Source organism: Mesorhizobium sp. 01N446 (assembly GCF_056399285.1).
In genome coordinates this window covers 1-57,039 of the sequence record NZ_JBFTRA010000016.1, presented here as the reverse complement: position 1 = coordinate 57,039, position 57,039 = coordinate 1, and the positions used below count along the sequence as shown (strand labels likewise).

The following is a 57,039-nucleotide window of genomic DNA, read 5'->3' as shown; positions in this document are numbered from 1 at the left end:
GCCCTCGGTCTGGCCGGGACGGTGTTGCAGCAGGTCCTGCGCAACCCGCTCGCTTCGCCCGAAACCGTCGGCGTCTCGGCCGGCGCCTATCTGGCGCTGGCGCTGGCGACGCTGCTTGCGCCGTCGCTGCTTGCCTTCGGCCGCGAATGGGTGGCGCTTGCCGGCGCTTTCACCGCCCTCGCCGCGGTCTTCGCGCTGTCCTGGCACAAGGGCCTGTCGCCGCTTTCGGTGGTGCTCGCCGGGCTTGTCGTCAGCCTCTATGCCGGCGCCATTGGCGCCGCCCTGGTGGTGCTGCGGCATGAATGGCTGGCCAGCCTGTTCATCTGGGGCGCCGGTTCGCTCGGCCAGCAGGACTGGTCGACGACACTGTGGCTCCTGCCGCGCCTGGGCGCCGCCGCGCTGCTGATCGGCCTGATGGTGCGGCCGCTGACCTTGCTCGGCCTCGACGATGAAGGCGCGCGCAGCCTCGGCGTCCCGCTCGGCGCCTATCGCTTCGCCGGACTGGCGGCAGCGGTCGCGCTGATTGCCTTTGTCGTCGCCGCCGTCGGCGTCATCGGTTTCGTCGGCCTTGCCGCCGCGACACTCGCGCGCATCGGCGGCGCCCGCCGGCTTGGCCAGCAACTGGTGATGGCGCCGCTCATCGGCGGCGCCTTGCTGTGGGCCGCCGACCAGGGCGTGCAGATTGCGACCGGGCCGCAAGGCGACCTGCTGCCGACCGGCGCGATGACAGCGCTTCTCGGCGTGCCGCTGCTGCTGTGGCTGCTGCCGCGTCTTTCGCTCGGCCTGGAAACGCCGGCATTCGGGTCGCATCACCTGCCGCGCACCCGCCACTCCGCCCTCGTGCTGGCGGTGATCGGCGGCCTCCTGCTTCTGCTCGTCGGGCTTGCCCTGCTCTATGCACCGGGGCCGCATGGCTGGACGTTCGCATCCGGCGACCAGCTGCAGCCCCTGTTGTCCTGGCGGCTGCCTCGCGTATGTGCCGCACTTGCCGCAGGCGCCATGCTGGCGCTGGCCGGCTTGATGATGCAGCGACTGACCGGCAATCCGATGGCCAGCCCCGAAGTGCTCGGCATCAGCGCCGGTGCCGCGCTCGGCATGATGGTGGCGCTGTTTTCGCTGTCCGATGCCAGCCGTCCCGCGCAGACTGCAGCCGCCACCATCGGCGCTTTCGCCGCTTTGCTGGTGACGCTGGCCATCGGCAGGCGCGCCGCCTATGCGCCGGAACGGCTGCTGCTTGCCGGCGTCGCCCTGACCGCCCTGTTCGACGCGCTGATCCTGGTGCTCACCGCCACGGGCGACCCGCGCGCCATGCTTCTGCTCAACTGGCTCACCGGCTCGACCTATGGCGTTGACGCGGGCTCGGCGTTTTTCACCTCCTCGATCGCCTTTTGCCTGTTCCTGATCGCCCCGCTCTTCATCCGCTGGCTGGACATGCTGCCGCTCGGATCCGCCGCGGTGCAAAGCCTCGGCCTCAACCTCAGGTTAACGCGGCTCCTTGTGCTTTTGATGGTTGCAGCGCTCACCGCGGCCTCGACGCTCGTGGTCGGGCCGCTGACCTTCATCGGCCTGATGGCGCCGCACCTTGCGCGCCGCCTCGGCCTGTCGCGCGCGCTGCCGCAAGCCATCGGCGCGGTGCTTGCCGGCGCACTGATCATGGTCTGCGCCGACTGGATCGGCCGTACCGCCATCTTCCCGCGCCAGATCGCGGCCGGCATCGTCGCCACGCTGATCGGCGGCCCGGTGCTGATGTGGCTGTTGAGCCGCCGCTGATTTTGACCCGGAGATCGTCATGACCGATGCAACGAAGGCGTCTCCCGCCTTGATCGCGGACACCACCGTCCACGATCTTCTGCCCCGCGCGGGCAGAGACCCCTGGCGGGTCTTCATCCACGTGCCGTCCGGACCGGCGCCCGAGGCCGGCTGGCCGGTGCTCTACATGACCGATGGCAACGCCATCATCGGCACAGCGGTCGACGCCATGCGCGCGCAGGCCTTCTATCCCTCGGGCACCAATGTCGGCTGGGGCGTCATCGTCGCCATCGGCTATCCCGTCGAGGGCGCCTATGACCCGCTGCGGCGCTCCTGGGACCTTGGCCCGCCGCCCGGCAAGACCTATCCGCCCTTTTATGAGGGCACTCCGGAAGTCGGGACCGGCGGGGCAGGGCAGTTCCTGGCCTTCATCGAGGATGAGCTGAAGCCCTGGGTCGCCAGCCGGACCAGGATCGATCCAAGCCGCCAGGCGCTCTGCGGCCATTCCTTCGGCGGCTTGTTCGCACTCTACGCTTTGTTCACACGCCCGCTTTCGTTCCGAACCTTCATCGCGGCCAGCCCCGCGATCTATTGGGAGGACCGTGCCATCGACCGCTTTCTCGAGGCTTTAGAGGCGGCCGTCCCCCATGGCCTGACCGCGGATGTGATCCTGTCGGCCGGCGAGTACGAGACCGAGAAGCTGGCGCCGTTTCAGGTAGGCGCGGAGGACGAGGAGAAACGCCTGCAGCAGAAGAAGCTGACACGCACTGACGAATTCGCGCGGGCGATGGCCGAGCGCCTCGATGCGCTGCCTGGGCTGCGCGCCAGCTTCGAGTTGCATGCCGGCGAAAACCACATGTCGATCCTGCCGGTGACGGTCAACCGTGCGGTGCAGGCGGCGTTCGCGGTGAAGGAAAGGAATACCGCCCTTGCTGAACGCCTGCCTCGGTAAGATGGTAGACACCGCGCGCCGTCATTCCTGTGAAGGGGGGGCGCTCAATCGACGATAGGGGACGCCATCGAAGCTTGCCGTCACAAAATCCGTGACGGACATCTTGCGCTTGCGCCCGTCGCTGCAGGCGTAAACCGGCCAACCGGCGTCGCTGCATTCGCTGGCAGCGCAGATACGCGCCAGGCAGTTACCGATGGTCAATCGGAAGCCGCCCTTGCCGGCGAAGCCTTGCAACAAGCTGCCGTCCGCAGAGCGCCATGTCCGCGCACGGAACTCCGCCCGCAAAAGCGATGGTTCGAGAGAGACCGCAAGATTGGTTTCGCCGGGACGCCCTGTGAACTGCAGACGGAAGCGCGCCATTGCAGTCGTGTATGCAGTCACAACATCCGATTCGCGAAAATAGGCGATCGGCAGGCTGGAGCGGTCAAGCAGATGAGACATGCGCTCGCTTGCCTCAACCGGCGTTGGCAAGACGACTAAGGCAAGAAAGGCAAAGCAAGCTCGCGACATTTTCCAGCAGCCATATCGGTCTCGGCCTGCCGGTTTGGTCCCGGTTGCCCGTCCCGTAACATTCCGCCAATCGTTGCCCTGCGCAAGCCGCTTGCTGGGGCAGTCGAAAGGGCGGCTCTGGATGTCAGTTGGTACCCGTCAAAGTCGGTAGACTTCTCCGAGTTCGCCAGCTAGCTAATCGATATCGAAAGGGCCGGCTCAAGGATCGTCGAAAGTGAAAATCAGATACGTCGCCGGCATAAGCTGGCCACGCAGCGGCCATCACCTGATGCATCGGCTCGCCCTGAGCTATTTCGGCAACGATTTCAATTATTGCCTGTTCTACCGCACCGACAATCCCGATTGTTGCCGCACCTTCCCGTGCATCCGGCCGGGGGTCCACTTCTCGAAGAACCACGATTTCGATCTATCGGGTCGGATCCTGCCGGACGTTCCTTATCTGGTCCAGCATCGGTCGTTCATGCCGGGAACGGTCTCGGACTTTGAACTGTATCTCCTCGACGGCGGCGCCGACACCAAGGAAAGCTTCAAGGAATTCGTGCTTATCCGAACCGATGGATGGGCTGCCTTCATGGCAAAATGGGTGGACAGCCGGGTTAAATTCGAGCGTCTGCTGGTGGGATACGAGGATTTTGTGTCCGACCCGCAAGGGACCATGAAGAGGGTCATCCCGTTCTTTGCGCCGGGAGAGAAACCGGATGAAGAGCGTGTGGCGCGCATCGTGAAGAACGAAACGCACGTCGTCGTCACGAAACAAGGCGGCGAGGAGTGGATATCGAATGCCGGCGTCAAGGCGTTCCGAAAGGTCGAGGCCTTTCGGTTCTATGACGCTGGATTGTTCCGGGACCTGGAGTCCATCGCGCAAGAGAAGCGCCGCGGGATTGCGAAAGAGGTCGCCCGAAGTCCTTCGGGTGGCCGCTTCAGGCTGCCGCTGATGAATGCCATATTCGGGCGCTAGAACGTTTCACCGTGTCATGGAAACGGCGAAGAGCTCCAACTCTCTGCGCAGGTCAGCAAGCTATCCATCGTTCTATGCGGCACGAGCCGGCGGCAGTTCGAACAGGTTGGCGCCATTCTCCCGGCCGTGCTCGACATAGCCGATAATGCCGAACCATCGGGCGACGTCGGGCCCCTGCAGCCAGCTGCGCGAGTGGATGGGAAGATTGCCCGCAAGCGCCTGGATATGTCTGATATGCCGCTTGCAGAAGCGCACGGTCGAGGCGCGGAAGAAGTCCTCCTGGGCAGCGAACAGCGTATCGGCGGCGTCGCTGTTCTCATGCCAGGCGATGATCGCCACGGCCTTCTCGCCCTCGACCAGCGCGTGCGCCCGGCCTTCCTTCAGGTTCATCATCAGATTGTCGTAGGCGATCTTGCTGTCCTTGCCGGCCGCCGCGTACTCCTCCGACATCCGCTTGGACAGGCCATGAAAGACGTCCTCGAGATCCCCGAGCGTTGCTGCGCGTGCTCTCATTTCACCTCCTGCAGCCCCGGCAGGGAGTTTGCCCTAAGGGTGGGGGATCACCAAGCAAATCGAATCCGCTGAATGGCCAATGAGAGCAAAGCTGTTTCGCTGTGCGCTAGGCGAGGGTTGCTTCAATCGTCTGCATCAGGCAGTCGCCAGCCTGTGTGCCGATGATGCCCAGATCCCGCAAGCTGTTCATGTGGTTCCGGTCATTCAGGCGGAGATCGCGCACACTGTGCCCCCGGGCGCGCAGGAGCGCTCCGAAGTCGGCCGCTTGCTGGTGGAAGGGCGGCGTTTCCTGGTCCCCGACGAGAATGGTCACTGCCGTCTTGGGGTCGTGCAAGCGGGTCATTGGCGTGAAGGCGGCAGTCTCCTCGTCGGTGATGCCGATCAGCGGCTCAAGGAAGGATTTCTGCAGGGGCTTCAGGTCGTAGAGGCCGCCCAGCAGCAGCGCCGCTCGGACGCATGATGGCATTGGCGCCTTTTCGAAGAGGAATGTGGTCAGGTGCGCACCGGCCGAATGGCCGCTGACGCTTATCCGGCCGGGATCGCCGCCATGGTCGACGACGTTGTCCAGCACCCATTGTTTGGCGCGCCGGACCTGTTCCACGATCGCCGCCATCCTGACCTCGGGCATCAGCGCATAATCGACGATGACCGCGATCGCACCGGCTTTGGTGACTGTCTCCGCCACATAGGAATGGTCGCTCCTTGAAAACATGCGCCAGTAGCCGCCGTGTATGAAAATATGAACCGGCAGATCCTTGCGCCCGCCCGGCGGAAAGAACAGGTCGAGCCTCTCGGCCGCGCTGTTGCCATAGGCGACATCAGCCACCATGGGCAGCGTCGCCCGGGTGGCAGCGCTGCGCGCCACGATATCGGCCACGATGTCGTCGAAGTCGGCGACGTGGTCGCGGGTGCGGAAGGGATCTTTCTGCATGATCAGAAGGTCACGGCGATATACTTCGCCTCCATGAACTCGGCGATGCCGTGATGCTGGCCGCCCTCTCGACCCAGGCCGCTCTGCTTGACGCCGCCGAAGGGTGCCGCGGGGTCCGACATCAGCCCCCGGTTGAGGCCGATCATGCCGGCCTCGATCCTCGATGCCACACGCAATCCCCGGCCTACATCGCGCGTATAGATGTAGGCGGCAAGGCCGTATTCCGTGTTGTTGGCGTGCATGATGGCTTCGGCCTCGGTCTCGAATCGCGTGATGGGCGCTACCGGCCCGAAAATCTCCTCATGCGCCATGTCGGCGTCGGGCGAAACCTGCGACAGGACCGTCGGCGGGTAAAAGAAGCCTTCCTCCTCCGGGATCGAGCCGCCGCAAAGCACCTTGGCTCCCCGGCCCACGGCGTCCTTGACCAGGCGGTCGATCTTGTCGACCGCCTTTCTGGTGATCATCGGTCCGCACTCGGTATCCGCGCTCATGCCTGGTCCGACCTTGAGAGCTGCCATGCGCTTGCGAAGGCCGTCGGCGAATGCGTCATGGATGCCCGACTGAACATAGATGCGATTGGCGGCCGTACAGGCCTCGCCGGCATTGCGCATCTTTGCGATCATGGCGCCGTCGAGCGCGGCATCGAGGTCGGCATCATCGAAAACGACGAAGGGTGCATTGCCGCCGAGCTCCATCGAGCAGGAGACCACATGCTTGGCGGCTTCGCCAAGCAGGCTTCGTCCGACGCCTGTCGAACCGGTGAAGGAAAGCTTCCTGACGCGCGGATCGGCCAGCATGGCCGATGTCAGCGGACCGGGACTGGTCGTGGTGAGCACGTTGACGACGCCCGCCGGGACGCCGGCCTCGTTGTAGAGCGCGGCCAGCGCATAGGCCGTCAGCGGTGTTTCGCTGGCCGGCTTCAGGATCACCGTGCAACCGGCGGCCAATGCCGGCGCGATCTTTCGTGTCGCCATCGCGGCAGGAAAATTCCAGGGCGTGATCAGCACGCAGATGCCGATCGGCTCATAGTCGACCACGATGCGGTTGGCGCCGGACGGCGCGGTGCCGAACTCGCCGGTGATGCGAACCGCTTCTTCCGCGTTCCAGCGGAAGAACTCGGCGGCGTACGCAACCTCGCCGCGCGCGTCGCGCAGAGCCTTGCCGTTCTCCAGCGAGATCAGCATGGCAAGCGTTTCCGATCGTTCGACCATGAGTTCGAAACAGCGCCTGAGGATTTCCGAGCGCTTGCGTGGCGCCGTCTCCCGCCATGCCGTCGCCGCCTTGCCAGCCGCATCGACGGCGGCCAAGGCATCCTCGAGCGTCGCGTCCGGGACCGCTGCAATCACAGACCCCGACGAGGGATCGACGACGTCAATGACCCGGCCATCGGAAGATGGTCGCCATCTGCCGTCGATGTAAAGTCCGTGCGAGAAGCCGCGAACGTCATAGCCGTCCTGGTCGATCCGCAGCGCATTGGGAGGAAGGTTCATTGTCTTGTTCCGTGGATCACATGGCGCAGGCTTCGAGGTCGCCGTCATGGGCTGCCTGAACCAGGCGTCGCATGGCGACGAGATCGAAGGAGCGGGGGTTGTTCTTGATCAGGCGGTCGATGCCGAGCGCCTGATCGGCGGTCCAGTCGAGCTTCTCGGCGGGAAGGCCGAGATCGGCCAGCGTCGGCGTGATGCCGATCGCCGTGAATAACCGCCGGATTTCCTTGATGGTGGCGTCCGCCATCTCCTCGACGCTCCGTCCCTTGGCCTCGAGGCCAAGCGCCCCGCCGATCTCGGCCATTTCGGCGGCGACCACGCGGGTGTTATAGGTCATGACGTAAGGCATCATCGTCGCCACGCCCAATCCGTGCGCGGTGTGGGTGAGGGCGCCGGCCGGGTATTGCACGGCATGCGCCGCCGCCGTTCCGGCGGTACCGAACGCGCAGCCCGCCGCCAGCGCGCCCATCATCACATCGGCGCGCGCATCGGCATCGGTGCCGTCGGCGCAGGCTTTCTCCAGGCTGCGGCCCAGCAGTTTCATGGCCAGCAGGGCGAAATGGTCTGTCAGCGCCGTCTTGCCGATGAAGACATGCTGTTGCGGCAGGCTTGGATCTTCACCGCGCTGTTTCGCGGTGAAGGCCTCGATCGCATGGGTCAAGGCATCGGCGCCGGCTATCGCGGTCAGGGCAGGGGGGCAGGTCATCGTCAGTTCCGGGTCGCACAAAGCAACCGCCGCGATCAGATAGGGGCTCGATATGCCGACCTTGAGCGTCCGGTCGGGATCGGAGATCACCGCGACGGGCGTCACCTCGGAGCCTGTACCCGCCGTGGTGGGCACCGCGATCAGCGGCAACGTCGGGCCGGGCACCTTGAACTCCCCATAATAGTCCTGGAGTTTGCCGCCATGGCTGAGCAGCAAGCCGGCACATTTGGCGAAGTCGAGGCAACTGCCGCCGCCGATGCCGATCACCATCTCGGGCCGGAATTTCCTGGCCTCGTCGACGCAAATGCCGACACTGTCGCGCGGCACGTCGGGAAGCACGCGGTCATGCACCAGCACCTCGATCGAGGCGTCCTCGAGCGATTTGACGATTTCCGCGAACACGGCCGTGCCGGCGAAACGCTCGTCGGTACAGACCAGGGCGCGCCGGCCGAACCTGCCGGCGACTGTCGGCAGCGCATGGCGCTGGCCTTTCCCGAAAAGGATTTCACGCGGAAGCCGGAGGGCGGCGAAGAGGCTCATGATGATCTTTTGTCCTTTGACGGCGGCTAAACTGGAAGGGTTGTGGCGACGGATCCGCCATCTGTCCGCAACGGCGTCTGGACGCCCTGCGGCACCCATGTAACGGGCCGGAAAACATATCCGCTTTAAAATCGTATAGGATATAGGATTGCATCCGCTGGAGCATCATGTTAGCAGTCCACACTGTCAAGAGGTAAAAAGATGCAGATCGCGAACCCGACCGACACGACCGAAACCACCGCCCTCGGCGGTCGCATCCAGCGCTCCAACAGCCTGGTCGAGGATGTCTACGAAGCGATCTTCGCACAGTTGATGGCGCTGAAGATCGCGCCGGGTTCGCGCATCACCGTCGACAGCCTGGTCAAGGAATTCAACGTCTCGCACACCCCGATCCGCGAGGCGCTCGGCCGCCTCAAAGGCGAAGGCCTTGTGCTCAAGACGCACCTGATCGGCTATCGCGCGGCACCGCAAATCACGCGGCGCCGCTTCGACGAATTGTACGAGATGCGCCTTCTGCTTGAGCCGCATGCCGCGGCGAAAGCCGCCGCTGCCATGGACGAAGCCAAGCTCAACATCTTGCTGGAAGCGGCCGGCGTGATGTCACGGCGCGAAGGCAAGGACGAGCGCCTGCGTTATTCGAATTTCGCCCGGCAGGACGCGATCTTCCACGACAAGATCATGGAGTTTTCCGAAAACGAACTCATCCGGCAGACGTTGAGCCACCAGCACACCCACTTCCATATCTTTCGCTTGATGTATCATGCCCGCGTGACCGAGGAGGCGCTCGACGAACACGAGGCGATCCTCGCCGCGTTCGGCGCCGCCGATCCCGATGCCGCCCAAAAGGCGATGCGCATCCATATCGAGCATTCGCGCGATCGCTTGCTTCCGGCCTTCGATTGAGATCGGAACTGATGTCCATTGCCGCCAACATCGCCGGAGAGGGAGGAGGCACGTTGCCTTTTGGTGGCGTGCCGGGCGCCGTCGAACCGGTGCTGCGGGCCGAGCGCCTGTCGAAACAATACGGCCCGGTGACGGTGCTGTCGGATGTCGTGCTCGACGTCTTGCCCGGCGAGATCCACGCCATCATCGGCGAGAACGGCGCCGGCAAGTCGACATTGATGCGGCTGCTGTCCGGCTATATCGAGCCTACGGCCGGCACCTTGTCGATGAATGGCCAGCCGGTGAGGTTCACCAAGCCCAGCCAGGCACAGGATGCCGGCATCGCGCTGGTGCATCAGGAAATCCTGCTCGCCGAGGCGCTGACGGTGGCGGACAATCTGTTTCTCGGGCGCGAGCTTTCGCGCGGCCCCTTCGTGGATGACCGGACGATGCGGCGTCAGGCGGCCGAGAAGCTGGCGGGGATCGGCTGCTTCGTATCGCCGACGGCACTGGTGCGCGACATCTCGCTGGCCGACCGGCAGATGGTGCAGATCGCCCGCGCGTTGCTCGACGACTTCAAGCTGGTGATCTTCGACGAACCGACCGCCGTGCTGACCGGCGGCGAAGTCGAGCGGCTGCTGGAAATTGTCCTGCAGCTGAAGGCTCACGGCACCGCCGTGCTCTATATCAGCCACAGGCTGGACGAGGTGCAGCGTGTTGCCGACAAGGTGACCGTGCTGCGCGACGGCAAGATGGTCGGCACCTATCCAGGCAAGACCCTCAATCAGATGGACATGGCGCGCCTGATGGTCGGCCGCGAACTGGCCGCGCTCTATCCTGAAAGGCGGGTGGCGCCGTCGGATGTGCCGATGCTGAGCGTCAGGAACGCCACCGTTGCCGGCTATGCCCAGAACGTATCGTTCACGGTTCACAAGGGCGAGATCCTCGGCTTTGCCGGCATGGTTGGCGCCGGCCGGACCGAACTGTTCGAGGGCATCACCGGACTGCGTCCGGCAACCGCGACGGTCGAGCTCGAGGGCAAGCCGGTCCACTTCCATTCGCAGCGCGCCGCGATCGACGCCGGCGTCGGCTACCTGACCGAGGACCGCAAGGGCAAGGGACTGCTGCTGCAGGAGCGCCTGGCGCCCAATCTGACGCTGTCCGCACTGGATGTGTTCCATCCCGGCCTTTGGATGGGCCGCCACCGCGAAACGGAGGCCTTGGAAAAGGCCGTCGAGACCTACGACATCAGGGTGAAGAGCCCGGGCGCCAAGGCGGTCCAGCTCTCGGGCGGCAACCAGCAGAAACTGCTGCTGGCCAAGGTTCTTTTGACCAACCCGTCGGTGGTTATCATCGACGAGCCGACGCGCGGCATCGACATCGCCAACAAGGCGCAGATCTACGCCTTCATCCATGGCCTGGTCGCCAAGGGCAAGGCCTGCATCGTCATCTCATCGGAGATGCAGGAGCTGATCGGCATCTGCGATCGCATCCTGGTGATGCGTGAGGGCCACGTCACCGGTGAGGTCAGTGGCGCCGAAATGACTGAAAGCAATGTGGCGCTGCTGGCGACCAGTGGCCCCAAGCCGAGGCGAGAAGCCGAGGGAGGAACAGAATGGCTGTCATGACCGGATCCCCATCCGCACGCCGGATCAGCGATCTGAACCTCACCTGGACCGATGTCGGGCCCTTCCTGGCATTGGCTGCCCTGCTCGTGGCGGGCTTCCTTGTCAATCCGGACTTTCTCTCGGCCACCAACCTTGCCAATGTGATCACCCGCAGCGCCTTCATCGCGATCATCGCGGTCGGTGCGACATTCGTGATCTCATCGGGAGGGCTCGACCTTTCCGTCGGCTCGATGGCCGCTTTCGTCACCGGCATCACCATCATGTTCATGAACGCGGTGGCGCCGCATGCCGGCCTCTGGGCGATTCCCGCCGGGATGGTCGTGGCCATCCTGGTCGGCCTGCTGTGCGGGCTGGCCAACGGGCTGATCGTGACAGTGGGGCGGATAGAACCGTTCATCGCGACGCTCGGCACGATGGGGATTTTCCGGGCGCTGATCACCTATCTGACCGACGGCGGCACGATACCGATCGACCGGTCGCTGCGCGAAGCCTACCGGCCTGTCTATTTCGGCACGGTCGCCGGCATTCCGATCCCGATCCTGATTTCCGTCGCGGTTGCCGCCGTCGCATCCTTCATCCTCTACAAGATGAAGTACGGGCGCAAATGCGCGGCGGTGGGCGCCAATGAGGATGTCGCGCGCTATTCCGGCATCTCGGTCATCAAGACCCGCACCATTGCCTATATCGTCCAGGGCGCCTGCGTGGCGATCGCCGCGATCTGCTACGTACCGCGCCTGGGCGCCGCCACGCCGACAACCGGACAGCTCTGGGAATTGCAGGTGATCACCGCCGTGGTGATCGGCGGCACCGCATTGCGGGGCGGCAAGGGTCATGTGTGGGGAACGGTCGCCGGCGCGGTCATCCTGGAGCTGATCGCCAACCTCATGGTGCTGTCGGACTTCGTTTCCGAATACCTCGTTGCCGCCGTTCAGGGCGTCATCATCATCATCGCCATGCTCATCCAGCGGTTTTCCAATTCGAAATAGCCCCGTGTCCGGACCACACGGGAGCCGGTTTTTGCAGGTCCAATGGGAGAAGAGAATGTTGAGTAGAAAATGGATCGCGGCTGCCGCCCTTGGCTCGCTGCTCCTGGCCGGACAGGCCATGGCGCAAGACAAGAAGGTCGTCGCGGTGTCGATACCGGCGGCGGACCATGGCTGGACCGCGGGCGTCGTATACCACGCCCAGCAGGCCGCCAAGGAAATCAATGCGGCTTTCCCGGACGTGGAAGTGGTCGTCAAGACGTCGCCGTCGGCAGCCGAACAGGTGAGCGCACTCGAGGATCTGTCCGCCAGCCGCAAGCTGGATGCCCTGGTCATTCTGCCCTACAGCTCGGAGGAACTCACCCAGCCGGTCAAGGCCATCAAGGGTGCGGGGACCTTCATCACCGTCGTTGACCGGGGCCTGACGGACTCCTCGATCCAGGACCTCTATCTCGCCGGCGACAACATCGCGGTGGGCGCCAATACCGCCAAGTTCATGATCGACAAGCTGGGCGGCAAGGGCGACCTCGTCGTGCTGCGCGGCATTCCGACCGTCATCGATGACGAGCGCATCAAAGGCTTCCAGGACACGATCAAGGGCACCGGACTGAAGGTGCTGGACATTCAGTATGCCCACTGGAACAGCGACGAGGCCTTCAAGCTGATGCAGGACTATTTGGCCAAATATCCGCATATCGATGCGGTGTGGGCCAATGACGACGACATGCTGCTTGGCGTGCTGGAGGCCGTGAAGCAGTCGGGCCGGACCGACATCAAACTGGCGCTTGGCGGCAACGGCATGAAGGACATCGTGAAGAAGGTGATCGACGGCGACGCGATGACACCGGTCGAGACGCCGTACCCGCCGTCGATGATCAAGACGGCGATCTACATGACCGTCGCCAACCTGATCGGCCAGGCACCCGTCCGCGGCACTGTCAAGCTCGACGCGCCGCTGATCACCCAGGCCAATGCCAAGGAATACTATTTCCCGGACTCGCCGTTCTGACCCTGTCCCATTTCACGCAACCGCAAGGCGCGAACCGCGCCTTGCCCAGCCCAAAACATTGAGGAGGAAGAGCCATGCCAGGCAAGAAAATACTGATGCTGACCGGTGAGTTCACCGAGGAATACGAGATCTTCGTCTACCAGCAGGCGATGGAGGCCGTGGGCCACACGGTTCACGTCGTGTGCCCGGACAAGAACGCCGGAGACCTGATCAAGACCTCGCTGCACGATTTCGAGGGCGACCAGACCTACACTGAAAAGCTCGGCCACTACGCGCTGATCAACAAGACGTTCTCGGAAGCCGAAAGACAGCTCGACCAGTATCATGCCGTCTACTGCGCGGGCGGCCGCGGGCCGGAATACATTCGGACCGACAAGCGCGTGCAGGCGATCGTGCGCCATTTCCACGAAACCAAGAAGCCGATCTTCACGATCTGCCACGGCGTCCAGATTCTGATCGCGGTCGACGGTGTCGTCCGTGGCAAGAAGGTTGGTGCTCTCGCGGCTTGCGAACCGGAGGTGACGCTTGCCGGCGGCACTTACATCGACCTGTCTCCCACCGATGCCTATGTGGACGGGACGATGGTGTCCGCCAAGGGCTGGACAGCACTTGCCGCGTTCATCCGCGAATGCCTGAAGGTGCTGGGAACCGAGATCCGCCACGCGTGACGCCAAAATGGCTGGCGCGCACCAGCGCGCCAGCCATTGGCAAGAGAAAGAGCATAGCGCATTCCCTCGGGAACTGCGTCAAAACAAAGAGTTGGGGCAGGTTTCCGTGAAACGGTGAACGGCTCCAGGTCGGTAACGGCCGCACGGGGCGTGACCCTTGGTCTGGCAAGTGCGCCTCTCAGCGCCAAAGTCGGATCCGCGGCGGCTCGTGCGGTCGCGACCGCATAGCGAAAGACGCAGCCGATCGTCGAGCGCGGTCGTCTCGCCGATTCAGATCGGCCGCGCGCGCCCCTTCTACAGCTCGTCACACCAATCGAATGTACGCGCATAGCGATCGTGAGGTCGCAAACGCCGCTGTGGAGGAGCCCAGTCTGGGCATTGTCGCTGCCGCAGTGGATGCTGTGAGAAGTATGGGAAAGGAATGGTGCCCAGAGGCGGCTTAGTGGATCAAAATCGAACCGCAAGCGAAAGCCTGATTTCTCTCTGATTTACAGGCACTTAGCCCGAACCGACGTTGCGACCAAATTCCGCTGTTGTGGACCTCTTGCGGTGCCAATGTGTACCGCAAGCAACAAAATACCCTACGAAGGCTTAGTAAGCAATGATGCAGAGAACTCAAATCTCGCTGGGGACGACGGAAGCCTTTTAGGCAACCATCGCCGTCACAAAATTCTTCACGTCGATGAGCGATTGGTGGTCGCTGTCGAAAACGCCCTCGCTGAATGCGTGCCCGACGCCCCGTGTTTCCGTATCGACACAGGCCAGATAGATGAACGCCTGTCGCTTGTACTTACGGTCGAACGGGCCATAGTCAGCGTCCATCCCATCGAAGTAGGCGACCACGCGCTGTGCCTTATCCGTAGCTTCCACGGTGCTTAGACACACTAATTCAAGATCACCTTGCACCAGAGCGTTCGGTAGAAGGAATACACCGACAGTAAGAGGTCCTACCGCCTGGAAAGCACCGTGCCCTGGGCTAGGAAACCCGATGGACTGCAACGCGGCGTGGATGCTGTTTATTTTTGCGGCAGGATCGGCATCAGCGTCTTGGACAATCCCGATCTTTGTTATCCGTCCTTCAATAAATGGTCTAGACTTTGCGAGCAAAGCAAGCTCCCTTTCAAGACCTCCGGTGCCGCCCGTGTAAATAATGCCAATTTGGCTTGGGTCGGCCGCCGCATCAGTCAGAAGCTTGTCGAAGAAATGCGCGTCATCTTGGCCCTCGACAACCAACAGTTTTGGACGGTCGTTTCTCCCTTTTGGGCCATCGAAATAAATCGGCACTACCTCACCTCCCAGTCGGAAGCGAGGGCGTCTGTGAGTTCGGCGTGAAGGTATGTCGTTGCCGTCATAACACCCGACACTCGATCAAGCCTCATATATTGCAAATCTTTAGTCGACCCGTTGTCCACCAAAGCAAGGGCCATCGCTTCGATTGCTTCCTTCGAGTGGGTCGCAGCAAATATCTGACAATTCATTTCTTTGGCCAGCTTGAAAAGCTCCTTCCAAATGAGGCGCAGTTTGGTGAAGTGGATGGCTGCGTCCAGCTCATCAATCATCAATGCGCCGTTCTCACACTCCATGATCGCCAAGCCCGTATTGACGATGGCGGTTGCCCCGTCTCCAAGGAACGACAACGGAAGGAGGAGCTCATTCGGAGCGACCTCTGCAAAGAGAGTAGAGGTTTCACCCGTTTTAAGCAGTGACAGGTCGGTGACGTTCGGCGCAATCACGTGGGCTAGAGCCAGTAGTCGCTTCTTACGGTGCTTTGATACCGCTTGCGTAAATCGATCGGCCATGTCGTTTGGAAGATCTAGCGTGCGCCGTGAAAATAGCACAGCTCTCGGGAACTCTACTATCGCCCTCCCTGGATTGTCGGCCCTTACCATAGCCTCATTGGCTGACGTACCAGTCACATGTAACGTGATAGCCGGATTGCCATCTATAGAAGTTACTACAGTCAAGCCCATGTTGGTCGACGTACTTGGGCCACTTGGACCCATGGGTACTGTTGAGGGAGGGACGGGCTGCGGCTCGTATGTTATTTCGAGCTGGACAGAACCTTTTCGAGTGTCAGATTTTATTGTTATTGGCTTCGATAAATCTGCGCCCGAAAACATGATGTTCGCTTGTTGAGAAGTGGACATCGTCAACTGCCGCCACATAAATGGCCGAAAGGTAACCATTGGGTTGTTACCGTCAATGAGAGCAAATAAGCTCTCCAGAAGCGTTGTTTTGCCGGAGCCGTTTAGCCCGCCAATTATATTTATGTAGCGAAATTTTTTTACCTTCAGCCCATCAAGGCCGCGAAATCGATCAATGCTAATATTATTGAAGAGTGGGGTCATTTTCTGGGCCGATCTAACGCAGGAAATAGGAATTTCTTCGCACATTCGGAGGTTAAGAACAACTGGCCCGCTGCTGTGTCATCTCCGTCTTTCACAAAGCCCGCGATTGGCGGCCCGCAGGAAAGTCTGAAGGATACCTTTGAGCCTGCGCTTCAGTTTGCCCTCAAGAAGGCAGCAACAGAGCGCCTAAAAATTTCGCAAAAATCCGAGGGGTCGAACTCGACAGTTGATGAAACGCGGTCCCCCCCCGGCGGGGTCGCGCCGCAGGCCGTGCTATCAGCCCACGCTCGCCCACCAATAGGCCGCCGTTCGTGCACCGGTTGCGGCTGGAGTAGCTTCGGCGTGTCGGCTGGTGTTGCACACCGGGCGGGCTAAACGCCTCTCCAGCCACTCACCCACGCAAGCCCCAGAAGTCCTATTTGTCAGGCACAACGAACCTTTCCGTTTGACAACCGCCGTCTCTTGGCCTTGCCAACGGTCGCTTCAAACAAGGCGAGTGCCAAGGTGGACGGAAAGCTAGGATCGGCTCAACAGCCATGCTCTGTGGTAAGCACAAGAGGCTTCGGCGGTGCCCTCTTTGACCTGAAGTTGGGCGGTCTCCGCAGCAAACTCCGATGCCATTGAGCGCACCTTTTGAAGGGTGACTTTCAGTCGTTTGGCGGCCAGATCGAGCGCCGCTCGGCGGACAATGTCGGTCTGTGACCTCTCGTGTGGGGATAGTGTGCAAGAGGCCAATTTAACACTCATGTCCACTGCGATTGTGAACGGTTTTTCGTTCATTGCTCGCCGGAGCAAATCCATTTCGGTTGCTGCCGCCGAAACCGTTACGAAGCCAAAGCATAAAGGGATTAAAGTCCCCAACAAAACTCTAACCATTGTTTCCTTTCTCTCGCGGAATATGCCTTTGCGCCACGCCTATTAATGCGCTGGTGCCGTGGCAAACCTAGCCAACATACTGGACAACAAAATGTGTTTTAGGAGGTAATCCATAACGGCCGCATTCTGGCCCTTCTCGCCTACGTTTTGTGTCAGCCAGGAAAGCAAGCAAATTTGCCACGAATGCGGGCGCTATAGAATTTTCCAAGTGACGTGGCTTTTAGGAGACCTTCCAGCGTTGGTTGGTCGACATTGCAGTACTGATACCATTTCAACTTCAGCTGAAGCAGCAGGATCTGGGTCGAGAAGCGAGTGTCTTGGAAGCAAAGCCGCTTGATCAAACTGCTTTCATCGGAAGTAGGAAGGCAGGTAAAATTTGAGAGGTCGACAGCCCCGACGTGCGTGACCTCGACAACTTCTTTGGAGGTGGCGTTGCGCTCGATATGCGAGCTATCTACCAGCAGCGGATCTTCCCCTATCGTAACTACGGCAAGGACCGACCCCTTTCCGTCGGTGAACAGAAACTTACACTGCCCAAGTCCTGTGCCCGCACAGTCGTCCGTTTCCGGGTAAGTCGCACATACGTCCGGGCGGCCTATGCATTGCCCCTTCGGGACGCTGGCGAGCTTCCATCCCCGGCTTAGCAGCGTTTGCCGGGCTTCTGGGTAAGTCATCCCGTTCACCAGATTTCCGTCTAAGTCGCTAGCGACGGCTGACCCTCCCGCAGCACAGCTTGCAAGCGCGAGAACGATAAGGGCGCAGATTATCTTCAATTTCATGGCCTTCTGAATTGCGTCTGATGAGGGTGCTATCCGAAAGCCCGCCCTTATATCGAGCTAGGGGGAGCGACAAGTGGGGACGTGGCCTTTCTTAGCTCGCTGATCTCGCCCCGCTGCTGGTGTGGACGTTCATGCCGCTACATGGACTACAGAGATCCAGCTACTTGACGCCAATCACCGCAGCATTGATGTATTTTTCGACGGGTACGGGGCAAAAAATGTTCAACGGGCTTTTAGCAATTCTGATGTTCTTGGCAGCAGTTTCCGCTGCGCATGCAGAGGACGAGGCATCTTTCGGGTCGGGAGTGATGGCATCGAAGTGCTCCCGCCTTGTCGGAGGGATGGATGATAATGTGTCCGTGGGACACCATCCGCTTGCTTTCGCAATGTTGAGTTGGGCCGAAGGCTATATCACCGCGACCAACATCGAGTTGATTGGGAAGGGCGAGCAGGGCTTCGACCTTAATAGCCTTACGGAAACCGAGCTTTGGGCATCGCTGTACGGGTTCTGCAAGAGAAATCCGGATGAACGTGGCGTCGCGGCGGTCATCGATACCATGGGAAAGCTCAAGAGAAGCCCTTGATGCGGAAAGCGTATCCGGCGAGGGGTCGAACCGAACAGTTGAAGTGGTGCGACACCCCCGTGGAGGTATTGAGCCTACTGTCCTTGGAGATGGATTTGGAAAAGCGAAGTGCTCAAGCGTTGCTGGCCCACCTTAAGCTTACGGCCCCCGTACTTCAGGGTTTGGGTGCTGTGGTTGCCATTAGCGCGACATTGGAGTTTTGGGCAGAGCGGGCAGTCTGGACCCTTCACAGTCTCTCACCTGCGGGTACCCGACCGAGCACCGACGCGAAGGACATTAGTACGGTAATCTCGATGGTCCGAGCGGGTGCACCAAATTCTGGAGAGCAGCTGTCTCATCTCATTGAACTGTGGTGCGCGGTGGCGCAAACGGCAATAAAATGCCGAAACAGTTTGGTGCACGGGCTTCCACATATCCCGTATGAGGGTGGCGTTGTCTTTGGTGCCAACCTGCTGTGGGACGATGTGGAGCGTAAGCGGCCCTACTCACATTTCCACGCCGATGAACGCACATTGAAGATGCTGGCGGATGCGCTAACGGTTCTGGTGCATGTAGCTGCTTATGTTGCCGAGCGACCGCCCGCTAAGAACCCGGATTTCGTGGTTAAAGAAATGAGCAGATCGCTGACATCGATGAGGTCGGTAGTTGATGAATTGGTGGACCTGACGGCGGCCGCGAACCACGAGAAGTACTAGGTTGCCGCTTGTGACGCAACGAGCGGGTCGATGTGTGTCCATTAGGGTATAGCCCAGCGTACAGCTATCGCGTTGTCCGAAAGAGTGTCCGTTAGGGTTGACGCGGTCCAACGGACAAGTTAGTCAGCGTACATCACGCTAACGGACACCAAGGAAGCGCCATGTCCAAGACCATTCTCTATGCCCGCGTCTCCACCGTTGACCAGACGCTCGACCACCAACGGACCCATGCGGAGGCCGCCGGGTTCACCATTGACGATGTAGTGGCCGACCACGGGGTCTCCGGAGTGAGCACCACGCTTGCCGAGCGCCCCGAGGGTCGCAGGCTTCGGGACATGCTGCGCCGGGGGGATACGCTTGTGGTGCGTTGGGTGGACCGGCTGGGCCGCAACTATCAGGACGTTTGCGACACCATTCGGGAGCTGATGCGGAAGGGCGTGGTGGTCCGGACCGTCATCAACAACATGACCTTCGACGGGGCAACGAAAGACCCGATGCAGCAAGCCGTGAGGGACGCGCTCATAGCCTTCATGGCGGCAACCGCACAAGCGCAGGCCGAGGCCACGAAAGAGGCCCAGCGGGCAGGAATAGAGGCGGCTCGGGCGCAGGAGGATCGCTATCGGGGCCGCAAGCCCAGCTATGACGGGGCCGCGCTGCGGGCCGTCACTGACATGCTTGCGCAGGGGCAAGGGACGTCCGCCGTTGCTAAGGCGTCAGGGCTCACGCGCCAGACAGTGCTGCGGATAAAGGAAGACCCTGGGGCGGCCGAGAAGGCACTTGCTGCTTGGGGCATGTAGGGGGAGCGCAGAGATGGCCTACACGTTGGCAATGACCTTCATCGCCCTTTACGGCATGTGCGGGGCAGTGGCGGTCATCAGGAAGATCACCGGACGCTAAGAGGTCTTCACACCAGACTGTTACCGTCCGCTCAACGCGAGATGGCGTGGAGACGCACTTCGCACGCCCCGGCGGGCCGCTACGCCCGCCTCTTGGACAGAGCGATGATCCGCAGGGCCTCTTGAACATCCTCCGGGTTTGCGACCTGAAAACGCGTGTAGCCGGGCCGGTCAATCTTCAGTTCGAGTTTGGAAGGGCCGAAGCGTTCGGGCAGCCCCCTTACAGTAATCGAGAGACCCTGGACGCGGGGCTGCACAATCACATACCAGAAATTGTCCGGCACGTTGCTGAAGTTCAACCTCTTCCCCCTCTTCAGATCACCAGAGGAGACTGCCCGCACGCCACGCAACACCAGCTCGGCGGTCTTCATAGGATCGCCGGTGAGGACTGTCTTGGCCACCCGGAGGAATTCGTTATCTCCCGGGCCAAAGGAGATGCTCTCCTGTGAACCGGCACCGGTACCTCCCGTCGAGTTTTGCGCGACGATCAGCAGGCGATCAGATGTGCCCAAGTTCAGCACGGTCGTCCTAGCCGCGTCAAAGCGGACGCTTTTGGCGCTGCCATCGAACACGGGCTCTTCGACGCCCAGAATGCTTATCGTCCCCTTTGACGCTTTTGGCTCGCCAAGCATCTGTAGCGTGTGAGGGGGAGTGCTCGCGGACCAAATGCCGTCAGCAAGCGGTTTGGCGTTCTCTATCAGCATGAAAATCGACACAGCCGTCTCCTTTAAGATGCGCTGGCTAGCGCAAAACCAGATCAACATGAGAGCATATAGGCCCGGCGCCTCCTTCTGCCAAGGGGCAAAGGGCGGCCGTCAGCAACTTTTTTCGGGCACACTTCGGGCACAAGAGCCCGCCAACGCCTTGTGCTGCAAGGCTCCGCACCAGATTAGGGTTCTGATGTTACCTATCTTCTTGAAATAACTGCGTTATTGTCGTTGACGCCGTGTCCGAAGTGCACCATATTGGGTCCACGCATACCCGAGTGGTGGGCTAGACCCGACCACTGAACCCCGAAGTCCAACCCGCTCAAGCGGCCCCCGGCCCAAGAGCCCCAATCCAAACCAGTTTGGCTGTACTGCGAACAGCCCGGTCGATTGCAGCCATGCCTGACGTGCCCTCACGGGCCGACAGCGGGACCGTAACGGGGCAAGACGATGATCCCCGGCCGAACCCATAGTCATGGAAGCGGGCTACGCATTCGGGACCGGCACCCTGCCGGACATGTGAGCACCGCATTTGCCGCCAATCCGGATTAGCCTCCGGAGCGGGAGCGGAACCAAGAGGGGAACACCCTCAAGGTGGAACCGTGAACCGGGCAGGTCAGGACGACACCCGGCGGCGACCGGACACCATCAAATCATGGTCGGGGAAACTCGGCCTTTTTCAAATCATCCGTCCCTCTGTGCTTAGGGGCGGATACAAATATTAGGAGAAATGAATGCGAACATGCCGCGCTGCAAATTGCGGCGCACCTACATCCTCCCGCTTCAGCCCGCACTGTCGGCGCCACAAGAGCCGACTACGGCGCCAGGGCGATGTCGAGCAGACTGCCATCAGGCGGAGCGAGCTTGCGCCCTACGTTGCCCGCGTCCGAGAGCGTATCGCCAAGAACGACCACAGTCCCCTTTGGGGCCACTTGGATGCCCGCTGGGCCGCCATGGCAACTTCGGCAAAGGACACGGCCAGCAACCGGGTTCAAAGCCGATACCAGCGCCAAGCGGCGCACGAGGTGGTGAACCTCGATGCCGAATGCTCCGCAAGGGACATAGCCATCACTGCATTGGCGATGTTCATGTTCTGGAGCGAGAGGCCGGAGCGTTTTCTGTCCGATGCCGCCTTTCGCCTTCAGCTTGTCAAGCGGGTGCGGGCTCTCTCCAGCAGGCAGTCGGGCCTTCGCTACGACCACCGAACGGGCAAACAGGAGCGCGTCTACCGGGAGCTTAGCCCCAAGGCAGGAATGATTGTCGCGCGTGACCTGACAGCCGCCTTTGGCGGTGCCGGATTACAACTCGCCGAACTCGAAAAACGTGACCAAGAAAGGAAACAAGCAATGACAGACGAAATCAACCAAGCCCTTCGGGAGTTGGTGTGACGACTAGTCCTGAAGCTCCACGAGACCACATGTTCCGCTTTGAGCTGGGCACTCAAGGCCCCCTTCAGGAACTTGCGGATGATGTTATGGCGCTGGTTTTAGCCCATGAAAAACGCAGCGGCTCTCGCAAGCGACAGAGAAGGCCGGCAGACGCGAAGGCGTTTGGTACTGCTGTGGAGACAATCGTCGCCAATCTAGCTCACTACGCGCTGTTCCAGCCCGAGCAGGGCCGCATTACGCTGCCGCTGGGCCACCGAAAGCGGGCCACGGTGGGTAGGACGATTGACGGCTTCGGCAAGCCTCTAGCAGCCCTTCTGGGGGCGCTGGAGGCCGTTGGGGTGGCGACAGTGACAAAGCCGCAGGAGGCCGGGTACGCCACTACAATCGCTCCTACGGCGGCGTTTGCAGGAGAGGTGGGATCAAGGGGCATCAGCAGCCCGGACTTCGAGAGAAGGACGGACCTGCCGGCGGTGGTCTTAACGCGGAAGGACCCATGGGGCCGACGAGAGCACGTCCCCATCCCACAAACCGACGACGCTGCATCGAAGGCGGCACAGGTACGGAGGTTCAACGAGCGGCTTGCGGCTGCCGAGGTGGCGTACGTGGGGAACCAACCGACCGACACTAACGACCGAACCTTGGTGAGGCGGTTCACGCTGCCTCCAAATGCAAGATCGCCAAGGCTTGCATACAGCGGCCGTCTCTTCGGAGGCTTCTGGCAGCAGATGAGGAGGACTGAACGGAGGCACATTCGGGTTGAAGGTCAGCGGATTGGGGAACTTGATTACGGGCAGATGTTTCCTCGGCTCGCCTATGCCAAGGTCGAAGCCGCTCCGCCCGAGGGCAGCCCTTACGACTTGCCTGGAACAGAGGAGTTCACCGACGAGCAAAGGCGTGCTGTGAAGAGTGGCTTCAACGCTTTCCTCTTCAAGGCCACGACAATGCGCAAGTGGCACCCGGACATCGAGCAAAGGTTGCCCCAAGGGTGGACGGTGGGACGCTTCAAACAAGCGATACTGAAGAAGCATCCTCGACTGGCACCGGTTCTCAACTGCGGGATCGGCTATGAGTTGATGTATACGGAGAGCGAAATCCTTTGCCGGGTGTTGGAGAGGACTTTGCTGGAGGACTGGGCCGTCCTTCCCATCCACGATGCTGTCTTGTCCCCAGCCACCAGGACATCGGCAATTGCGGAGATCATGGCGGAGGAGGCGGAACGTGTAGCTGGAACTCGGATCAGGGTGGCCCTAAAAGCCTAGCCATTAGGTGGTGTATGTTGGGGGGAGAGAGGAAGGAGCTGACGCCCTCTCACCTCAACAACCCCTTCCACTCCCCCCATCTATCTTCCATTGTGGGACCGATAAGACGCCGCAGCTCGTGGTCGGCTTTTTCCTTTGGCCGGATGGGTTCATTCCGGTTGGATTGAACTGGTTCCACGCGGCGCGAAAAAACAAGTCCACCGCATCCTGTATCTGCCAACACGAAACGTCGGGTAGAGCGTTTCGCAGATATGATACTGATCGTCTGGGGCGGCTTGGACACGATCCCTCGGAATAAACCACTCCCCAGTTGGTGGATCGTTGCGGGAATACGGCTGCGGTTGTTTGACGTAGTAGCCTTCTATGCTCGATCTGACATCGCTGGGGTCGACTGGGTGGCAATCTCGATCGCCGCAACATCTCCAATGAAGAACGGGGTCAGTCTTGCCCGTGTACCAACCGTGGGCGTTGGCATCGCCGACCAAGGTAACGGCAATCAAGGCTAGATGCAGTCGCAACTGCTCCATCTGTTTGAGCCCCTCATCGCCGTTCACTATATCATATTAGCGAAATCTAATCTACTGAACGCGGTCGCAAAAATCAGATGCAAAAGTCCGTCCGGCATCTCTTTAGCGAGAGCTAACGGAACGCTTACGGCTGTGCGATATTGAATAAAATTCGAGTGTCGCGTGGGGTTCATATGCGTAGGCCTACCGGCCGCATCCGGACGAACGAACATAGGTCGAGGAGGTTGCGGGACCACAGAGGGCTGGCTACAGCGCCCTCCCGCTCGGCAACTTCCTCCCGTTCTCGGCGATCTTCGCTCACATGATCGAGGACTTGCCGGAGCGGGCGTCCGGGCATTAGCAGCAAGAGGCCCCGGTCAAGTCGGCTGGGCCTCTACTGGCTCTTCTTTTGATCAGCACTTTCGACGGCCGGAGCAGGGTCCGGAGCGAACTGCTTTGCCGCCTTCTCGATGAAATCGACGTTTGGCCCCCCAAGATCGTCCGGGAAGGCGTCGTCGTTTCGATAGAGTGAGATGGTTTTAGGCAAAAAGGTCAAACCTTGGCGGACCGCCGTCAGGCGGAGGGGCAACCGGGCGCTATCGTCTAGGGTAAGCTCGAATTGCGCCAAGGGTGTCTTCTTGGTGTCTATGTAGTCGTAGACGACGGCATCAATCGTGCCGCCTACTAGGCGTTTGTGTCCCTCGATCATGACGCGGCTGCTGACGTAGTTTTTCTCAAGCCCACCAGAGTATAGCTCGCCGGCGACTGCTCCGTGATAGACCCGCAGGCGCAATACTACCGGCGAACCATCCATCACGGAGGCGTTTCGCTCGTCGTCCGTTGCGTCTACTACCCCCTCCAAGTCGCTTGTCCACACACCAGACCACTGCTGATCTGGCATCACCAGTTCGCTGACGTTCTTGTATGCGGCGGGTGCTTCGTTGAAGAACGAGTTGACTTTGGCGGGAAGTTCTAACAGGCCCAAGAGTACCGCGACTACCCACCCCGAGGCCGCAACAAGGGCGGCCCGCTTGGCGTTCCAAGGGGGCGGCGGAACCTCCGGCGCTTTGCGCTTTGTCGTCGCAGGAATGTTCCGCTTCGCCACGCCGCCCCTCCGCTACCCTCTAGTCCTTTGCCGAGATCGCTTGCCGGCACCCAATGCCGCCCTAAGCCCCCGTTCGGCCACCTCCAGCCGAGCGTCTGGCCCGCCATACCGCTCGCTCATCCCGCCGCTTGAATGGCCCAATATGAGGTTTCGGTCAAACTCGCTCACGCCGGCAAGCGTCAGGCGGTCCTCCATGCGGTGGCGGAGAGAGTGTACAACGATCTTCGGGTCATCGGTGATCGCCCGGACGTGCTTCATGAGAGAAGCCGACGCGGTATCAGCACCGCGCAGCCTCCCGTAGCTGGAGAACAGCGCGGGACCCTTTCCGGCCGCCTTGACGGCCTCTCGCGCGGCCTTGAGCGCGTCACCGATCAGAGGGACCCTCCTCACAGAGCCCGCCGTCTTGAGACGCCTGTGGGGGTGGGGGACGAGGTTGATGTAGGGAATGGTGGCATCGAGCATCACGTCAGAGAGGAGAAGCCCTGCCACCTCGCCGAGACGGCATCCGGTCCCCTCGACCATCCGCCATATGCGCCACAGGTCTTCCCCTGCATGGGCCTCTATGCGTTGCCGGAGGGGGGCCATCATCGTCTCCGGGATCGGCTTCCGCTCGTCGCTGGCCGCTGTGGTCGATGCTTCCGCCCCTCTGATAGGAAGGTTCTGGAAAGGGTTCGCCATCGTGTCCCGAAGGCCGAACTCCGTCATGCCGAGATTGATCACAGCGCGGATATCATTCATGTAGCGCCGCACGGTCGCGGCCTTCATACCAAGATCGCGCACAAGGTAGTCCCGGACGTTTCGGGCATCCTCTCTGGCGAGGCTGGTCAATGCCCTGTCCTTGCCGACGCCCGCCGCAGATAGGTGCTCCATGTTGCGGTTTACCCGCGCCGTCTTCGCAGTTTCGTTGATGTCGCCGTCTACGCGCTCTTTCAGGTATAGCTTTCGGGCGTCCTCGACCGTGGGGACAGGACGGGACAGCTTCCCGCCGCTGGACAGGATGGCCACGGCGCGGCCCTCGACCTCATCTCCTGCCGCATCGCTCTGCCTGGACAGGTAGCTCTCCCGGATCACGTCAGCGGCCTCCGGGTCGCTACCGGGAAGCGTACGGCCTCCGATGTGGACCGTCATGGCCGCCAGCTCTTGCGCCCGCAGCTCTGCCATTCGGTGCAACTCCAATGGCGTTTCGGCAGGCAGGCCCGCGCCGTTGCGTCTGCGAGCCTCGGCGACCAGACGTTCAAATTCACCGTTCACCTTCGGGTAGCTGCGCAGAGCCTCCCGCTCCGTAGAGCCGAGAAGGCGCTTGAACTCATTCTTCCCCACGAGCGCAGTGACGTCTCGGGGGAGCTTTCTGCGGTAATGCCAAGTGCCGGCGTTCGTCTGTTGTACGTGCTTCAATACAAGCCCCATTGTGGACCTCCGGTGTACCGGAATGTGGACCGCTAGGAAAGGCTAAGCCTTGAAATCGTTGAGGAATAGGAGCTTCCGGGGGAGTAGTGGTGCCCAGAGGCGGATTCGAACCACCGACACGCGGATTTTCAATCCGCTGCTCTACCAACTGAGCTATCTGGGCCTGTTCCGGCAAACGAAAACGCGTCAACCGGGTTTCATGAAGGCGCCGTGGGGCACCCTTTGAAAGCGCGTGGGTTATAGCACGGGAATTTTGCCTGTCCAGCGCCTAGGTGGCGATTTCCGGCAGGAAAAGCGAGCCTGTGGAAAGGCCGGCCCCATCAGGCGCTTTCATCACCACAATGGCGCGTGATTGGCCTCTTTCGGCACTTTGGCCCCGTCCCGGCGCCGCCATGGCGCACTGTGACCGCCGGGGGCCGTCCTTAGCCGACAATCGGGAGGCCAATGTGTTCCGATCATCTGCAAGCGGCGAGGGGCTGTTGCTTCTACCTGGCGCCGGCCACGCCCTTGCGGAAGTCGGAGGGGGTCATGCCGGCCAGCTTGCGGAAGGATTTGTTGAAGGCGCTGAGCGAGCCGAAGCCGGAGTCCATGGCGACGCGCAGCACATTGGTGTCCTGATGCATCAACAGCGCCTGCGCATAGCTCAGCCGCAACAGGTTGACATATTCGTTGAGCGTCATGCCGGTCGATTTCTTGAACAGGCTCATGGCGTATTTGGGATGGATATCGGCCGCCGCCGCTATGTTCATGCAATCGATGTCGTAGAGGAAATTCTCGGCGATGAAGTCACACATGCGCCCGACATTGCGCGAGGATTGCTGGTCGAAGGCACTGCCGGCTTCCTGTCCGGCCGCGGTTTCGGGAACCAGCCGGTAGGGTTCGAACCGCACCCGCTCCAGCCGCAGCAAAAGCTCGTTGACGGCATGCTCGGCCTTGGCCGGATCGCCCGAGCGGGCATAGCTGTTCCAGCGGGCGAAATTGTCGTTGTCGGATTGGTCGGTGGCGCCGGTCACCAGCGTCGCACCGGTCATCAGCCGGTGGCGCACGTCGGCCGGCACATGCAGCCGGAAGAAATGCACCAACGGCAGATGCGCGCCGGCATAGATGGCGTCGTCGCTGAGGTCGTCCATCTGGTGCGGCAGGCCGCCCCAGAAGAAGCACATCTCGCCGGCCGAAAGCGAGATTTCGTGCTCATTCATGCGGTAGTGCACACTGCCGCGGACGATGAAATTCACCTCGACCTGAGCATGCCAGTGCGGCTTCAGCATCATCAGCGGAGCGGTGTGAAACATCTGCAGGAGCAGCGGCAGGCCTTCCACGCTGCTGGCGCCTGGCTGGTAAAACGGCCGTTCCGGCATCTTACTTTCCGCCAATTCCGTATTCCCTTTGTCGGCGACAAGCCTTCCGCGCCGAATAGTGTAGCCACGCTCGCAGAGAGAGCAAATGAAATGGGAGGATTTCAATGCGCATCACACTGACCTGCGCCGCGCTCGCGCTTGCCCTGGGCTCAGCCCCGGCCTTTGCGCAATCCGGCGAAATCACCATCTGGAGCTGGGATGTCGCCGCTTCGTCGCTGAAGGCGACGGTCGCCGGCTTCAACAAGCTGCATCCCGACATCAAGGTCACGGTTCAGGATCTCGGCAATCAGCCGACCTATGACAAGTCGATCGCCGGCTGTGCGGCCGGCGGCGTCGGCCTGCCCGACATCGTCACCATCGAGAACGGCGAGGCCGAGAATTACTGGAGCCAGTTCCCCGACTGCTTCGTCGACCTGCACACGCTGGGCTACAGCGCGGAAGACCAGAAGAAATTCCCCGATTTCAAGCGCACCGAACTCGAGGTCGGCGACAAGGCCTATGCGATGCCGTGGGATTCCGGCCCGGTCGCCGCCTTCTATCGCCGCGACTTCTACGAAAAGGCCGGCGTCGATCCGGCATCGATCAAGACCTGGGACGATTTCATCGCCGCCGGCAAGAAGATCCAGGCCGCCAATCCGGGCGTCTCGATGACCAACGCCGATTTCAACGGCGACACCGAATTCTTCCGCATGATCTCCAACGAGCAGGGCTGCGCCTATTTCGCCGAGGACGGCCAGTCGATCACGGTCAGCGAACCCAAATGCGTCGACGCCATGACCAAGGTCAAGGAGATGAAGGACGCCGGCATCGTCTCGTCCGCCGACTGGGGCACCAAGATCACCAACAACACGGCGGGCACCGTCGCCACCCAGGTCTATGGCGGCTGGTATGAAGGCACCATCCGCACCGAATCGGCAGGCGAAAACGGCAAATGGGGCGTCTACCTGATGCCGAGCCTGACATCAGACGGCCCGCGCGCCGCCAATCTCGGCGGTTCGTCCCTGGCCATCACCTCAGCCTCGAAGAACAAGGAAGCGGCTTACGAGTACCTGAAATACACGCTCGGAACCAATGAAGGCCAGATCACCATGCTGAAGGAGTTTGGCCTCGTCCCCTCGCTGGTCTCGGCGCTGAACGATCCATACGTCTCGCAAGGCCTGCCCTATTGGGGCGGCCAGGCGGTGTGGAAGGACATTCTGGGCACCTTGCCCAAGGTCGTTCCCAGCCGCGGCACGCAATTCCAGAGCGATGCCGAAATCATCGTTCGCGCGGTGCAGACCAAATATCTGGGCGGCGGCTATCCCGACGCCAAGGCAGCGCTCGACGACGCCGCAAAACAGATCGCCGCGGCGACCGGATTGCCGGTCAAGTAAACCGCCAACTCCCCTTCTCCCCGTCTCTATACGGGGAGAAGGTGCCGGCAGGCGGATGAGGGGCGGCGCCGAGATCTGAAGTTGCTGCCGACAACAATCGCAGGGTCGCGTCTGCTGGGCATCAGCACGGCGCTCTCGACAGACACAAGCCAATAAGCGCAAGAAGCAGAAGGAGGAGCAGGATGCGCAACCGCAACGCCACGGCCTACCGTTTCCTCGCGCCCTATCTGCTGATTTTCTCCGTCTTCTGGGTGTGGCCGATCATCTCTTCGTTCATGATCTCCTTCCAGGCGACGCGCACCGTGCCCTGGCGCTTCGCGCCGGGCTTCAACTGGGGCCGGCTGATCGGCGATCCGGCGTTTTTTAACGCGCTGAAGAATACGCTGCTCATCCTCGTCATCCAGGTGCCGGTGATGATCGCGCTGGCCATGGTTATGGCCGTGCTTTTGAATTCGCCGCTTCTGAAGGCGAGGGGGCTCTACCGCTTCGCCTTCTTTGCTCCCGTCGTCGTCGGCGAGGTCGCCTATTCGGCGGTGTTCAGGCTGATGTTCAGCCTCGATTTCGGCATCGTCAACAAGCTCCTGAACAGCGTCGGCCTGCCCAAGATCGACTGGTTCTCCAATGTTACGCCGGCCATGGCGCTGATCATGATCGCGGTGACCTGGCGCTGGGCCGGCTACAACGCCATCATCCTGCTGGCCGGCATGCAATCCATCCCCGAGGATGTCTACGAGGCGGCGACGCTGGACCGGGTCAGCAAGCTCAAGCAGTTCTTCCACATCACCTTGCCGCTCTTGAAGCCGGTCATCGTCTTCTGCCTGGTGCTGTCGATCATCGGCACCATGCAATTGTTCACCGAGCCCTTCCTGATCACCGAGCGCGGCGGGCCGGGTGGCGGCACCGAGACGCTCGGCCTGCTACTTTATCGCCAGGGGTTCCGGTCGCTCAATTTCGGCTATGCCTCGGCCGTCGCCTACACCATGGCGGCGCTGGCGATCGCGATCACGCTGGTGCAACTGTGGCTGACGAGGGAAAAGCAATGAGCTCGCTCTCTTCCGCCCGCCTGAGGCGCAGCATTGCGCTGCATCTTTTCCTCACCCCGCTGGCGCTGATCTGGCTGTTCCCGCTGTGGATGATGGTGGTGTTCTCGACCATGCCCGACAACGGCATCTTCAGCCCCGGCATCGAGCTTTTGCCGCACGGCAATTTCGTCGACAATTTCAACAATCTGCAGCGCGACACCAATTTCGTCGGCGCCATCGGCATCTCCGTCTCGGTGGCGGTGACCTACACCATCCTGTCGGTGCTGTTGACGTCGATGGCCGGCTGGGCGCTGGCCCGCTACCAGTTCTTCGGCAAGGGGGTGGTCGTCGGCATCATCTTCGGCACCATCACGCTGCCCTATGCGGTGGTGCTGATCCCGCAATTCATCATGGTGGCGCGCGACTTCCAGCTCGCCAACACCTGGGTGGCGCTGATCGTGCCGCCGTTGTTCAATTCGCTTGGCGTGCTGTTCATGCGGCAGAGTTTTTCGATGATGCCGGACGATCTGTTCGACGCCGCCCGTGTCGAAGGCGTGAAAGAGTGGCGCATCTTCCTCTTCGTCGCGCTGCCGCTGGCGCGGCCGATGCTGGCCGCACTCGCCATCATCCTGTTCCTCGCCTCCTGGAACAACTACCTCTGGCCGCTTTTGATCAACAGCCAACCCGGTTCGATGACGGCGCCGGTGGCGCTCGGCACGCTGATCGGCCTCACCAAAGTGTCGTGGGGCGGTATCATGGCGGGGGCCGTGATGCTGACCGTGCCGATGCTCATCGTCTTCGTCCTCCTGCAGCGCCATTTCATCGCCGGCATCGCCGCCGGCGCAGTCAAATAAGAGGCAGCATGGCAACCGTTACGCTGAGCAATGTGGTCAAGCGCTTCGGCGCCTTCGAGGTCGTCCATGGCGCCAACATCGACATCAAGGACGGCGAGTTCGTCGTCTTCGTCGGTCCGTCCGGCTGCGGCAAGTCGACCCTGCTCAGGATGATCGCCGGGCTTGAGGACATCAGCGGCGGCCAGATTGCCATCGGCGGCAAGCTGGTCAACGATGTCGAGCCCGCCGACCGCGGCATCGCCATGGTCTTCCAGTCCTATGCGCTCTATCCGCATATGAGCGTGGAGCAGAATCTGTCTTTCGGCCTGCGCATGACCGGCAACCCCAAGGCCGACACCGACCGGCGGGTGAAGCGTGCGGCCGAGATCCTGCGCATCAGCGAATTGATGGACCGGCGCCCGAAGAAACTCTCCGGCGGCCAGCGCCAGCGCGTCGCCATCGGCCGCGCCATCGTGCGCGAGCCGCAAGTGTTCCTGTTCGACGAGCCGCTCTCCAATCTCGATGCCGAACTGCGCGTCCAGATGCGGGTCGAGATCTCGCGCCTGCACAAGGAACTCGGCGCGACCATGATCTACGTCACGCACGACCAGACCGAGGCGATGACGCTCGCCGACCGCATCGTCGTGCTGCGCGCCGGCCATATCGAACAGATCGGCCGGCCGCTCGATCTCTATGACGATCCCGACAATCTGTTCGTGGCCGGCTTTGTCGGCTCGCCGAAGATGAACTTCATCAAGGCACATGTTGTCGGGCACGATGCGCGTGGGGTCGTGGTCGAGCTGGCGGGCGAGGAGAAGACCCGTATCACCCAGCCTTTGACAGGCGCCGCGCCCGATGCGGGCAGCAAGGTCATCGTCGGCGTGCGGCCCGAGCATTTCGGCGGCGCCGGGGAGGGTGACACCGACCTTGTCGTTGCCATCGACGTGGTCGAGCACCTGGGCGGCACGAGCTTTCTCTACGCCCGAACGGCCCATGGCGAAGACGTGGTGATCCAGCGCGACGCGGCGAAGGTTCCCACCACCGCAGAGGTCACCGTTTCCATCCGCAAATCCTACCTGTTCGACGAAAAAGGGCTGCGGCTGCGCTGACCGGCCGCCCCCTCCCAGCCTTCAAGGAGAATGACAATGACCGCAACCATGCCCATTCGCTGGGGCATTCTCGGCCCGGGCAGCATCGCCCAGGCCTTCGCCGGCGGCGTGGCCGCTTCGCGCACCGGAAAACTGGTCGCCATCGGCGCACGCGATCCCGCCAAGCCGGGCCTCGCCGAGAAATTTCCCGGCGCCCGCATCGTCGACGGCTATGAAGCGCTGCTTGCCGATCCCGACATCGATGCCGTCTACATCGCGATCCCGCATCCCGGCCATGCGCAATGGGCGATCCGGGCGGCGGAAGCGGGCAAGCATGTGCTGTGCGAAAAGCCGCTGGCGCTGACCGCCTTCGAGGCCGACGCCATGTTCCATGCCGCGCGCAAGGCCGGCACCTTTCTCGGCGAAGCCTTCATGTACCGGCTGCACCCGCAGACGTTGAAGCTGGTGGAATTGATCAAGTCCGGCGTCATCGGCGAGGTCCGGATGATCAAGTCGAGCTTCGGCTTTGCCATGCCGGGCTTCATGCCGCAGCACCGGCTCTACGCCAACGATTCCGCCGGCGGCGGCATACTGGACGTCGGCGGCTATACCGTCTCGATGGCGCGGCTGATTGCCGGGGCGGCAGTTGGCCTCCCCTTTGCCGAGCCCGACAAGGTGGTTGGTACAGCCCACCTTGGCCAGTCCGGCGTCGACGAATGGGCCTCGGCGCTGCTGCACTTTGCCGGCGGCATCGTCGCCGAAGTCTCCTGCAGCATCTCGCTGAACCAGGACAATGTGCTGCGCGTCCTCGGCACCAAGGGCCGCATCGAAGTGCCGGACTTCTGGTTCGCCGGGGGAAATCGCGATGTCGGCCTCGGCCGGATCGATGTGATCGGCGCCGACGGTTCGCGCGAGACAATCAGCGTCGACGAAAAACGCCATGTCTATTCATTCGAGGTCGACGGCGCCGGCGAGGCGATCCTCGCCGGACGGCAGGAATTCGCCTGGCCGGGCATGGATTGGGCCGACAGTCTCGGCACCTTGCGCGTGCTTGACGGATGGCGCGCTGCCGTCGGGCTGGAATATGAGATCGAAAAGGCCCCGCTGCGCACCGGCACCATCTCCGGCCGGCCTCTGCGGTCTGGCGGAACGGCGATCGGCAAGCGCGCCATTCCGGGCCTGGCGAAGCCGGCATCGGTGGTGGCGCTCGGCTTCGAGGATTTCCGCACCTTCTCCTCTGGCTCGATCCTGCTCGATGCCTTCTTCGAGGCCGGCGGCAATCTGTTCGACACCGGCTATGTCTACGGTGGCGGCTACACCGAGACGCTGCTTGGCCAGTGGTTGCAGAACCGCGGCGTGCGCGAGCAGTCGGTCATCATCGCCAAGGGCGCGCATTCGCCGCTCTGCTATCCCGACGTGATCGGCAAGCAGCTTGCCCAATCGCTCGACCGCCTGCAGACCGACCATGTCGACGTCTATTTCATGCACCGCGACAATCCGGACGTGCCGGTCGGCGAGTTCGTCGATGCCATGGACCGTGAGGTGAAGGCAGGCCGCATCCGCGGCCCGTTCGGCGGCTCGAACTGGACGATGCAGCGCATGGACGAGGCGATTGCCTATGCCGAGCGCACCGGCAAGCAGAAGCCCGGCGCGCTCTCCAACAATTTTTCGCTGGCCGAAATGCTGGAGCCGATCTGGGCGGGTTGTGTGGCTTCGTCCACCGACGACTGGAAGGCCTGGCTGACATCCAGGCAGATGCCGAATTTCGCCTGGTCGAGCCAGGGACGCGGCTTCTTCACCGACCGCGCCGGGCGCGACCGGCGCGACAGCGAGGAACTGGTGCGGGTCTGGTATTCGGAGCGCAATTTCGGCCGCCGCGACCGCGCCATCGAGCTCGCCGCTCGACTCCGCAAGAGCCCGATCCACGTTGCCCTGGCCTATGTGCTCAACCAGCCTTTCCCGTCGGTTCCGCTGATCGGGCCGCGCACGCTGGGCGAGTTGGAAGACAGCCTGCGGGCGCTGGACATCGCGCTTTCGCCTGATGATCTCGAGTGGCTGGATGGCGGCAGCCTGCACGCGGCCTGACAATGCAGGCCCGAAGCGGCGTCAGGTCTCGTTATCAGACACCCTGACGCCGCCCCTGGGCGGGGTTCGCAGACTGGCATACATGCCGGTGGTGCGGAACTGGCTGGGCGTGGTGCCGTAGAGGCGGCGGAAGACCTTCGAAAAATAGTTCGCATCCTCGAAGCCGCACAGGATGGCGACTTCCTTCACCGGCAGGAAGTCCGCCTTGGTCAACAGCTTCGCCGCCCGCTGTAGGCGCTGCTGCAGCACGAACTCGGCGGGCGGCAGACCTTCGCTCTCGGCGAAGCAGCGCGAGAAATGGGCCCGGCTGAGGCCACTGATCTGGACGAGGTCCGCAACCGGCAGCGGCTTGTCGAGATTGGCGTTGATATGATCGATGACCGGCTGCATGGCGCTGAGTTTCTCGGCAAAGGCATGCGAGCCGAAGACATCGTCGTAGAGCGCCATCGCCGCCTCGTAGGCGATAGCGGACGCGGCACCCGGTGAGGCCGCCCCCTTGATGAGGCGCAGGCTGCAATCGGCAAGATGATCGATTGTCGCCGGCTGCAGCCGGAACACCGGACCGGAGATGCTGAGGATCGACTTGTGGATGCGCAGCGCCTCCTCGCCGTTCATCGAGATCCAGAAATATTCCCAGCGCTCGTCGCTCGCCAGCCAGTAGCGGTGGTTGTGCGGCACCAGCACCAGCAGCGTGTCATTCTCTTGCAGGCGGTAGTTGCGGTTCTCGTAGCGCAGCCGGCCGGTGCCGCTGATCGTGTGCTGGAGCACGGTGAACGGCGTCTGGCCGCGCCTGCGCCCGTCCCAGTCATAGATCTCGTCCTCGCGCACCTCGTAGCCGGTGCTTGTCGGCATGGCATGCAGGCGCTGCCGGCCGCGCGGCAGCGAGATCGTGCGCATCGACTGTCCGTTGGCGATCAAATCTCGTAGCACAAAATTACCCTTGAAAGCATAATCCTTCTCTGGTCGCGCTCGTGAATAAGGGCATACTCCCCCTCGAAAAGCGAGAGAGATCCGCAGGCGAGGAGCGGACAGGGAGGTTGGCAGGCCGGAATCCGGCTTGTCGTGCACACATGCCACGGCATGCGGCTGCAACCCATCCCTGTCATTCCCGACCTGTCATTGGAATAGGATGAGGTGCAGCTGATGAGTTTCAAAATCGCTATCATCGGCGCCGGCAGCGTCGGATTCACCAAGAAACTGTTCACCGACATCCTGTGCGTACCCGAATTCAGGGGTATCGAATTCGCGCTGACCGACCTCAGCGAGCACAATCTCGGGATGATCAAGGCTATCCTCGACAAGGTCGTCGAGGCGAACGGGTTGCCAACCCGGGTGACGGCGACAACCGATCGCCGCAAGGCGCTCGAAGGCGCGCGCTATATCATCAGCTGCGTGCGGGTCGGCGGCCTGGAGGCCTACGCCGACGACATCCGTATTCCGCTGAAATATGGCATCGACCAGTGCGTCGGCGATACGATCTGCGCCGGCGGCATCCTCTATGGCCAGCGCAACATCCCGGTGATCCTCGACTTCTGCAAGGACATACGCGAGGTCGCCGCGACGGGGGCCAAATTCCTCAACTACGCCAACCCTATGGCCATGAACACCTGGGCGGCGATCGAGTATGGCAAGGTCGACACGGTCGGCCTCTGCCACGGCGTCCAGCACGGCGCCGAGCAGATCGCCGAGGTGCTGGGTGCGAAGTCCAGGCACGAGCTCGATTATGTCTGTTCCGGCATCAACCACCAGACCTGGTTCATCGATCTGCGGCTGAACGGCCGCAAGATCGGCAAGGATGAACTGGTTGCAGCCTTCGAGGCGCATCCGGTCTATTCCCAGCAGGAAAAGCTGCGCATCGATGTCTTGAAGCGCTTCGGCGTCTATTCGACCGAGAGCAACGGTCATCTCTCCGAATATCTGCCCTGGTATCGCAAGCGGCCAGACGAGATCACCCGCTGGATCGATATGTCTGACTGGATCCATGGCGAGACCGGCGGCTATCTCCGCTACTCCACCGAAACCCGCAACTGGTTCGAGACGGAATATCCGCAATTCCTCGAAGCGGCGTCGAAACCGATCGATCCGGCCAATCGCTCCAACGAACATGCCAGTCATATTCTCGAGGCGCTGGAGACCAACCGCGTCTATCGCGGCCACTTCAACGTCAGGAACAATGGCGTGATCACCAATTTGCCGCAGGACGCCATCATCGAATCGCCCGGCTTTGTCGACCGTTTCGGCATCAACATGGCTGCCGGCATCACGCTGCCGGAAGCCTGCGCGGCCACCTGCATGGCCTCGATCAACGTCCAGCGCATGTCGGTCCATGCCGCGGTATCGGGCGACATCGATCTCTTGAAACTGGCCGTGCTGCATGACCCGCTGGTCGGTGCGGTGTCGACGCCGGAGGAAGTCTGGCAGATGGTGGACGAAATGGTCGTCGCCCAGGCTCAATGGCTGCCGCAATATGCGCATGCGGTTCCGGCCGCCAGGGAGCGGCTGTCGAAATCCGCGGTCAAGACCCGCGAATGGGCGGGCGCCGCACGGCGAAACGTGCGTTCGATCGAGGAATTGCGCGCCGAGAAAGCCGCGCTCAAACAGGCCGGTTGAAAAGCCCCGGTGCGGCGGATCCACGGGAGGCAGGTCCACCGCAGTCAGCATTCCGCGCAGAAGACGAGCAGCAGAAAACGTCTGAACATGAGGGAGGAGATTATGAGAAACCTACGCAGCATTGGCATTGCCGCCGGACTGGCGCTGAGCGTCTCCGTTCCGGCACTCAACGCTTGCGCTTCAGAGCCGACAGTCCCGCCGGTGCCGGCGACCTTTCCGGCCGAGGGCAAGATCAAATACGTGGCGCGTGACTCCATCCTGGAGTTCAAGGCCCTGCCCGAATATCACGAGCCGGATTGGGTGACTGAAAAATACGTCAAGACCGGCAAGCTGCCGCCGGTGAAGGACAGGTTGCCGAAGGAGCCGCTGGTCTTCAAGACGGCCAACATGCCTGACGGTGTCGGCGTCTATGGCGACACCATGCGCCATGTCATCGGCGGCCGTCCCGAGGGCTGGAATTATGGCGCCGGCCAGACGCAAGGCTGGGGCGGCATCGATATCGGCCTCTCCGAATGCCTGACGCGCACGGCGCCGCTGTTCCAGGTCGAGGCCAAGGACACCGAGCCGCTGCCGAACCTCGCCAAAAGCTGGGACTGGTCGAAGGACGGTCACAAGCTGACCATGCATCTTGTCGAAGGCGCAAAATGGTCCGATGGCGTGGCCTTCAACGCCGACGACGTCATGTTCTACTGGGATGACGAGGTGGTCGACCCGAACGTCTCGCCGCTCAATGGCGCCACACCGGAAACCTTCGGCGTCGGCACGACGCTGAAGAAGATCGACGACTACACCGTCGAGTGGACCTTCAAGGACGCCTTCCCGAAACAGTATCTCTACGCCATGGCCTACGGCACGTTCTGCCCCGGCCCGGCGCACATATTGAAACCGCAGCATCCCAAATACTCGAAGAACACCTACGACCAGTTCAAGAACGCCTTCCCGCCGGAATATATGAACATGCCGGTGATGGGCGCCTGGGTACCGGTCGAATATCGGCCGGACGACATCATCGTGATGCGCCGCAATCCCTACTATTGGAAGGTCGACGAGAAGGGCAATCAGCTGCCTTACCTCAACGAGCTGCAGTACAAGCTGTCGACCTGGGCCGACCGCGACGTCCAGGCGGTTGCCGGCTCCGGTGACTTCTCCAACCTCGAGCAGCCGGAAAACTTCGTCGCCTCGCTGAAGCGCGCCGCTGAAGCGAACGCACCGGCACGGCTCGCCTTCGGTCCACGCCTCATCGGCTACAATCTGCGCATGAATTTCTCCGCCAATGGCTGGGGCAATCCGGACGAGCGCAGCCAGGCCGTCCGCGAACTGAACCGCAACGAGGATTTCCGCAAGGCCGTCACCATGGCGCTGGACCGCAAGGCGCTGGGCGACTCCCTGGTCAAGGGGCCGTTCACCGCCATCTATCCCGGCGGTTTCTCCTCGGGCACCAGCTTCTATGACCGCAAGTCGACCGTCTACTATCCGTTCGACCTCGCGGGCGCCAAGGCTGAACTCGCAAAGGCCGGCCTCAAGGATACCGACGGCGACGGTTTCGTGAACTTCCCGGCCGGCACCGCCGGCGGCAAGAACGTCGAGATCGTCATGCTGGTCAACAACGACTACGGCACCGACAAGAGCCTTGCCGAAGGCGTCGTCGCCCAGATGGAGAAGCTCGGGCTTCGGGTCGTGCTCAACGGCCTCAACGGCACCCAGCGCGATGCCTCGCAATATTCGGGCCGCTTCGACTGGCTGATCCGGCGCAACGACCAGGAACTGACCTCGGTCGTGCAGAACACCGAGCAGCTCGCGCCCGTCGGCCCGAAGACCAGCTGGAACCACCGCGCGCCTGAAAGCGGCGAGGTCGACCTGATGCCTTTCGAAAAGGACCTGGTCGATATCGTCAACAAGTTCGTCGCGTCGGAGGACAACGACAAACGCGCCAGCCTGATGAAGGAGTTCCAGAAGATCTCGACCGAACATGTCTACAATGTCGGCCTGACGGAATATCCCGGCGCACTGATCGTCAACAAGCGCTTCTCGAACATTCCGCAGGGCACGCCGATCTTCATGTTCAACTGGGCCGAGGATTCGATCGTGCGCGAACGGGTCTTCGTCGCGGCTGACAAGCAGGCGAAATACGAATTGTTCCCGCAAGAGCTTCCCGGCAAACCCGGAGACAAGGGCCCGATGTAAGTTTACCTCCCCTGACCAAGAGAGACCCGGCCGCGCCGCTGGCGCGGCCGGGACAGACCAACCCTCCGAACGACCCTCAACGGGAGCGTCCGGCGAAATGAGGAAGCCGACCGTCCATGCTGCGATTCTTGGCTATGCGCATAGCGTCGGCGATACCGGTCCTCGCGATCCTGAGCCTCGTCACCTTCGCCATCATCCAGGCGCCACCTRGTGACTACGCCGACTACATCCGCTCGCAGCTGATCAACCAGGGCGGCGCCTCCTTCGCCGAGGCCGATGCGCAGGCCCAGGCCTATCGTGTCGAACACGGCCTCGATAAGCCGCTGCCCGTCCAGTATCTCAACTGGATCGGCGGCATCGTTACCCGCGGCGATTTCGGCTACAGCCTCTATTACAACAAGCCGGTGGCCGATGTGGTCGGCGAGCGCTTGCCGCGGACGCTGCTCCTGGCGCTGGTCTGCCATTTGCTCGCTTCGGTGCTGGGCATCACCTTCGGCATATGGGCGGCGACAAGGCAGTACACCTGGATCGACTCGACACTGTCGGCCATCTCCTTCCTCGGCATGACCGTGCCGCGTTTCCTGATGGCGCTGATCATCGTCTATCTGCTGGTCTTCCAGTTCAACGTCTCGGAAATCGGCTCGTTCTTCTCGCCGCAATATGGCGGTGCGCCATGGTCGTGGGCGAAGTTCGCCGACCTCGTCAAGCATGTCTGGCCGGTGGTGGCGATCGCCACTTTCGGCGGGCTCGCCTACAATATGCGCGTCATGCGCGGCAATCTGCTGGATACGCTCAACGCGCAATATGTCGAGACCGCGAGAGCCAAGGGCCTGACCGGCAGCGCCGTCGTCATGCGTCACGCCGTGCCAAATGCGCTGCATCCGCTCGTCATGTACCAAGGCGTGGTGCTGCCTTACATGCTCACCGGCGAGATCGAGACGGCGATCATCTTCGCGCTGCCGACCGTCGGCCCGGCGGTTGTCGGCTCGATGGCGGTCGGCGATGTCTATGTCACCGCAACCTTCATGATGGTGCTGGCGGCGACACTGATCGTCGGCAACATCATCGCCGACATGCTGCTCGTCCTGCTCGACCCGCGCATCCGCCAATACGGAGAGAGCTAGATGCTGGCCCGCGATCCGTCACCCCCACCGCTGCCGGCCGACACACCCATCGTCGCCAAACCGGCGCGCGGCAATGAGAGCTATCTCGCGCTCGTCTGGCGCCGGCTGAAGCGCTCCTGGACCGGAATGGCCGGGCTTTGGCTCGTCGTGCTGCTCCTGGTCATGGCCGTGTTCGCCGAATTCCTGGCGCCGATGGACCCGAAGGCGACCGATGTCGGCTTCGCCCCGCCGCAGCTGCCTTCCTTCCACGACAAGGACGGCAACTTCACCGCTCGGCCGCGGGTCTATGCATTGGCCGATTCGGCCGACCTCGATCCGGTCACCTTCCAGCCCGTCGTCGGCCCCGACTACGACCATCCGAGGCTGCTTGGCTTCTTTGTCGAGGGCGCGCCCTACAAGCTCTTCGGGCTGATCCCGGCGGACCGGCATTTCTTCGCCTCGACGGACGGCCAGCCGGTGCATTTCCTGGGCACCGACAAGTTCGGCCGTGATGTGCTGTCGCGCGCCATCCACGGCTCGCGCGTCTCCCTGATGATCGCGCTGACCGTCGTCTTCATCATAACCGTCATTGGCACCACCGTCGGCATGGTTTCCGGCTATTTCGGCGGCCGGTTCGACGTCTGGATGCAGCGTTTCGTCGAACTGGTGCTCGCCTTCCCGCAGCTGCCGCTCTATCTGGCGCTCACGACGCTGATCCCGGTCACCGCGCCGACCAACGTCTTCCTCGCCTTTGTCATCATCGTCATGTCGGCCCTGGGCTGGGCGCAGATGTCGCGCGAGGTGCGCGGCAAGACGCTGGCGCTGGCGCGCATCGAGTATGTGCGCGCCGCCATGGCGGTCGGCGCCACCGACCGGCGCATCATCCTGCAGCACATCTTGCCCAACGTGATGAGCCACGTGATCGTCGCCGTCACCTTGGCCATCCCGACGGTGGTGCTGCTCGAATGCTTCCTCGGCTTCCTCGGCTTTGCGGTCAAGCCGCCGCTGATTTCGTGGGGCCTGATGCTGCAGGATACCGCGACCTATTCCGTCATCGGCACCTATCCCTGGATCCTGTCGCCGGTCGGTTTCGTGCTCGCCACCGTCTTTGCTTTCAACGCGTTGGGCGACGGGCTGCGCGACGCCGTCGATCCGTATTGAGGTGGCCGGGATGACCGTCGTACTCGCCCAGCCCTTTGCGCCCGTCGTTCGTCATGACCATGACGGGCGCCAGGACCAGCCGATCATCGATGCCCGCAACATCGAGGTCGCCTTCAAGGTCGAACATGGCGTCGTCGACGCCGTCAAGGATGTCTCATTCCAGCTCTATCGCGGCGAGACGATCGCCATCGTCGGCGAGTCCGGTTCAGGCAAGTCGGTGACCGCGCGCGCCGTCATGGGACTGCTGTCGCGGCGCGCCACCGTGTCGCCGAGATCGAGCATCTGTTACGACGGCCAGAACATCCTGAAATTCCCCGAGAGCGAACGTCGCAAGCTGCGCGGCAACCGCATCTCGATGATCTTCCAGGAGCCGATGAGTTCGCTCAACCCGATCTATACGGTCGGCAGCCAGATCGTCGAGGCGATCCGGGTGCACCGCAAGGTGGGCCGCAGGCAAGCCTGGGCGCGCGCGCTCGAATTGCTGCGGCACGTCCAGATCCCCGAGCCGGAAGCGCGGCTCAAGCAATATCCGCACCAGCTTTCGGGCGGACAGCGCCAGCGCGTGATGATCGCCATGGCGCTGGCCAACAATCCTGACGTGTTGATCGCCGACGAGCCGACCACCGCGCTCGACGTCACGGTCCAGGCGCAGATCCTCAACCTGATCCGCAATCTGCAGAAAGAGTTGCGGATGGCGGTGATCCTGATCACCCACGATCTCACCGTGGTGCGCAAATTCTCCGACTACGTCTATGTCATGCAGCACGGCGCAATGTGCGAGCACAACGTCACCGAGCGGCTGTTTGCAAACCCGCAGCATCCGTACACGCAGCGCTTGCTCGCCTCGGAGCCGCGCGGGCGTCCGCAACCGCTTCCTGGGGGCAGCGGCGCCATTCTCGAGGCGAATGACGTGCGCGTCTGTTTCATGCTGCGCCACGGCAGTTTCCTGAAGCCGGACTGGCGCGAACTGGTCGCCGTCGACGATCTCGGCCTCAGGCTTTGCCGCCACGAGACGCTGGGGCTGGTCGGCGAGTCCGGTTCCGGCAAGACCACCTTCGGTCTCGCCCTGCTCAAGCTGGCCGACGCCAAGCGCGGCGAAATCCGTTTCGACGGTCAGCCGATCCACGGCCTGTCGCGCAACGAGATGCGGCCGTTTCGCTCGCGCATGCAGATCGTCTTCCAGGATCCGTTCTCTTCGCTCAACCCGCGCATGACGATTGGCCAGATCATCGAGGAAGGGCTGATCGTCAACAGCATCGGCGCGACGCGGGCCGAGCGGGTCGACCGGGTGCGCGAGGCGCTGATCAGCGCCGGCATGCCGGGCGATATCCTGTCGCGCTTTCCCCATGAGTTCTCCGGCGGCCAGCGTCAGCGCGTCGCGATCGCCCGCGCCATCGCGCTCGAGCCCGAATTCATCCTGCTCGACGAGCCGACATCCGCACTCGACCTCTCCGTCCAGGCGCAGATCATCGACTTGCTACGCAAGCTGCAGGACGAGCGCGGCCTCAGCTACCTCTTTATCTCGCACGATCTCAAGGTGGTGCGCGCGCTGTGCCATCGCGTCATCGTCATGCAGCACGGCAAGATCGTCGAGCAGGGACCCGTCGACGAGGTCCTCACCAATCCCAAGACCGCCTACACCGAACGGCTCGTCCGAGCCGCTTTCGAAGTGGCTTGAACATATGCCGGAGGTTAACGTGGCAAGACAACCCAGGATCACTTTCATCGGCGCCGGCTCGACCGTGTTCATGAAGAACATCGTCGGCGACGTGCTGCAGCGGCCGGCACTCTCCGGCGCGACGATCGCGCTGATGGACATCAACCCGCAGCGGCTGGAAGAGAGCGCCATCGTCGTCAACAAGTTGATCGCGACGCTCGGCGTCAAGGCCAAGGCCGAGACCTATTCCGACCAGCGCAAGGCACTTGCCGGGGCCGATTTCGTCGTCGTCGCCTTCCAGATCGGCGGCTACGAGCCCTGCACCGTCACCGATTTCGAAGTACCGAAGAAATATGGCCTGCGCCAGACGATCGCCGACACGCTCGGCGTCGGCGGCATCATGCGCGGCCTGAGGACCGTGCCGCATCTGTGGAAGATCTGCGAGGACATGCTCGCCGTCTGCCCCGAAGCGATCATGCTGCAATACGTCAATCCGATGGCGATCAACACCTGGGCGATTTCGGAGAAATACCCCGAAATCAAGCAGGTCGGGCTCTGTCACTCGGTGCAGGGCACGGCGATGGAACTCGCTCACGACCTCTCCCTGCCTTATGACGAGATCCGCTACCGGTCGGCCGGCATCAACCACATGGCCTTCTACCTGAAATTCGAGCACCGCCAGCCCGACGGCTCCTACCGCGACCTCTATCCGGATCTCGTGCGCGCCTATCGCGAAGGCCGCGCGCCCAAGCCGGGCTGGAATCCGCGCTGCCCCAACAAGGTGCGCTACGAGATGCTGACCAGGCTCGGCTATTTCGTCACCGAGAGCTCGGAGCATTTCGCCGAATACACGCCCTATTTCATCAAGGAGGGCCGCCCCGATCTGATCGAAAAATACGGCATCCCGCTCGACGAATACCCCAAGCGCTGCATCGAGCAGATCGAACGCTGGAAAGACCAGGCGCAGGCCTACCGCTCGGCCCAGCGCATCGAGGTCGAGGAGTCCAGGGAGTATGCCTCTTCGATCATGAATTCGGTCTGGACCGGCGAGCCGTCGGTGATCTACGGCAATGTCCGCAACAATGGCTGCATCACCTCGCTGCCCCGCGACTGCGCTGCCGAAGTGCCCTGCCTGGTCGATGCCTCCGGCATCCAGCCGACCTATATAGGCGACCTGCCGCCGCAATTGACGGCGCTGATCCGCACCAACATCAATGTCCAGGAACTGACGGTGCGGGCGCTGATGAGCGAGAACCGCGAGCACATCTACCATGCGGCAATGATGGATCCGCACACGGCGGCCGAACTCGACCTCGACCAGATCTGGTCACTGGTCGATGATCTCCTGGCCGCTCACGGCGACTGGCTGCCGGCCTGGGCGCGCGTGAGCCGCAAGACCGAGGCCGCCTGACGGGCGATCTCAGTCTTACTTGGGCTCGTCGGCGTCGGGTTCTTCCTCGTCGTCGCGGGCCTTGATGACGTAGGCGCCCTTCAGCCAGCGGTTGAGGTCGATGTCCTTGCAGCGCGTCGAGCAGAACGGAAACGTGTCGCGCGCCGACGGTTTGCCGCATTCGGGGCAGGGGCGCTTTGGGCGCAGCGGCGTGACTTTGGAGTCGGAATTCATGGCCGTGCGGTCAGCCAATTCTGATGGATCTTGAAGCCTTCGCCCGACAGCAACGCCACCGTCTCATAGAGCGGCAGGCCGACAATGTTGGTGTAGGAGCCGACGAGCTTGACGACGAACGAGCCGGCGAGGCCCTGGACGGCATAGCCGCCGGCCTTGCCGCGCCATTCGCCCGAGGCGACATAGGCTTCGATTTCTTCGCGCGGCAGCCGCTTGAAACGCACCCGCGTCTCGACCAGCCGCTGGCGCAGCTTGCCGCCCGGCGTGATCAGGCAGATGCCGGAATAGACCCGGTGCGAGCGGCCGGACAGCAGCCCGAGGCAGTTGGCGGCATCGTCAAGCGTCTCGGCTTTGGGCAGGATGCGCCGGCCGACCGCGACCACCGTGTCGGCGGCCAGCACGAAGCCTGGCGCATAATCCGTCTCGGTCTTCAGCGACGCGAACGCCTTCTCGGCCTTTTCCTTCGACAGCCGCTTGGCCAGCGAGCGCGGATGCTCGGCACGCAGCGGCGTTTCGTCGATATCGGCCGGCAGGATGCGGTCCGGCTCGATGCCGGCCTGCTGCAACAGTTCGATGCGGCGCGGCGAACCCGAGGCAAGCACCAGCTTCTGCAAAATGCTCATCGCGGACCAGTCGGGCTCGATCTTACTTGAAGCGGTAGGTGATGCGGCCCTTGGTCAGGTCGTATGGCGTCATCTCGACCAGAACCTTGTCGCCGGTCAGCACGCGGATGCGGTTCTTGCGCATGCGGCCGGCCGTATGGGCGATGATCTCGTGTTCGTTTTCGAGCTTCACCCGGAACATCGCGTTCGGCAACAATTCCGTCACGACACCCGGAAACTCGAGGACTTCTTCCTTCGGCATTCGATACCTTTGCTTGGATGGCAGTTCCAGCGCTTAGAGCATGATGCCGAAAAGTGTGGAGCGGCTTTCGGACGACATCATGCTCTACTTCTTGGTTTAGAGCCGGATTCAGATTTCAGGTCGAACAGACCTGAAATCATCCGACTCTAGCCGGAATTTCGGCGGAACCTATATGATAATCGTCCGCTTGTGAACACGCTTAATCCGTCGCGTTTTCTGCTTCTGAAGCCAAAAAACGACGGCTTATGCGCGCCTTCAGCCGCTCGCGCACGTCGCGGTAGGCCGCCATGATCTGCTCGCGCGTGCCGGCGGCATTGGTCGGGTCCTGTGTCGGCCAGTATTCGACCTCGACGGCGAGCGAGCGGGTGAGCTCCAGCGCGGCATGATGCGCCTCCGGCGCCAGCGTGACGATCAGGTCGAAATAGTCGTCCTCGAGGTCGTCCAGCGTCCTGGGGTGACGCTCGCCCAGCGACAGGCCCTCCTCCGCCAGCACGGCATCGACGAAGGGGTCCCGCTCGCCGGCGCGCACGCCGGCCGAGGCGACGAAAATGGTGGCCGGCAGCATCCGGCGCGCCAGCTGCTCGGCCATCGGCGAGCGCACGGCATTCATGCCGCACACGAACAGGATCGAGCGGGGCAGGGCGCCGGGTACCAGGGCTAGCCCCGCCAGTGCAGCACGCAGACCAGCGTGAACAGCCGGCGCGCCGTGTCGAAGTCGATGTCGATCTTGCCGGAGAGCCGGTCCATCAGCGTCTGCGAACCTTCATTGTGCAAACCGCGCCGGCCCATGTCTATGGCCTCGATATGGCTTGGCGTCGAGGACCGGATGGCGTCGTAATAGCTCTCGCAGATCATGTAGTAATCCTTGACGATGCGCCTGAGCGGCGTCAGCGACAGGATGTGGGTGACCACCGCGGTGCCGTCCTCGCGCGTCACGGCGAAGACCAGACGCTGCTCGGCCAGCGACAGTTTCAGCCGGTAGGGACCGGCGCCGGCGTCGTTGACGGGCTGAAAGCTGTTCTCCTCGATCAAATCGAAGATCGCCACCGCCCGCTCATGCTCGACATCGGGCGTCGAACGGCCGATCGATTCATCGAGTTCGACATCGATCAGTTTTGCGCGGGTTTGATCGGAGCCCGTCATCCCGGCCTACATGTTCAGCCGGATAGCGACGGAGCGGCCATGTGCGTCGAGCCCTTCCGCCTTGGCGAGCGCGATCGCCGCCGGCGCCAGCAGGCGCAATTGCTCCGGCCCGAGTTTCAGGATCGAGGTGCGCTTGACGAAATCGAGCACCGACAGTCCCGACGAGAAGCGTGCCGAGCGTGCCGTCGGCAACACGTGGTTGGAGCCGCCGACATAGTCGCCGATGGCCTCCGGCGTGTGGCGGCCGAGAAAGACGGCGCCGGCATTGCGCATCCGCGACAGGAAACCTTCGGCATCGTCGATGGCCAGTTCGACATGTTCGGCGGCGATGCGGTCGACCAGCGGCAGCGCCGCCTCGATGGTCGCAACCTCGATCACCGCGCCGAAATCGCGCCAGCTGGCCGCGGCCGTCTCGCCGCGCGGCAGGCTCGGCAATTGCCGTTCGACCGCCTGTTCGACCGCCTGGCCGAAGGCCGGATCGTCGGTGATCAGGATCGATTGCGCCGACACGTCGTGTTCGGCCTGGGCGAGCAGATCGGCTGCGATCCAGTCCGCATTGTTGCTGCCGTCGGCCACGACAAGCACTTCCGAGGGGCCGGCGATCATGTCGATGCCGACCGTGCCGAACACCTGGCGCTTGGCCGCCGCGACATAGGCATTGCCCGGTCCGACGATCTTGGCAACCGGCCTTATGGTCTCGGTGCCATAGGCAAGGGCGGCGATCGCGTGCGCGCCGCCGACGCGGTAGATTTCGGTCACGCCTGATATGTCGGCCGCCACCAGCACCAGCGGATTGATGATGCCGCCCGGTGCCGGCACGACCATGACGACGCGCTCGACGCCGGCCACCTTGGCCGGCACGGCGTTCATCAGCACCGAGCTTGGATAGCTCGCCGTGCCGCCCGGCACGTAGAGCCCGACGGCTCCAATCGCCGTCCAGCGCCAGCCGAGCTCGACGCCGGCGGCATCCGTGTAGCGATCGTCCTTCGGCCGCTGCCGCTCGTGATGGGAGCGGATACGATCGCGCGCGAATTCCAGCGCTTCGATCGCCTTTGGGTCGGCCGTCTCGTAGGCGGCTGCAATGTCCTGCTTCGACACGGCAATGCCGAGGCTGGTCAGATCGGCCCGGTCGAACCGCTGCGTGTAGTCGATCAGCGCCGCGTCACCTTCGGCGCGCACACGCGCGATGATCTGGCGGACCGCTGCGTCGACGTCCTCGGACACTTCCCGCTTGGTTGTCAGGAAAGCGGCAAAGCGCTGCTCGAAATCGGCGTCGGACTGGCGAAGCGTGATGGCCATGGGACGCTCAAGCCTTGTGGATGGGTCGCGACGTGGCTTCCCACGCGCCGCCTATGTCGGCAAGGCGGGCCTCGATGCATTCGACATCGAGCATGATGGTGCCGCCGCCCGAAAAGATCAGTTCGACGATTCCGGCAGGCTTGCTGATCTCGATGAAGCTGATCGCCAGCAGGGACAGCACCTCGGCCGGTTTGTCGCGGGCAATGCCGTTGGTCTTGGCGCCCAGCACCCGGTCGAAATGCAGCACGGCCTGGCGCCGCTCATTGTGCTGGCGAAACAGGCCCGACTTCGCCTCCCAGACGAAACGGTTCATGGTCAGCACGAAACGCTTGGCCGCAGGCAGGAATTCGAGGTCCGACACCTTCATCACGGCATCCTGGACATGGGCCGAAACGATGCTCAGATCCTGGTCGTCGAGCGCGATAAGCTTGAGGGCCATGCGGAATTTGTACCTAAGGTTGGTTTCAGCCCTCTGTTAGGCGGTCTTTCCCGCCGGTGCAACCGGGACACGACTTGCGCCCGAGGCAATTGCCTCGGGTTTGCGGTGCCGGCAAGGCAATGAAGGTCGTACGGGCCAGTTTCCGTCCGAAGCTGCCGCCGTTCGATCGTCAGGCGGAAATCCGTTCGATCACCGCGCCGCAGTTGGACAGTTTTTCTTCCAGCCGCTCGAAGCCGCGGTCGAGATGATAGACGCGGTTGACCGTGGTCTCGCCTTCGGCGGCGAGGCCGGCGATGACCAGTGAGACGGAAGCGCGAAGATCGGTGGCCATGACCGGCGCGCCTTTCAGCTTCGCCACGCCGTCGACGATCGCCGTCTGGCCCGAAAGCGTGATGTGGGCGCCGAGCCGGGCCAGTTCCTGGACGTGCATGAAGCGGTTCTCGAAGATCGTCTCGGTGATGCGCGATTTGCCCTTGGCCATGGTCATCAGGCCCATGAACTGCGCCTGCAGATCGGTCGGGAAGGCCGGGAAGGGCGCTGTCGTCACGTCGACCGGCGAAATGCCGGCGCCGTTGCGCTTCACGCGGATACCGGAATTGGTCTGGGTGATCTCGGCGCCCGTCTGCGAAATCACGTCGAGCGCGGTCTGCAGCAGCTCCGGCCGCGCGCCTTCGAGCACGACATCGCCGCCGGTCATGGCGACGGCCATGGCATAGGTGCCGGTCTCGATGCGGTCGGGGATGACGCGCACGCGCGCGCCCGACAGCGATTCGACGCCGTCGATGGTGATGGTCGGGGTGCCGGCGCCGGAAATTTTCGCGCCCATGGCGTTGAGACATTCGGCGAGGTTAACGATTTCGGGCTCGCAGGCGGCGTTTTCCAGCACCGTTTCGCCCTTGGCCAGCGAGGCGGCCATCATCAGCACATGGGTGGCACCGACCGAGACCTTGGGGAACACATAGCGGTTGCCGATCAGGCGGCCATTCTTGGTCTTGGCGATGACATAGCCGGTGTCGACGTCGAGATCGGCGCCCAGCGCCTGCAGGCCCTCGAGGAAGAGGTCGACCGGGCGCGTGCCGATGGCGCAACCGCCGGGCAGCGACACCTTGGCCTCGCCCATGCGGGCCAGCAGCGGCCCGATCACCCAGAACGAAGCGCGCATCTTCGACACCAGCTCGTAAGGCGCCGTCGTGTCGACGATGTTGCGGGCGGAGAAGTTGATGGTGCGCGAATAGCCCTCATTCTGCTTCTCGCGGCGGCCGTTGACCGAATAGTCGACGCCGTGATTGCCGAGGATGCGGATCAACTGCTCGACATCGGCCAGATGCGGCACGTTTTCCAGCGTCAGCGTGTCGTCGGTCAACAGCGAGGCGATCATCAGCGGCAAGGCGGCGTTTTTCGCGCCCGAAATCGGAATGCTTCCGGAGAGCTTGTTGCCCCCGACAATTCTGATGCGATCCATTGGAGAACGTCCCTCTCGGCCAAAAAGGCCGGTTCAATCGTTTGAGTATCGGCCCGTCTAGACCATCGGCCGGCTTGGTTCAAGAAATAGGATTTCCAAGCATCCGGGCCAAGAGTGGCTGATTTGAGTTAATCTTTCCGTATTTCCTTGGCTGAACCGAGCCCGTCCGGCCTCTGGTCGGCCTCACCCGTGCGGCGCGAGCGCGACTGCGCCTTGCGTTTCTGCAGATTGGCGCGCAACTGCTCGGCGAGCCGGTCCTTGCGGTCCGTACCGCCTTTTTTCGGTGAAATCGTCTTGTCGCTCATCGTCCTATCCCGGCCGGCGACCGGCCAAACCTGCCGTTCAGGGATAGCCAACATTGTGGCGCCGCCATGTCATGGAAAGCTATCCGGCAAAGCCTTTCACAGAAGCGTTGTTCTTGGCCTTGCGCTTGCCGGTTCGATATGGCAGAAGCCCCGCCATCAGCGGCTGCGGTAGCTCAGTGGTAGAGCACTCCCTTGGTAAGGGAGAGGTCGAGAGTTCAATCCTCTCTCGCAGCACCAGTTTCCCCGGTTCCCCGAACTGGCCTGCTTTGGCGCCCGGCTGTCAGCTGTGGAGATGCGTCAGTTCGAAGCCGGCTTCGTCCTGCGCGTCGGACAGGTGTCCTTCGGCGGAGCGGAACATGTCCGAGAATTCCATCTCGTTCTCCAGCATCACGCCGCCGACCTTGATGGTGAGGACATCCTCGGTTCCCTTTGGTGCGAAATAGACTTGCGCGATACGCGTGCGGATGCGCTCGCCGATCTCCTTGGCCTCCGCTTCGGTCGCGCCCGAGAGGAAAACCCCGAACATCGAGGCCCCGATGCGCCCGATCAGGTCCTCCTCGCGCACCGACGACTGTATGGTCGAGACGATGAGCCGCAAGGCCTCGTCGCCCCATTCAAGGCCAAAGCGCATGTTGATGGACCGAAGGTGTTCCGGATGAATGACCAGGAAGGCGCCGGAGCGTGGTCCTTGCCCCGATCGCCTGGCTGCCCGTCGTTCAACCATCGACGTGAAAACCGGACCGTTCAGGCAGCCCGTCAGCCCGTCATACGTCCCGGACCTGTTGAGTTCCTGCTGGTAGCGGCGGATTTCGACCCGATTCCAGCCGATCAGCGCGAAAAGCGGCAGGCCGATGATCACCGGCAGCAGCCCAGCGGTGATCATGCTGCGCGCGAACGGCGTCAGCGCGTCGCTGAATAGGAGCAGGTAGTTGAGGCCAAGGGAGAGGCCGAGGCTCCCGGCGGTTCCCAGCAATGTCAGCCGCGCCACGTGCTTCCAGGGCCGGGCAGTGGTGGTCGCCATTGGTCTGATCATGGGCCAATCTCCTGTCAGATTGGCTGGTATAAGGCCTGCCTGCCGTAATTTCGGTTTCGCCGAACCGTACAATTTGATGAAAAAAGGCCGAATGGCGTCTTCACCAGGCGCGACTTCGGCAACCGGGACAGTTCCTTCCAGCCTATCGCGGTGGCCCGAAGACACCCATCCCGGCACTCCTGGCAATTGCTTCCGCCTTGCCATAGATGCCGCCTGGCAGCGCCATTGCCCAGCCATTGGCGACGAGCCAGGCGCCGACATCCTGCTTGCCCAGCCGGCACGGTGCGGCGATGGCGAAGCGCTCGACATCCGGCGGCAGAAAACAGTTCAGCGCGCGCCCCCGCAGCCAGGCATTGAAGGCCGCGCGAGCCCGCTGGCCGCAGGGCCAGGCCTCGTCGCGAAACGAACAGGTCTGGTCCACGTCGATGTCCTGAGTCCCGCTGATGACCACCTTCCATCCCATCGATTCGAAAGTCGCCGACGACGTTGCAATCGGACGGTAGAGCAGGGTTTCGCGCCAGTCTTTCGGCATGGGTGTCCTGGGGCGCACGGCGAGGCCGAGTTCTCCGAGCGGCGGCCGGGCCCCGACCCGCTCGATTTCCGATGCATCGATCGGCGGCGGGGCGATTAGGCTCTCGGCAATCCGCCGTGCCGGTCCCTGCGATTTTCCGTCGGGAATGGCCGCGTCCGCCTGATTTGCTTGCTTGTCGGCAATTTCCTGGGACGGCGCAGGGACGGGCCTGTCGAGAGAAAGCAAGGCCCTGGCCTGCATGATCAGGACAATTCCGACCACGAGCTCGAGGCCCCCGATCACGGTCACCAGGCGGGCGTGCCAGCCCATCAGGCCAGCGCGGCGTTCGGGCAAGGTCCCGCCGGCAGCCGGTCAGAAACCCGACGTCGATTTGGCAACCAGTTTGAGCGCACCCTTTTGAATCCGATAGAATGGCATCGACCTTTGGCTGGAGCCGTCAGCGCGAAAACGGAACAAACCTGTCGATCCGCGAAACCCGTTCGGGTTTTCGAGCACCTGTTTGCTGAAGCCATCAGGTCCGACCGCGCTGGCAATCCCTGCCGTCAGGGCAACCATATCATAGGCATAGGCCACATTGACGTCGGCCGGGTAGTTGTATGCCGTCCTGAAGCGGTCGGCGATCGGTCCGGTTTCGCTTGGATCGAGCGTGGCGATGTATGCTCCCTCGAACAGCGGGTCCATGGGGTGCTCCAGCCATCGGTCCGTTCCGACGACTGAGATTGCCTTTCCTGGAATGCCCTTTGATTTGAGGGCGGCAAGCACAGGCGCGGGGCTGTCATCGCCGCTGGCAACGATGACCGCGTCGGGAGTGTCCACGAGTGAGCCCATCTGGTCGACAGCCTTGGCGCCACCGTCGCCGGCCGAGTACGGCACAGTGACCGCGAGCGTCGCGCCATAGATGCTGAGGCCGTTCGCCACCCGTTTCTCCACGGCGCTGGCGTTCGAGCCTTCCGCGACAAGCAATACGAACTTCTTGCTGCCCTTCGCCGCGAGCCCCGCGGCACCCGCTGCGGCGCTGTCGGCTTCGCTGAGGCGCACGGCGTAAACCCCGGCGCTGCCCGCGAAATTGTCGGCAAGCGCCAGAACCGGCGGCCGCTTCGATCCCGACAGCGTGGCAATATGCTGGGCCGCCGCCAGTTCGGTCGGGCCGATGACGACTTTGGATCCAGTCGTTATGGCCTGCACCGCCAGTTTGCCGGCCTGTGCGCTGTCGCCTTTCGTGTCCTCTACCGTCAGCGTCAGCAATCCATTACCGATATCGGTCATCGCCAGCTTGGCGCCGTCGAACATCTTCCTGCCGTTTTCCCCCGACGTCCCGGGAGCGGACAAGGGCAGCAACATCGTGATTTTGGTCGAACCGGTGCCGAGCGACTGGCTCGCCTGGGCCGGACCGGCACCAGCGGCGCCAGTCTGGCCGGCGGGCGCGGCAATCGCGGCCGGATCGAGCACCTCGGACACGCCGCCTTTCGACTGGCAGCCCGACAATGTCATGGCGAGCGCCAGGGCGATTGCCCATGTCTGCGGACGGCGGCCCTGTCGGCCAGCTTCCATGATCGCTCCACCCCCGTCTGCCGCCGGGTATTTCCCGGTCTGGTCTTCAAGTCATGTTACGGCGGACTTGCCGTGCCGTCTTGTTGTTTAATTTAGCCGTCGAAAAGCCGGGCTCTCAGCGCCATGATCCGTCTGGCCTGCCCGGCGCTGCGATAGTCGGCGCATTTCTTCTATCGTAGCCCGGGCACGAAGATGCGGCGCACGCAAACGGCAAAGGCCCAGCCGGCTTGCGTGGCAAACAGACCAAGGCTGAGCAAGGCGATCGTTCCGGCGATCGCCCGCAAAACTGATCTGTCTGATATCCTGATGGCCAACAGGCGCGGCCCATCCGGTCAGTGCATGTACTCGACCATGCGATCGTGGAAACACTCACATTTGTTGAGCGTGTCTTCGTCCTTGTAGTTCGTCTTCAGATAGCCATAGGCCATGCCGCAGGCGACCTTGGCTTCCGAGGCCCAGACGAAGGCCGGCCGGGAAGAATTGATCCATTCCGGGCTGTTGGCGACGGCGACGGACTCGTCCATCAGCTTGACCACCTGCTGCTTGAGATCGACGATGTTGTCGTTCAGCACCAGGTTGGACGTGCCGACGACCCGGCAATAGTCGCCCGTTGGGCCTTCGATGATGTCGGCGGCTTCAAGCCCCGTCGCAACAATCGACAGCAGCCCGGCCCCAAAGGCCACTCGCAAAATTCTGTTCATGTTCCTGACCCCGTTCCTTTCGCCCCTTAGGCCACGTCCGTCTTGGTGCCGTGGCTGTCATCGTAAAGTATTTTCACCGCCTCGGCGGCGCTGTGGAATACGTAGTTCTCCAGCACGGCAACCGTATGGAAGTTGTCGCCGCCGCCATTCGTGTCGACCTTGACTTCGGCATTCGCCGCATTGGTTGACGACTGTGCAATCTCGACATAACCGCCGGCTTCAAGATTGGTTACACCAGCCAGTCCCTTGAGCAGAGAGGTAAGGTCGATCTTGTCGCCGTCGTGGAAGTCCGCGATCAGATCGGCGACTTCGAGCGAGCCGACGGTGAAGGTCTTAGTACCGTCGGAGGCGACGGACGGCTGCGCCTGCGCGGCGAGCGATGTGTCGAGTTCGACCTCGACATAGTTGCCGGTCGTTCCGTCGGCCATGTGGAAGGTTCCATTGCCGGTCACGGCCTGGCCGTCGATCTCGCCTGAAGCCGGGCTGGGCGTGGTGCTTATGGAGACAACATCATTGGCCGCGAGACCGGACAATTCCCCGGCGTCGCTGATGCCGTTGGCATTGGCGTCCTTCCAGATCAGCAGGCTGCTAAACGCCGCATCATTGTGGTCGATGACACCGTCATGGTTGCTGTCGAGCGACGCCAGTGCAGCCGCGCCATTGGCGAAGTTGCCGCCGGCAAAGTTCTGCGTGAACAGTTCTTTGCCGTCGTCGATCTTGCCGTCATGATTGAGATCCATCGCCAGCATGCCGTCATTCGAGGTGTTCCAGGCGACCTGGTCCTTATGCCCATCGCCGTTGATGTCGAACTGAACGCCGTGACTGAGGTCGGAGAAGGTGAAGCCGTCATGGTTCAAGTCTAGGATGATCGGATCGGTAGCGCTGTTGTAGACGACGATGTCCGCCGCTGTGATTGCGGTAATGCCTGCCAGGGTGGTGATGTTGTCGAAGGTCGCGACCTGGGTGCGGCCGGCGGTGGTGCTCCAGTCCGCGTCGAACCAGAGTTCGCCGCGATTGGTGGTCGAGTCGAAGACGAGCGCGTAGGCGTTTGTGGCCACCGCGACCGTCGCGGCCAGGATTTGCGCTGACGACTGCGCACCGCTGATTTGAACGACATGCGCCGAATCGCCTGCTGTCATAGCGGAGATCGAGGTGCGGACCGAGAAGTCGCCGGCATTGAGGGCAGCGCCGGCGGACGTTCCTGTCGTGTTGGCGAAATTGACGCTGCCGCTGCCCGTTGCGCCGGTGTCGAGAAGCCCGATCTTGTCGGTACCGTCCGTATAGTCCTTGACGATGTCCGTTCCGGTGTTGGTCGCCATTCGGAACTGGTCCGCGCCCACGCCACCGGTCACGGTGTCGTTGCCGGCGCCGGCATTGATGATGTCGGCGCCCGAGCCGCCGGTGATCGTATCGGCGCCTGACGATCCCAGAATCTTGAACCCTTCGGCCTGGTTGGCAAGATTGAGCGTCACGGCCGACATCAGCTGTATCGTCTCGATGCCGGTGATCTGGCCGTCGCCCGTGCTCGTGAAATTGGCGCCGATCTGCAATGTGTCGGTGCCCGATCCACCACTCAGCAACGTATCGTTCTGGGCGCCGACGAGGGTGTCATTGCCGGTATTGCCGACCAGCGAGTCCGCGGACGCGCCACCGGCGATCACCGTGTTGACGCCGGCCGTTCCGTTGAGGGTGTGGTCGCCGTCGATGGTGACGCCGATTGTGCCGCTTGCCGTGTCGCCGTCGTGATCGGTGACGGTAACGGCAAAATTCAGATTGTTGCTCCCGGTGTTCGTCGCGGTCGTCGTATCGGCAAGCGTAACTTTGCCGGCGGCCCCTTCCGAATAGATCTCGATGTAGTCGATGAACTTCGTTCCAGCGACCGGCGGAATGATCACCGATGGGCCGGAAGTGAAGTTACCGCTGCTGGTTGTTCCGTCTGTATAATGAACGACATAGTCGATAGTTGTCGTCTTGGTGAAGGTCAGCGTCGCCGACGTCACGTTCGCCGTCGTTGTCGTTGCGCTGAAGGGGCCAACTCCGTCATAGTCGGTCGGCGCACCGAAATCAAAACGGATGATATCGCCGGCATTGAAATTGCCGCTGTCGACGCCAAATCCAACCGAACTTCCGTTGATAGTATGGAGCGAAATGCCCGCGGTTGCACTGCCGGGCGCGGCGGCCAGCCAGTTGGCCAGATTGAATCCGGCATCGCCGTGCCAGCCGCTGATAACGGATAGATCTGTGCCGGTTCCGCCGGCGCCGGATGTCAGCAGTACGGATCCCACCGGTCCGCCGGGATCCGTAACAGATCCCCCGACACTCACGGTGGAGAGAGCGTCGAGAGCCTTCAATTCCGTATAGGTGTAGGTACCGTGAACGGCGTCGACCGTGAGCGTGAGAACGTTGTTCAGCGTATGGTCGGCGCCCGTATACGCAACCAGGGTCTCCGGATGAGCCGGATCGACATAGTAGTGGACAGCGTTTCCGCCCACCGTCAGGCCCGCTGGATCCAGGTTCGACAGGAGGCTCGCCGTCACCGGATGATCGGCGCCGCCGTCCACCGGCATTTGACCGGTAATCGTGACGTTTGCTTCGTTGGCCACCACGCCATGGTCGATGGCCCCGAGGGTGGGAACGTCGTCATTGATCGTCATGGTCAAGGCTTTGGTCGCGGTCGTTCCGTCGCTGTCGGTAAGGGTGACGGTGACGATGCCGCTGTCCGTCGTAGCCCCGACATCGTGCTGGTAAGCGGCTGTCTGGGTGAAGGAATAGACTCCGGTGAACTCGTTGAGTGTCAACACCCAAGAGGCGCTGGTGAGTGTCAGGATCGTCTGGCCCAGGCCGTTGGTCGAAAGCGATTGGATTGCGGATCCGAGACCGCCGTCATAGCTGTAGGAGAACGGCGTTGTCGCATTCGGCCCGTCGCCGCCATAGTTGAAGCTCATCGAGCCATTTTGGTTCTGGGCGACAAACCCATCGGTGTTTGAATCGACGATGTTGTCATCGCCTGCGACGTCGCTCGTTATTGTAGCCGCCGCCACCAGTGAAGGTGTGCTGTTGATGACGGTGATCGTCAGCGTCGCGACCGAAGTATCGCCGTCACCGTCCTTGAGCGTGTAGGAGAACACGTCCGTACCCGATGAATTCGCGTTCGCCGTGTAGGTATAGCCGCCGTTAGCGCCGAGGGTAAGGGTGCCGAGCGCGGTGCTGATTGCGGTTCCGACGCCCGTTCCGTTGATGACCGGGGTGCCGTTGGTTCCGGCTACCACGCCGGAGATCGAGGCGCCATCGGCGCCAAGCGTATCCGCGCCCGAATTCGTGGTGCCGACCGCCGTGATCACGTTGCCGGCCGCGACAGCGGAGACGGTTGTGTCGGTATCGGCATGGGCTGTCGGGACGTCGTCCTTGATGTCGATGGAGATGGTCGAGGTGTTGGTGTTACCGAGGCTGTCGGTGACGGTATAGGTGAAGACGTCCTTGCCGGCCTCGATGTTGGTGCTGTTGTTGGCGTCGGGCGTGGTGTCGAAGTGGTGTCGAAGGGCTTGG

51 protein-coding genes, 2 tRNA genes and 1 pseudogene (1 of these 54 only partly in view) are annotated in these 57,039 nt (G+C 62.3%); 25 read left to right on the top strand and 29 right to left on the bottom strand.

All coding sequences use genetic code 11. The annotated features are described in order from the left end of the window. Window positions 1-1,770, top strand: the 3' portion of a protein-coding gene (gene fhuB, locus AC1DPX_RS33895) for a Fe(3+)-hydroxamate ABC transporter permease FhuB (RefSeq protein WP_477242299.1). 279 nt of this gene lie to the left of the window's left edge; only the last 1,770 of its 2,049 coding nucleotides appear in the window; its start codon lies beyond the left edge, outside the window; it ends in the stop codon at window positions 1,768-1,770. Between the two features lie 19 nt (window positions 1,771-1,789). Then, a complete protein-coding gene (locus AC1DPX_RS33890; protein WP_477242297.1) occupies window positions 1,790-2,701 on the top strand; it encodes an alpha/beta hydrolase in 912 nt (303 codons plus the stop codon). A 21-nt stretch (window positions 2,702-2,722) separates the two neighbouring features. On the opposite strand, the gene AC1DPX_RS33885 is transcribed toward AC1DPX_RS33890, so the two are convergent. After that, window positions 2,723-3,142 carry a hypothetical protein gene (locus AC1DPX_RS33885; protein ID WP_477242295.1) on the bottom strand — a complete coding sequence of 140 codons (420 nt, stop codon included), beginning with the start codon at window positions 3,140-3,142 and terminating at the stop codon, window positions 2,723-2,725. A gap of 283 nt (window positions 3,143-3,425) precedes the next feature. Between AC1DPX_RS33885 and AC1DPX_RS33880 the strand changes: the two genes are divergently transcribed. Beyond that, window positions 3,426-4,169 (top strand): hypothetical protein, encoded by a 744-nt coding sequence (locus AC1DPX_RS33880; RefSeq protein ID WP_477242293.1) that lies wholly within the window; start codon window positions 3,426-3,428, stop codon window positions 4,167-4,169. A gap of 72 nt (window positions 4,170-4,241) precedes the next feature. Here AC1DPX_RS33880 and AC1DPX_RS33875 read toward each other — a convergent pair whose 3' ends face one another. The 4 genes from AC1DPX_RS33875 to AC1DPX_RS33860 form a co-directional block, all read right to left on the bottom strand. After that, window positions 4,242-4,682 (bottom strand): hypothetical protein, encoded by a 441-nt coding sequence (locus AC1DPX_RS33875; RefSeq protein WP_477242291.1) that lies wholly within the window; start codon window positions 4,680-4,682, stop codon window positions 4,242-4,244. 106 nt (window positions 4,683-4,788) lie between these two features. Continuing rightward, the gene (locus AC1DPX_RS33870; protein ID WP_477242289.1) at window positions 4,789-5,613 is read right to left on the bottom strand and encodes an alpha/beta hydrolase; all 825 of its coding nucleotides are present in this window, start codon (window positions 5,611-5,613) and stop codon (window positions 4,789-4,791) included. Window positions 5,614-5,615: 2 nt separating this feature from the next. Further along, complete coding sequence (locus AC1DPX_RS33865; RefSeq protein ID WP_477242287.1) at window positions 5,616-7,103, bottom strand: NAD-dependent succinate-semialdehyde dehydrogenase; 1,488 nt, start codon at window positions 7,101-7,103, stop codon at window positions 5,616-5,618. Between the two features lie 16 nt (window positions 7,104-7,119). Next, window positions 7,120-8,346 carry an iron-containing alcohol dehydrogenase gene (locus AC1DPX_RS33860; protein ID WP_477242285.1) on the bottom strand — a complete coding sequence of 409 codons (1,227 nt, stop codon included), beginning with the start codon at window positions 8,344-8,346 and terminating at the stop codon, window positions 7,120-7,122. Between the two features lie 201 nt (window positions 8,347-8,547). Between AC1DPX_RS33860 and AC1DPX_RS33855 the strand changes: the two genes are divergently transcribed. From AC1DPX_RS33855 to AC1DPX_RS33835, 5 genes are all read left to right on the top strand, one after another. Next, window positions 8,548-9,249: a GntR family transcriptional regulator gene (locus tag AC1DPX_RS33855; RefSeq protein WP_477242283.1), complete on the top strand. Its 702-nt coding sequence runs from the start codon at window positions 8,548-8,550 to the stop codon at window positions 9,247-9,249. Between the two features lie 11 nt (window positions 9,250-9,260). Further along, window positions 9,261-10,856, top strand: a complete 1,596-nt coding sequence (locus AC1DPX_RS33850; RefSeq protein ID WP_477242281.1) for a sugar ABC transporter ATP-binding protein — start codon at window positions 9,261-9,263, stop codon at window positions 10,854-10,856. After that, on the top strand, window positions 10,844-11,842 hold the full coding sequence (locus AC1DPX_RS33845) for an ABC transporter permease (protein WP_477242279.1): 999 nt from the start codon (window positions 10,844-10,846) through the stop codon (window positions 11,840-11,842). Before AC1DPX_RS33850 ends, AC1DPX_RS33845 begins: the two co-directional genes overlap by 13 nt. A 55-nt stretch (window positions 11,843-11,897) precedes the next feature. After that, the gene (locus AC1DPX_RS33840; protein ID WP_477242277.1) at window positions 11,898-12,848 is read left to right on the top strand and encodes a substrate-binding domain-containing protein; all 951 of its coding nucleotides are present in this window, start codon (window positions 11,898-11,900) and stop codon (window positions 12,846-12,848) included. A 74-nt stretch (window positions 12,849-12,922) separates the two neighbouring features. Then, window positions 12,923-13,516, top strand: coding sequence for a DJ-1/PfpI family protein (locus tag AC1DPX_RS33835; protein ID WP_010913455.1), 594 nt, complete (start codon window positions 12,923-12,925; stop codon window positions 13,514-13,516). 128 nt (window positions 13,517-13,644) lie between these two features. On the opposite strand, the pseudogene AC1DPX_RS33830 reads toward AC1DPX_RS33835, so the two are convergent. The 4 genes and pseudogenes from AC1DPX_RS33830 to AC1DPX_RS33815 all read right to left on the bottom strand — a co-directional run. After that, window positions 13,645-13,800: pseudogene (locus AC1DPX_RS33830) on the bottom strand (phage integrase central domain-containing protein); the annotation flags it as partial. A gap of 361 nt (window positions 13,801-14,161) precedes the next feature. After that, window positions 14,162-14,800: a DUF3226 domain-containing protein gene (locus AC1DPX_RS33825; RefSeq protein ID WP_477242275.1), complete on the bottom strand. Its 639-nt coding sequence runs from the start codon at window positions 14,798-14,800 to the stop codon at window positions 14,162-14,164. Next, window positions 14,800-15,864, bottom strand: a complete 1,065-nt coding sequence (locus AC1DPX_RS33820) for an AAA family ATPase (RefSeq protein WP_477242273.1) — start codon at window positions 15,862-15,864, stop codon at window positions 14,800-14,802. The genes AC1DPX_RS33825 and AC1DPX_RS33820 overlap by 1 nt, the downstream gene beginning before the upstream one ends. Before the next feature lie 1,028 nt (window positions 15,865-16,892). Continuing rightward, on the bottom strand, window positions 16,893-17,519 hold the full coding sequence (locus AC1DPX_RS33815; RefSeq protein ID WP_477242271.1) for a KTSC domain-containing protein: 627 nt from the start codon (window positions 17,517-17,519) through the stop codon (window positions 16,893-16,895). A 164-nt stretch (window positions 17,520-17,683) separates the two neighbouring features. Here AC1DPX_RS33815 and AC1DPX_RS33810 point away from each other — a divergent pair, with 164 nt between their 5' ends. The 3 genes from AC1DPX_RS33810 (at window position 17,684) to AC1DPX_RS33800 (ending at window position 19,595) form a co-directional block, all read left to right on the top strand. Then, window positions 17,684-18,103, top strand: coding sequence for a hypothetical protein (locus AC1DPX_RS33810; protein ID WP_477242269.1), 420 nt, complete (start codon window positions 17,684-17,686; stop codon window positions 18,101-18,103). A gap of 293 nt (window positions 18,104-18,396) precedes the next feature. Continuing rightward, window positions 18,397-18,798, top strand: coding sequence for a hypothetical protein (locus AC1DPX_RS33805; protein ID WP_477242267.1), 402 nt, complete (start codon window positions 18,397-18,399; stop codon window positions 18,796-18,798). Between the two features lie 161 nt (window positions 18,799-18,959). Next, window positions 18,960-19,595 carry a recombinase family protein gene (locus AC1DPX_RS33800; protein WP_477242265.1) on the top strand — a complete coding sequence of 212 codons (636 nt, stop codon included), beginning with the start codon at window positions 18,960-18,962 and terminating at the stop codon, window positions 19,593-19,595. A gap of 179 nt (window positions 19,596-19,774) precedes the next feature. Here AC1DPX_RS33800 and AC1DPX_RS33795 read toward each other — a convergent pair whose 3' ends face one another. Next, on the bottom strand, window positions 19,775-20,410 hold the full coding sequence (locus AC1DPX_RS33795; RefSeq protein WP_477242263.1) for a hypothetical protein: 636 nt from the start codon (window positions 20,408-20,410) through the stop codon (window positions 19,775-19,777). A gap of 944 nt (window positions 20,411-21,354) precedes the next feature. On the opposite strand from AC1DPX_RS33795, the gene AC1DPX_RS33790 reads away from it, so the two are divergent. Both AC1DPX_RS33790 and AC1DPX_RS33785 read left to right on the top strand, forming a co-directional pair. Further along, window positions 21,355-21,789, top strand: coding sequence for a hypothetical protein (locus AC1DPX_RS33790; RefSeq protein ID WP_477242261.1), 435 nt, complete (start codon window positions 21,355-21,357; stop codon window positions 21,787-21,789). Between the two features lie 29 nt (window positions 21,790-21,818). Then, window positions 21,819-23,048: a hypothetical protein gene (locus AC1DPX_RS33785; RefSeq protein ID WP_477242259.1), complete on the top strand. Its 1,230-nt coding sequence runs from the start codon at window positions 21,819-21,821 to the stop codon at window positions 23,046-23,048. A 900-nt stretch (window positions 23,049-23,948) separates the two neighbouring features. Here AC1DPX_RS33785 and AC1DPX_RS33780 read toward each other — a convergent pair. The 4 genes from AC1DPX_RS33780 to AC1DPX_RS33765 form a co-directional block, all read right to left on the bottom strand. Beyond that, the gene (locus tag AC1DPX_RS33780; protein WP_477242257.1) at window positions 23,949-24,659 is read right to left on the bottom strand and encodes a hypothetical protein; all 711 of its coding nucleotides are present in this window, start codon (window positions 24,657-24,659) and stop codon (window positions 23,949-23,951) included. A gap of 12 nt (window positions 24,660-24,671) precedes the next feature. Further along, window positions 24,672-26,066, bottom strand: coding sequence for a tyrosine-type recombinase/integrase (locus tag AC1DPX_RS33775; RefSeq protein ID WP_477242255.1), 1,395 nt, complete (start codon window positions 26,064-26,066; stop codon window positions 24,672-24,674). An 87-nt stretch (window positions 26,067-26,153) separates the two neighbouring features. Beyond that, window positions 26,154-26,229, bottom strand: a tRNA-Phe gene (locus AC1DPX_RS33770). Between the two features lie 322 nt (window positions 26,230-26,551). Next, on the bottom strand, window positions 26,552-27,424 hold the full coding sequence (locus AC1DPX_RS33765) for a helix-turn-helix domain-containing protein (protein WP_477242253.1): 873 nt from the start codon (window positions 27,422-27,424) through the stop codon (window positions 26,552-26,554). Window positions 27,425-27,528: 104 nt separating this feature from the next. On the opposite strand from AC1DPX_RS33765, the gene AC1DPX_RS33760 reads away from it, so the two are divergent. From AC1DPX_RS33760 to AC1DPX_RS33740, 5 genes are all read left to right on the top strand, one after another. Next, on the top strand, window positions 27,529-28,797 hold the full coding sequence (locus tag AC1DPX_RS33760; protein WP_477242251.1) for an ABC transporter substrate-binding protein: 1,269 nt from the start codon (window positions 27,529-27,531) through the stop codon (window positions 28,795-28,797). A 182-nt stretch (window positions 28,798-28,979) separates the two neighbouring features. Beyond that, window positions 28,980-29,840, top strand: coding sequence for a carbohydrate ABC transporter permease (locus tag AC1DPX_RS33755; RefSeq protein ID WP_183456267.1), 861 nt, complete (start codon window positions 28,980-28,982; stop codon window positions 29,838-29,840). Further along, window positions 29,837-30,673: a carbohydrate ABC transporter permease gene (locus AC1DPX_RS33750; RefSeq protein ID WP_096454000.1), complete on the top strand. Its 837-nt coding sequence runs from the start codon at window positions 29,837-29,839 to the stop codon at window positions 30,671-30,673. The genes AC1DPX_RS33755 and AC1DPX_RS33750 overlap by 4 nt, the downstream gene beginning before the upstream one ends. An 8-nt stretch (window positions 30,674-30,681) precedes the next feature. After that, window positions 30,682-31,761, top strand: coding sequence for an ABC transporter ATP-binding protein (locus AC1DPX_RS33745; protein ID WP_477242248.1), 1,080 nt, complete (start codon window positions 30,682-30,684; stop codon window positions 31,759-31,761). A gap of 36 nt (window positions 31,762-31,797) precedes the next feature. Beyond that, window positions 31,798-33,825 carry an aldo/keto reductase gene (locus AC1DPX_RS33740; protein ID WP_477242246.1) on the top strand — a complete coding sequence of 676 codons (2,028 nt, stop codon included), beginning with the start codon at window positions 31,798-31,800 and terminating at the stop codon, window positions 33,823-33,825. A gap of 21 nt (window positions 33,826-33,846) precedes the next feature. Here AC1DPX_RS33740 and AC1DPX_RS33735 read toward each other — a convergent pair whose 3' ends face one another. Continuing rightward, window positions 33,847-34,755, bottom strand: a complete 909-nt coding sequence (locus AC1DPX_RS33735) for a helix-turn-helix domain-containing protein (RefSeq protein WP_477242244.1) — start codon at window positions 34,753-34,755, stop codon at window positions 33,847-33,849. A 213-nt stretch (window positions 34,756-34,968) separates the two neighbouring features. Between AC1DPX_RS33735 and melA (AC1DPX_RS33730) the strand changes: the two genes are divergently transcribed. The 6 genes from melA (AC1DPX_RS33730) (at window position 34,969) to melA (AC1DPX_RS33705) (ending at window position 43,951) form a co-directional block, all read left to right on the top strand. Then, window positions 34,969-36,435, top strand: coding sequence for an alpha-galactosidase (melA, locus tag AC1DPX_RS33730; RefSeq protein ID WP_477242242.1), 1,467 nt, complete (start codon window positions 34,969-34,971; stop codon window positions 36,433-36,435). 102 nt (window positions 36,436-36,537) lie between these two features. After that, window positions 36,538-38,619 carry an ABC transporter substrate-binding protein gene (locus AC1DPX_RS33725; protein ID WP_477242240.1) on the top strand — a complete coding sequence of 694 codons (2,082 nt, stop codon included), beginning with the start codon at window positions 36,538-36,540 and terminating at the stop codon, window positions 38,617-38,619. Window positions 38,620-38,735: 116 nt separating this feature from the next. Then, entirely contained in the window at window positions 38,736-39,743 is a 1,008-nt protein-coding gene (locus AC1DPX_RS33720; RefSeq protein ID WP_477242238.1) for an ABC transporter permease, read from the top strand. After that, on the top strand, window positions 39,744-40,883 hold the full coding sequence (locus tag AC1DPX_RS33715; protein WP_202356159.1) for an ABC transporter permease: 1,140 nt from the start codon (window positions 39,744-39,746) through the stop codon (window positions 40,881-40,883). Between the two features lie 10 nt (window positions 40,884-40,893). Beyond that, a complete protein-coding gene (locus AC1DPX_RS33710; protein WP_477242236.1) occupies window positions 40,894-42,561 on the top strand; it encodes an ABC transporter ATP-binding protein in 1,668 nt (555 codons plus the stop codon). 19 nt (window positions 42,562-42,580) lie between these two features. Next, complete coding sequence (gene melA, locus AC1DPX_RS33705; RefSeq protein ID WP_477242234.1) at window positions 42,581-43,951, top strand: alpha-galactosidase; 1,371 nt, start codon at window positions 42,581-42,583, stop codon at window positions 43,949-43,951. 15 nt (window positions 43,952-43,966) lie between these two features. On the opposite strand, the gene yacG is transcribed toward melA (AC1DPX_RS33705), so the two are convergent. From yacG to AC1DPX_RS33660, 9 genes are all read right to left on the bottom strand, one after another. Next, entirely contained in the window at window positions 43,967-44,164 is a 198-nt protein-coding gene (yacG, locus tag AC1DPX_RS33700) for a DNA gyrase inhibitor YacG (RefSeq protein WP_140775268.1), read from the bottom strand. Further along, window positions 44,161-44,787, bottom strand: coding sequence for a Maf-like protein (locus AC1DPX_RS33695; RefSeq protein WP_202356156.1), 627 nt, complete (start codon window positions 44,785-44,787; stop codon window positions 44,161-44,163). Before AC1DPX_RS33695 ends, yacG begins: the two co-directional genes overlap by 4 nt. Window positions 44,788-44,809: 22 nt before the next feature. Continuing rightward, window positions 44,810-45,028 carry a translation initiation factor IF-1 gene (gene infA / locus AC1DPX_RS33690; protein WP_006200926.1) on the bottom strand — a complete coding sequence of 73 codons (219 nt, stop codon included), beginning with the start codon at window positions 45,026-45,028 and terminating at the stop codon, window positions 44,810-44,812. A 199-nt stretch (window positions 45,029-45,227) separates the two neighbouring features. Further along, window positions 45,228-45,698, bottom strand: coding sequence for an arsenate-mycothiol transferase ArsC (locus tag AC1DPX_RS33685; RefSeq protein ID WP_477242321.1), 471 nt, complete (start codon window positions 45,696-45,698; stop codon window positions 45,228-45,230). Next, a complete protein-coding gene (locus AC1DPX_RS33680) occupies window positions 45,686-46,171 on the bottom strand; it encodes a UPF0262 family protein (protein ID WP_477242232.1) in 486 nt (161 codons plus the stop codon). Before AC1DPX_RS33680 ends, AC1DPX_RS33685 begins: the two co-directional genes overlap by 13 nt. A 6-nt stretch (window positions 46,172-46,177) precedes the next feature. Next, window positions 46,178-47,470: a histidinol dehydrogenase gene (gene hisD / locus AC1DPX_RS33675; RefSeq protein ID WP_477242230.1), complete on the bottom strand. Its 1,293-nt coding sequence runs from the start codon at window positions 47,468-47,470 to the stop codon at window positions 46,178-46,180. A gap of 7 nt (window positions 47,471-47,477) precedes the next feature. Then, complete coding sequence (locus tag AC1DPX_RS33670; protein ID WP_019860404.1) at window positions 47,478-47,909, bottom strand: DUF2948 family protein; 432 nt, start codon at window positions 47,907-47,909, stop codon at window positions 47,478-47,480. A gap of 169 nt (window positions 47,910-48,078) precedes the next feature. Beyond that, on the bottom strand, window positions 48,079-49,371 hold the full coding sequence (gene murA / locus AC1DPX_RS33665; RefSeq protein ID WP_477242228.1) for a UDP-N-acetylglucosamine 1-carboxyvinyltransferase: 1,293 nt from the start codon (window positions 49,369-49,371) through the stop codon (window positions 48,079-48,081). Window positions 49,372-49,499: 128 nt separating this feature from the next. After that, window positions 49,500-49,676: a hypothetical protein gene (locus AC1DPX_RS33660; RefSeq protein ID WP_199650340.1), complete on the bottom strand. Its 177-nt coding sequence runs from the start codon at window positions 49,674-49,676 to the stop codon at window positions 49,500-49,502. A gap of 162 nt (window positions 49,677-49,838) precedes the next feature. Between AC1DPX_RS33660 and AC1DPX_RS33655 the strand changes: the two genes are divergently transcribed. Then, a tRNA-Thr gene (locus AC1DPX_RS33655) sits at window positions 49,839-49,913 on the top strand. 43 nt (window positions 49,914-49,956) lie between these two features. Here the strand turns inward: AC1DPX_RS33655 and AC1DPX_RS33650 are convergent. The 5 genes from AC1DPX_RS33650 to AC1DPX_RS33630 form a co-directional block, all read right to left on the bottom strand. Next, window positions 49,957-50,709, bottom strand: a complete 753-nt coding sequence (locus tag AC1DPX_RS33650; RefSeq protein ID WP_477242226.1) for a GGDEF domain-containing protein — start codon at window positions 50,707-50,709, stop codon at window positions 49,957-49,959. A 142-nt stretch (window positions 50,710-50,851) separates the two neighbouring features. Further along, window positions 50,852-51,574, bottom strand: coding sequence for a thermonuclease family protein (locus AC1DPX_RS33645; protein WP_477242224.1), 723 nt, complete (start codon window positions 51,572-51,574; stop codon window positions 50,852-50,854). Between the two features lie 18 nt (window positions 51,575-51,592). After that, window positions 51,593-52,792, bottom strand: a complete 1,200-nt coding sequence (locus AC1DPX_RS33640; RefSeq protein ID WP_477242222.1) for a type 1 periplasmic-binding domain-containing protein — start codon at window positions 52,790-52,792, stop codon at window positions 51,593-51,595. Window positions 52,793-53,124: 332 nt separating this feature from the next. Continuing rightward, complete coding sequence (locus AC1DPX_RS33635; RefSeq protein ID WP_477242220.1) at window positions 53,125-53,493, bottom strand: hypothetical protein; 369 nt, start codon at window positions 53,491-53,493, stop codon at window positions 53,125-53,127. Between the two features lie 26 nt (window positions 53,494-53,519). Beyond that, window positions 53,520-57,039 (bottom strand): beta strand repeat-containing protein (locus AC1DPX_RS33630; RefSeq protein WP_477242218.1); only part of this gene is annotated, 3,520 nt, incomplete at its 5' end.

Excerpts from the sequence above, each read along its gene's own strand:
- AC1DPX_RS33695 (WP_202356156.1), bottom strand. The coding sequence starts at position 44,787 with ATGAGCATTTTGCAGAAGCTGGTGCTTGCCTCGGGTTCGCCGCGCCGC.
- AC1DPX_RS33670 (WP_019860404.1), bottom strand. The coding sequence starts at position 47,909 with ATGGCCCTCAAGCTTATCGCGCTCGACGACCAGGATCTGAGCATCGTT.
- AC1DPX_RS33785 (WP_477242259.1), top strand. The coding sequence starts at position 21,819 with ATGTTCCGCTTTGAGCTGGGCACTCAAGGCCCCCTTCAGGAACTTGCG.
- AC1DPX_RS33845 (WP_477242279.1), top strand. The coding sequence starts at position 10,844 with ATGGCTGTCATGACCGGATCCCCATCCGCACGCCGGATCAGCGATCTG.
- AC1DPX_RS33680 (WP_477242232.1), bottom strand. The coding sequence starts at position 46,171 with ATGACGGGCTCCGATCAAACCCGCGCAAAACTGATCGATGTCGAACTC.
- AC1DPX_RS33885 (WP_477242295.1), bottom strand. The coding sequence starts at position 3,142 with ATGTCTCATCTGCTTGACCGCTCCAGCCTGCCGATCGCCTATTTTCGC.
- AC1DPX_RS33715 (WP_202356159.1), top strand. The coding sequence starts at position 39,744 with ATGCTGGCCCGCGATCCGTCACCCCCACCGCTGCCGGCCGACACACCC.
- AC1DPX_RS33865 (WP_477242287.1), bottom strand. The coding sequence starts at position 7,103 with ATGAACCTTCCTCCCAATGCGCTGCGGATCGACCAGGACGGCTATGAC.
- yacG (WP_140775268.1), bottom strand. The coding sequence starts at position 44,164 with ATGAATTCCGACTCCAAAGTCACGCCGCTGCGCCCAAAGCGCCCCTGC.
- AC1DPX_RS33815 (WP_477242271.1), bottom strand. The coding sequence starts at position 17,519 with ATGAAATTGAAGATAATCTGCGCCCTTATCGTTCTCGCGCTTGCAAGC.
- melA (WP_477242242.1), top strand. The coding sequence starts at position 34,969 with ATGAGTTTCAAAATCGCTATCATCGGCGCCGGCAGCGTCGGATTCACC.
- AC1DPX_RS33800 (WP_477242265.1), top strand. The coding sequence starts at position 18,960 with ATGTCCAAGACCATTCTCTATGCCCGCGTCTCCACCGTTGACCAGACG.
- AC1DPX_RS33860 (WP_477242285.1), bottom strand. The coding sequence starts at position 8,346 with ATGAGCCTCTTCGCCGCCCTCCGGCTTCCGCGTGAAATCCTTTTCGGG.
- AC1DPX_RS33750 (WP_096454000.1), top strand. The coding sequence starts at position 29,837 with ATGAGCTCGCTCTCTTCCGCCCGCCTGAGGCGCAGCATTGCGCTGCAT.
- AC1DPX_RS33710 (WP_477242236.1), top strand. The coding sequence starts at position 40,894 with ATGACCGTCGTACTCGCCCAGCCCTTTGCGCCCGTCGTTCGTCATGAC.
- AC1DPX_RS33790 (WP_477242261.1), top strand. The coding sequence starts at position 21,355 with ATGGCAACTTCGGCAAAGGACACGGCCAGCAACCGGGTTCAAAGCCGA.
- AC1DPX_RS33775 (WP_477242255.1), bottom strand. The coding sequence starts at position 26,066 with ATGGGGCTTGTATTGAAGCACGTACAACAGACGAACGCCGGCACTTGG.
- AC1DPX_RS33740 (WP_477242246.1), top strand. The coding sequence starts at position 31,798 with ATGACCGCAACCATGCCCATTCGCTGGGGCATTCTCGGCCCGGGCAGC.
- AC1DPX_RS33805 (WP_477242267.1), top strand. The coding sequence starts at position 18,397 with ATGGTCCGAGCGGGTGCACCAAATTCTGGAGAGCAGCTGTCTCATCTC.
- AC1DPX_RS33660 (WP_199650340.1), bottom strand. The coding sequence starts at position 49,676 with ATGAGCGACAAGACGATTTCACCGAAAAAAGGCGGTACGGACCGCAAG.
- AC1DPX_RS33640 (WP_477242222.1), bottom strand. The coding sequence starts at position 52,792 with ATGGAAGCTGGCCGACAGGGCCGCCGTCCGCAGACATGGGCAATCGCC.
- AC1DPX_RS33650 (WP_477242226.1), bottom strand. The coding sequence starts at position 50,709 with ATGATCAGACCAATGGCGACCACCACTGCCCGGCCCTGGAAGCACGTG.
- AC1DPX_RS33850 (WP_477242281.1), top strand. The coding sequence starts at position 9,261 with ATGTCCATTGCCGCCAACATCGCCGGAGAGGGAGGAGGCACGTTGCCT.
- AC1DPX_RS33835 (WP_010913455.1), top strand. The coding sequence starts at position 12,923 with ATGCCAGGCAAGAAAATACTGATGCTGACCGGTGAGTTCACCGAGGAA.
- murA (WP_477242228.1), bottom strand. The coding sequence starts at position 49,371 with ATGGATCGCATCAGAATTGTCGGGGGCAACAAGCTCTCCGGAAGCATT.
- hisD (WP_477242230.1), bottom strand. The coding sequence starts at position 47,470 with ATGGCCATCACGCTTCGCCAGTCCGACGCCGATTTCGAGCAGCGCTTT.
- AC1DPX_RS33890 (WP_477242297.1), top strand. The coding sequence starts at position 1,790 with ATGACCGATGCAACGAAGGCGTCTCCCGCCTTGATCGCGGACACCACC.
- AC1DPX_RS33760 (WP_477242251.1), top strand. The coding sequence starts at position 27,529 with ATGCGCATCACACTGACCTGCGCCGCGCTCGCGCTTGCCCTGGGCTCA.
- AC1DPX_RS33840 (WP_477242277.1), top strand. The coding sequence starts at position 11,898 with ATGTTGAGTAGAAAATGGATCGCGGCTGCCGCCCTTGGCTCGCTGCTC.
- AC1DPX_RS33820 (WP_477242273.1), bottom strand. The coding sequence starts at position 15,864 with ATGACCCCACTCTTCAATAATATTAGCATTGATCGATTTCGCGGCCTT.
- AC1DPX_RS33870 (WP_477242289.1), bottom strand. The coding sequence starts at position 5,613 with ATGCAGAAAGATCCCTTCCGCACCCGCGACCACGTCGCCGACTTCGAC.
- AC1DPX_RS33755 (WP_183456267.1), top strand. The coding sequence starts at position 28,980 with ATGCGCAACCGCAACGCCACGGCCTACCGTTTCCTCGCGCCCTATCTG.
- AC1DPX_RS33875 (WP_477242291.1), bottom strand. The coding sequence starts at position 4,682 with ATGAGAGCACGCGCAGCAACGCTCGGGGATCTCGAGGACGTCTTTCAT.
- AC1DPX_RS33765 (WP_477242253.1), bottom strand. The coding sequence starts at position 27,424 with ATGCCGGAACGGCCGTTTTACCAGCCAGGCGCCAGCAGCGTGGAAGGC.
- AC1DPX_RS33635 (WP_477242220.1), bottom strand. The coding sequence starts at position 53,493 with ATGAACAGAATTTTGCGAGTGGCCTTTGGGGCCGGGCTGCTGTCGATT.
- AC1DPX_RS33725 (WP_477242240.1), top strand. The coding sequence starts at position 36,538 with ATGAGAAACCTACGCAGCATTGGCATTGCCGCCGGACTGGCGCTGAGC.
- infA (WP_006200926.1), bottom strand. The coding sequence starts at position 45,028 with ATGCCGAAGGAAGAAGTCCTCGAGTTTCCGGGTGTCGTGACGGAATTG.
- AC1DPX_RS33745 (WP_477242248.1), top strand. The coding sequence starts at position 30,682 with ATGGCAACCGTTACGCTGAGCAATGTGGTCAAGCGCTTCGGCGCCTTC.
- AC1DPX_RS33855 (WP_477242283.1), top strand. The coding sequence starts at position 8,548 with ATGCAGATCGCGAACCCGACCGACACGACCGAAACCACCGCCCTCGGC.